Source organism: Duganella sp. Leaf61, from assembly GCF_001421905.1.
GTDB classification, from domain to species: Bacteria; Pseudomonadota; Gammaproteobacteria; order Burkholderiales; family Burkholderiaceae_D; genus Rugamonas; species Rugamonas zoogloeoides.
Genome location: NZ_LMLM01000030.1, coordinates 287676 through 345346 on the forward strand (window position 1 = coordinate 287676; position 57671 = coordinate 345346).

At 66.8% G+C, this 57671-nt stretch carries 45 protein-coding genes and 1 pseudogene (2 of these 46 cut by a window edge); 23 read left to right on the forward strand and 23 right to left on the reverse strand.

The window, feature by feature from the left end; all coding sequences use genetic code 11:
• Window positions 1–1790: the 3' portion of a TonB-dependent receptor gene (locus ASF04_RS21445; protein WP_056146497.1), read on the forward strand. It extends 301 nt beyond the left edge of the window; the window shows 1790 of its 2091 coding nt (coding positions 302–2091); its start codon lies beyond the left edge, outside the window; the stop codon is at window positions 1788–1790.
• A gap of 75 nt (window positions 1791–1865) precedes the next feature.
• Here ASF04_RS21445 and ASF04_RS21450 read toward each other — a convergent pair whose 3' ends face one another.
• Window positions 1866–4454 carry a bifunctional aconitate hydratase 2/2-methylisocitrate dehydratase gene (locus ASF04_RS21450; RefSeq protein WP_056146499.1) on the reverse strand — a complete coding sequence of 863 codons (2589 nt, stop codon included), beginning with the start codon at window positions 4452–4454 and terminating at the stop codon, window positions 1866–1868.
• 248 nt (window positions 4455–4702) lie between these two features.
• Between ASF04_RS21450 and ASF04_RS27040 the strand changes: the two genes are divergently transcribed.
• Window positions 4703–5032 carry a DUF1778 domain-containing protein gene (locus tag ASF04_RS27040; protein WP_082488926.1) on the forward strand — a complete coding sequence of 110 codons (330 nt, stop codon included), beginning with the start codon at window positions 4703–4705 and terminating at the stop codon, window positions 5030–5032.
• Window positions 4980–5474: a GNAT family N-acetyltransferase gene (locus ASF04_RS21455; protein ID WP_056146501.1), complete on the forward strand. Its 495-nt coding sequence runs from the start codon at window positions 4980–4982 to the stop codon at window positions 5472–5474. Before ASF04_RS27040 ends, ASF04_RS21455 begins: the two co-directional genes overlap by 53 nt.
• 24 nt (window positions 5475–5498) lie before the next feature.
• Here the strand turns inward: ASF04_RS21455 and ASF04_RS21460 are convergent, their stop codons facing one another.
• Together ASF04_RS21460 and ASF04_RS21465 are read right to left on the reverse strand one after the other, a co-directional pair.
• Entirely contained in the window at window positions 5499–6881 is a 1383-nt protein-coding gene (locus ASF04_RS21460) for a sensor histidine kinase (RefSeq protein ID WP_056146503.1), read from the reverse strand.
• Entirely contained in the window at window positions 6874–7551 is a 678-nt protein-coding gene (locus tag ASF04_RS21465; RefSeq protein ID WP_056146505.1) for a response regulator transcription factor, read from the reverse strand. Before ASF04_RS21465 ends, ASF04_RS21460 begins: the two co-directional genes overlap by 8 nt.
• A 128-nt stretch (window positions 7552–7679) precedes the next feature.
• Here ASF04_RS21465 and ASF04_RS21470 point away from each other — a divergent pair, with 128 nt between their 5' ends.
• The 3 genes from ASF04_RS21470 to ASF04_RS21480 are packed head-to-tail and all read left to right on the forward strand — an operon-like array spanning window position 7680 to window position 13524.
• Window positions 7680–8873 (forward strand): efflux RND transporter periplasmic adaptor subunit, encoded by a 1194-nt coding sequence (locus ASF04_RS21470; RefSeq protein WP_156368729.1) that lies wholly within the window; start codon window positions 7680–7682, stop codon window positions 8871–8873.
• A complete protein-coding gene (locus ASF04_RS21475) occupies window positions 8870–11992 on the forward strand; it encodes an efflux RND transporter permease subunit (protein WP_056146507.1) in 3123 nt (1040 codons plus the stop codon). Before ASF04_RS21470 ends, ASF04_RS21475 begins: the two co-directional genes overlap by 4 nt.
• Window positions 11989–13524 carry an efflux transporter outer membrane subunit gene (locus ASF04_RS21480; RefSeq protein ID WP_056146509.1) on the forward strand — a complete coding sequence of 512 codons (1536 nt, stop codon included), beginning with the start codon at window positions 11989–11991 and terminating at the stop codon, window positions 13522–13524. Before ASF04_RS21475 ends, ASF04_RS21480 begins: the two co-directional genes overlap by 4 nt.
• On the opposite strand, the gene ASF04_RS21485 is transcribed toward ASF04_RS21480, so the two are convergent.
• Window positions 13508–14491, reverse strand: coding sequence for an NAD(P)-dependent alcohol dehydrogenase (locus tag ASF04_RS21485; protein ID WP_229205153.1), 984 nt, complete (start codon window positions 14489–14491; stop codon window positions 13508–13510). The genes ASF04_RS21480 and ASF04_RS21485 overlap by 17 nt on opposite strands.
• 150 nt (window positions 14492–14641) lie before the next feature.
• Between ASF04_RS21485 and ASF04_RS21490 the strand changes: the two genes are divergently transcribed.
• Window positions 14642–15571, forward strand: a complete 930-nt coding sequence (locus tag ASF04_RS21490) for a LysR substrate-binding domain-containing protein (RefSeq protein WP_056146511.1) — start codon at window positions 14642–14644, stop codon at window positions 15569–15571.
• Window positions 15572–15573: 2 nt separating this feature from the next.
• Here the strand turns inward: ASF04_RS21490 and ASF04_RS21495 are convergent, their stop codons facing one another.
• Window positions 15574–17127 (reverse strand): TolC family protein, encoded by a 1554-nt coding sequence (locus tag ASF04_RS21495; protein WP_056146512.1) that lies wholly within the window; start codon window positions 17125–17127, stop codon window positions 15574–15576.
• A gap of 92 nt (window positions 17128–17219) precedes the next feature.
• Between ASF04_RS21495 and ASF04_RS21500 the strand changes: the two genes are divergently transcribed.
• The 3 genes from ASF04_RS21500 to ASF04_RS21510 all read left to right on the forward strand — a co-directional run bounded on the left by ASF04_RS21500 (window position 17220) and on the right by ASF04_RS21510 (window position 22318).
• Complete coding sequence (locus tag ASF04_RS21500) at window positions 17220–17837, forward strand: TetR/AcrR family transcriptional regulator (RefSeq protein WP_056146637.1); 618 nt, start codon at window positions 17220–17222, stop codon at window positions 17835–17837.
• An 84-nt stretch (window positions 17838–17921) separates the two neighbouring features.
• Window positions 17922–19217, forward strand: coding sequence for an efflux RND transporter periplasmic adaptor subunit (locus tag ASF04_RS21505; protein ID WP_056146514.1), 1296 nt, complete (start codon window positions 17922–17924; stop codon window positions 19215–19217).
• Window positions 19214–22318 (forward strand): efflux RND transporter permease subunit, encoded by a 3105-nt coding sequence (locus ASF04_RS21510; protein ID WP_056146516.1) that lies wholly within the window; start codon window positions 19214–19216, stop codon window positions 22316–22318. Before ASF04_RS21505 ends, ASF04_RS21510 begins: the two co-directional genes overlap by 4 nt.
• Here the strand turns inward: ASF04_RS21510 and ASF04_RS21515 are convergent.
• On the reverse strand, window positions 22315–24516 hold the full coding sequence (locus ASF04_RS21515; protein WP_056146518.1) for an OsmC domain/YcaO domain-containing protein: 2202 nt from the start codon (window positions 24514–24516) through the stop codon (window positions 22315–22317). The two genes, ASF04_RS21510 and ASF04_RS21515, sit on opposite strands and share 4 nt — an antisense overlap.
• Window positions 24517–24682: 166 nt before the next feature.
• Here ASF04_RS21515 and ASF04_RS21520 point away from each other — a divergent pair, with 166 nt between their 5' ends.
• The 5 genes and pseudogenes from ASF04_RS21520 to ASF04_RS21540 form a co-directional block, all read left to right on the forward strand.
• On the forward strand, window positions 24683–25168 hold the full coding sequence (locus ASF04_RS21520) for an antitoxin Xre/MbcA/ParS toxin-binding domain-containing protein (RefSeq protein ID WP_082488927.1): 486 nt from the start codon (window positions 24683–24685) through the stop codon (window positions 25166–25168).
• Complete coding sequence (locus ASF04_RS21525) at window positions 25165–25620, forward strand: RES family NAD+ phosphorylase (protein WP_082488928.1); 456 nt, start codon at window positions 25165–25167, stop codon at window positions 25618–25620. Before ASF04_RS21520 ends, ASF04_RS21525 begins: the two co-directional genes overlap by 4 nt.
• A gap of 65 nt (window positions 25621–25685) precedes the next feature.
• Entirely contained in the window at window positions 25686–25931 is a 246-nt protein-coding gene (locus ASF04_RS21530) for a hypothetical protein (protein WP_056146523.1), read from the forward strand.
• Window positions 25912–27186 (forward strand): hypothetical protein, encoded by a 1275-nt coding sequence (locus tag ASF04_RS21535; protein ID WP_056146525.1) that lies wholly within the window; start codon window positions 25912–25914, stop codon window positions 27184–27186. Before ASF04_RS21530 ends, ASF04_RS21535 begins: the two co-directional genes overlap by 20 nt.
• A 69-nt stretch (window positions 27187–27255) precedes the next feature.
• Window positions 27256–27681: pseudogene (locus ASF04_RS21540) on the forward strand (ATP-binding cassette domain-containing protein); the annotation flags it as partial.
• Window positions 27682–27898: 217 nt separating this feature from the next.
• On the opposite strand, the gene ASF04_RS21545 reads toward ASF04_RS21540, so the two are convergent.
• Complete coding sequence (locus tag ASF04_RS21545) at window positions 27899–28831, reverse strand: NADP-dependent oxidoreductase (protein ID WP_056146527.1); 933 nt, start codon at window positions 28829–28831, stop codon at window positions 27899–27901.
• Between the two features lie 99 nt (window positions 28832–28930).
• Here ASF04_RS21545 and ASF04_RS21550 point away from each other — a divergent pair, with 99 nt between their 5' ends.
• Entirely contained in the window at window positions 28931–29809 is an 879-nt protein-coding gene (locus ASF04_RS21550) for a LysR family transcriptional regulator (RefSeq protein WP_056146528.1), read from the forward strand.
• Here ASF04_RS21550 and ASF04_RS21555 read toward each other — a convergent pair.
• Window positions 29751–30659 (reverse strand): LysR family transcriptional regulator, encoded by a 909-nt coding sequence (locus ASF04_RS21555; RefSeq protein WP_304438344.1) that lies wholly within the window; start codon window positions 30657–30659, stop codon window positions 29751–29753. The two genes, ASF04_RS21550 and ASF04_RS21555, sit on opposite strands and share 59 nt — an antisense overlap.
• A 98-nt stretch (window positions 30660–30757) precedes the next feature.
• On the opposite strand from ASF04_RS21555, the gene ASF04_RS21560 reads away from it, so the two are divergent.
• The 4 genes from ASF04_RS21560 (at window position 30758) to ASF04_RS21575 (ending at window position 37183) form a co-directional block, all read left to right on the forward strand.
• Window positions 30758–31825, forward strand: coding sequence for an alkene reductase (locus ASF04_RS21560; protein WP_056146532.1), 1068 nt, complete (start codon window positions 30758–30760; stop codon window positions 31823–31825).
• A gap of 81 nt (window positions 31826–31906) precedes the next feature.
• Window positions 31907–33199 (forward strand): hypothetical protein, encoded by a 1293-nt coding sequence (locus tag ASF04_RS21565; RefSeq protein WP_156368730.1) that lies wholly within the window; start codon window positions 31907–31909, stop codon window positions 33197–33199.
• A gap of 133 nt (window positions 33200–33332) precedes the next feature.
• Window positions 33333–36059: a TonB-dependent receptor gene (locus tag ASF04_RS21570; protein ID WP_082488930.1), complete on the forward strand. Its 2727-nt coding sequence runs from the start codon at window positions 33333–33335 to the stop codon at window positions 36057–36059.
• Window positions 36059–37183, forward strand: a complete 1125-nt coding sequence (locus ASF04_RS21575) for a hypothetical protein (RefSeq protein WP_156368731.1) — start codon at window positions 36059–36061, stop codon at window positions 37181–37183. Before ASF04_RS21570 ends, ASF04_RS21575 begins: the two co-directional genes overlap by 1 nt.
• A gap of 4 nt (window positions 37184–37187) precedes the next feature.
• Here the strand turns inward: ASF04_RS21575 and ASF04_RS21580 are convergent, their stop codons facing one another.
• Window positions 37188–38360: an aldose epimerase family protein gene (locus ASF04_RS21580; protein ID WP_082488931.1), complete on the reverse strand. Its 1173-nt coding sequence runs from the start codon at window positions 38358–38360 to the stop codon at window positions 37188–37190.
• 160 nt (window positions 38361–38520) lie between these two features.
• Complete coding sequence (locus ASF04_RS21585) at window positions 38521–39150, reverse strand: phosphatase PAP2 family protein (RefSeq protein ID WP_056146538.1); 630 nt, start codon at window positions 39148–39150, stop codon at window positions 38521–38523.
• Between the two features lie 240 nt (window positions 39151–39390).
• Between ASF04_RS21585 and ASF04_RS21590 the strand changes: the two genes are divergently transcribed.
• A complete protein-coding gene (locus tag ASF04_RS21590; RefSeq protein ID WP_056146540.1) occupies window positions 39391–40740 on the forward strand; it encodes a chloride channel protein in 1350 nt (449 codons plus the stop codon).
• Between the two features lie 38 nt (window positions 40741–40778).
• On the opposite strand, the gene ASF04_RS21595 is transcribed toward ASF04_RS21590, so the two are convergent.
• The 6 genes from ASF04_RS21595 to ASF04_RS21620 form a co-directional block, all read right to left on the reverse strand.
• Entirely contained in the window at window positions 40779–43169 is a 2391-nt protein-coding gene (locus tag ASF04_RS21595) for a hybrid sensor histidine kinase/response regulator (RefSeq protein WP_056146542.1), read from the reverse strand.
• Window positions 43170–43180: 11 nt separating this feature from the next.
• A complete protein-coding gene (locus tag ASF04_RS21600) occupies window positions 43181–44221 on the reverse strand; it encodes an HD domain-containing phosphohydrolase (protein WP_056146644.1) in 1041 nt (346 codons plus the stop codon).
• Window positions 44222–44360: 139 nt separating this feature from the next.
• The gene (locus ASF04_RS21605; protein WP_056146544.1) at window positions 44361–46859 is read right to left on the reverse strand and encodes a cation-translocating P-type ATPase; all 2499 of its coding nucleotides are present in this window, start codon (window positions 46857–46859) and stop codon (window positions 44361–44363) included.
• 14 nt (window positions 46860–46873) lie between these two features.
• Window positions 46874–47746: a universal stress protein gene (locus tag ASF04_RS21610; RefSeq protein ID WP_082488932.1), complete on the reverse strand. Its 873-nt coding sequence runs from the start codon at window positions 47744–47746 to the stop codon at window positions 46874–46876.
• Between the two features lie 21 nt (window positions 47747–47767).
• Window positions 47768–48232: a universal stress protein gene (locus ASF04_RS21615; RefSeq protein ID WP_082488933.1), complete on the reverse strand. Its 465-nt coding sequence runs from the start codon at window positions 48230–48232 to the stop codon at window positions 47768–47770.
• Between the two features lie 7 nt (window positions 48233–48239).
• Window positions 48240–50024: an alpha/beta hydrolase gene (locus ASF04_RS21620; protein WP_056146550.1), complete on the reverse strand. Its 1785-nt coding sequence runs from the start codon at window positions 50022–50024 to the stop codon at window positions 48240–48242.
• Window positions 50025–50162: 138 nt separating this feature from the next.
• Here ASF04_RS21620 and ASF04_RS21625 point away from each other — a divergent pair, with 138 nt between their 5' ends.
• Window positions 50163–50711 carry a MaoC/PaaZ C-terminal domain-containing protein gene (locus ASF04_RS21625; protein WP_056146552.1) on the forward strand — a complete coding sequence of 183 codons (549 nt, stop codon included), beginning with the start codon at window positions 50163–50165 and terminating at the stop codon, window positions 50709–50711.
• A 21-nt stretch (window positions 50712–50732) separates the two neighbouring features.
• On the forward strand, window positions 50733–51572 hold the full coding sequence (locus ASF04_RS21630; protein ID WP_056146554.1) for a universal stress protein: 840 nt from the start codon (window positions 50733–50735) through the stop codon (window positions 51570–51572).
• Between the two features lie 18 nt (window positions 51573–51590).
• Here the strand turns inward: ASF04_RS21630 and ASF04_RS21635 are convergent, their stop codons facing one another.
• The 7 genes in view from ASF04_RS21635 to ASF04_RS21665 are tightly spaced (at most 22 nt apart) and all read right to left on the reverse strand, a layout consistent with a single transcriptional unit that may run on beyond the window.
• Window positions 51591–52982, reverse strand: a complete 1392-nt coding sequence (locus ASF04_RS21635) for a sensor histidine kinase (RefSeq protein ID WP_056146555.1) — start codon at window positions 52980–52982, stop codon at window positions 51591–51593.
• Entirely contained in the window at window positions 52979–53644 is a 666-nt protein-coding gene (locus ASF04_RS21640) for a response regulator transcription factor (protein WP_056146557.1), read from the reverse strand. The genes ASF04_RS21635 and ASF04_RS21640 overlap by 4 nt, the downstream gene beginning before the upstream one ends.
• A 22-nt stretch (window positions 53645–53666) precedes the next feature.
• Complete coding sequence (locus tag ASF04_RS21645; protein WP_229205154.1) at window positions 53667–54320, reverse strand: tetratricopeptide repeat protein; 654 nt, start codon at window positions 54318–54320, stop codon at window positions 53667–53669.
• Between the two features lie 22 nt (window positions 54321–54342).
• Window positions 54343–55137, reverse strand: coding sequence for an SDR family oxidoreductase (locus ASF04_RS21650; RefSeq protein WP_056146561.1), 795 nt, complete (start codon window positions 55135–55137; stop codon window positions 54343–54345).
• Complete coding sequence (locus tag ASF04_RS21655; RefSeq protein WP_056146564.1) at window positions 55137–55811, reverse strand: TenA family transcriptional regulator; 675 nt, start codon at window positions 55809–55811, stop codon at window positions 55137–55139. Before ASF04_RS21655 ends, ASF04_RS21650 begins: the two co-directional genes overlap by 1 nt.
• Window positions 55808–57280: an AMP-binding protein gene (locus tag ASF04_RS21660; protein WP_056146566.1), complete on the reverse strand. Its 1473-nt coding sequence runs from the start codon at window positions 57278–57280 to the stop codon at window positions 55808–55810. The genes ASF04_RS21655 and ASF04_RS21660 overlap by 4 nt, the downstream gene beginning before the upstream one ends.
• A protein-coding gene (locus ASF04_RS21665; RefSeq protein ID WP_056146568.1) for a thermostable hemolysin crosses the window boundary here: on the reverse strand, window positions 57264–57671 show its 3' portion. 216 nt of this gene lie beyond the right edge of the window; only the last 408 of its 624 coding nucleotides appear in the window; its start codon lies off the right edge, out of view; its stop codon occupies window positions 57264–57266. Before ASF04_RS21665 ends, ASF04_RS21660 begins: the two co-directional genes overlap by 17 nt.

Below are 57671 nucleotides of genomic sequence, written 5' to 3' on the forward strand. Positions count from 1 at the left end.
TCAATCTCGATCACGGCACCGACTTCCGCACCACCGTGATGGGCATGCCGGTCAATCTGCCCACCAACGCCCACGGCCAGGGCTACTCGGACCTGAACTTCGTGATCCCGGAACTGATCAGCACCATCCAGTACAAAAAGGGCACCTATTATGCCGAGGAAGGCGATTTTTCCGCCGCCGGCGCCGCCGCCTTCGACTACGTCAGGCAGCTGGAGCAAGGCTTGCTGAGCGTGGAAGCGGGCCAGCACCGCTTTCACCGCGCACTGTTGGCCAACGCCACGCCGCTCTCTGGCGGCACCCTGCTGTATGCGCTGGAGCGCGCCGGCCAGGACGGCCCGTGGGATACGCCCGAAGCTTACAAGCGCACCAACGGCGTGCTGTCGTACAGCTGGTCGCGCGCCGACGACGACGTGCGCGTGACCGCCATGGGCATGCACTCGTCGTGGAACTCCACCGACCAGGTGCCGCAGCGCGCGCTGGACGCCGGCCTGATTGGCCGTTACGGCGCGCTCGATCCCAGCGATGGCGGCGAGACTTCGCGCTACAGCCTCTCCGGCGACTGGACCCGCCAGTACGCCGATGGCCACAGCCATGTCAACGCCTACTTCATCAAGTCGCGCCTGGACCTGTACAGCAATTTTACGTATGTGCTGGACGACCCCGAACACGGCGACCAGTTCCACCAGGCCGAGAGCCGGCAAATCCTGGGCCTGAACGCGGAGCGCACCTGGCAGCACAAGCTGGGTTCCTTCGCGTCGGAGACCGCCATCGGCGTACAGCTGCGCCAGGATCGCCTGGCGCCGGTCGGCCTGTATCTGAGCGAAGAACGGCGCCGCCTGTCCACCGTGCGCGAGGATGAAGTGAAGGAGCGCAGCAGCGCGCTGTACGTCTCCAACAGCACCACCTGGACGCCGTGGCTGCGCACCGTGGCCGGCCTGCGCGCGGACCGCTACAGCTTCGACGTGGACAGCGACACCGCCGCCAACTCCGGCAAGGTCGATGCCGGCATCAACAGCCCAAAATTCACCGCTATTTTCACGCCCGGCAAGCACGCCGAGGTATACCTGAACTGGGGGCGCGGCTTCCACAGCAACGACGCGCGCGGCATCACCGGCACCGTCGATCCGAAGACCGGCCTGGCCGTGGACGCCGACGGCGCCGCCATCGAACGCGCCACACCGCTGGTCAAGGCCACCGGCAAGGAAGCGGGCCTGCGCCTGGTGGGCCTGGTGCCGGGCCTGCAAACCACCATCGCCGCCTGGCAGCTCGACCTCGAGTCGGAACTGATCTTCATCGGCGACGCCGGCACCACCGAAGCGGGCCGCCCCAGCCGCCGCCACGGCGTGGAGCTGACCAATTTCTACTTGCCTGCCAAGGACTGGATTATCGACGCCAACCTGGCCTGGTCGCAAGCGCGCTTCCGCGACCAGGACCCGGCCGGCGACTTCATCCCCGGTTCGATCAGCCGCACCGCGTCCGTCGGCGTATCGGGCGAATCGGGTCCGTGGTCGGGCGGCATGCGGTTGCGCTACTTCGGCCCGCGCGCGCTGGTGGAAGACGACTCGGTGCGTTCGCCATCATCCACGCTGGTCAACCTGAAGCTCGGCTACAAGCTGGCGGCCAATCTCAAGCTGACGGTGGAGGTGCTCAACCTGCTGAACCGCCGCGTGAGCGACATCGATTACTACTACGAGTCGCAACTGCCAGGCGAAGCGGCGCCGGTGGCGGACATTCATACCCATCCGGGGGAGATGCGGACATTGCGGGCGGGATTGGCCTGGCGGTTCTGACCGCGCAGCCGTAAAAAAACCCCAACCAGCCAGTGACGGCGGATTGGGGCTTTTATGCGGTAAGGATGCCGAGGCTTACGCCACCTTCACCGTATCGGCCACCGAGCTGAATTCCTCGATCTTGTCGAAGTTCATATAGCGGTAGATGTCGGCCGAGTTCGCATCGAGCACGCCGGTGTGCTGCATATACTCTTCGCGGGTCGGGATGCGGCCCAGCAGCGAGCACACCGACGCCAGTTCGGCCGAACCCAGGTACACATTGGTTTCGATGCCGAGGCGGTTCGGGAAGTTGCGCGTCGACGTCGACATCACGGTGGCGCCCTTGCGGATCTGCGCCTGGTTACCCATGCACAGCGAGCAGCCCGGCATTTCCATGCGCGCGCCGGTGCGGCCCAGGGTGCCGTAGTGGCCTTCGGTGGTCAGCACCTGCTGGTCCATCTTGGTCGGCGGCGCGATCCACAGGCGTACCGGGATGTCCGATTTGCCTTCCAGGACCTTCGAGGCGGCGCGGAAGTGGCCGATGTTGGTCATGCACGAACCGACGAACACGTCGTCGATCTTGGCGCCGGCCACGTCGGACAAGGTCTTCACGTCGTCAGGGTCGTTCGGGCAGGCGACGATCGGCTCGTGGATGTCGGCCAGGTCGATTTCGATGACGGCGGCGTATTCGGCGTCGGCATCGGGCGCCAGCAGTTCCGGCTTGTCCAGCCAGGCCTGCATGGCCTTGATGCGGCGCTCCAGCGTGCGCTGGTCGAGGTAGCCGTTGGCGATCATCCACTTCATCAGCGTGATGTTCGAGGTCATGTACTCGATGATCGGCTCTTTATCGAGGTGCACCGTGCAACCGGCAGCGGAGCGCTCGGCCGACGCGTCGGACAGTTCGAACGCCTGTTCCACTTTCAGCTGCGGCAGACCTTCGATTTCCAGGATACGGCCGGAGAAGATGTTTTTCTTGCCCTTCTTGTCCACCGTCAGCATGCCCTGGCGGATTGCATACAGCGGAATGGCGTTGACCAGGTCGCGCAGGGTGACGCCAGGCTGCATCGTGCCCTTGAAGCGCACCAGTACCGATTCCGGCATATCGAGCGGCATCACGCCGGTTGCTGCGGCAAACGCCACCAGGCCGGAACCGGCCGGGAACGAGATACCGATCGGGAAGCGGGTGTGCGAGTCGCCACCGGTGCCGACGGTGTCGGGCATCAAGAGGCGGTTGAGCCACGAGTGGATCACGCCATCGCCCGGACGCAGAGCCACGCCGCCACGGTTTTCGATAAAGGTTGGCAGTTCGCGGTGCATTTTGACGTCCACCACTTTCGGATAGGCGGCGGTGTGGCAGAACGACTGCATCACCAGGTCGGCCGAGAAGCCCAGGCAAGCGAGGTCTTTCAGCTCGTCGCGGGTCATCGGACCGGTGGTGTCTTGCGAGCCCACGGTGGTCATCTTCGGTTCGCAGTAGGTGCCAGGACGAATGCCCTCGCCTTCCGGCAGACCGCATGCACGGCCGACCATTTTTTGCGCCAGCGAGTAGCCACGGCCGCTATCGACCGGGTTTTGCGGCAGGCGGAACAGGGTCGAGGCCGGCAGGCCCAGCGCTTCGCGCGCCTTGGTGGTCAGGCCACGGCCGATGATCAGCGGAATACGGCCACCGGCGCGCACTTCGTCGAACAGCACGGGCGACTTGACGGTGAATTCGGAAATCACCACGCCGTCCTTGAGTGCCTTGCCGTCGTATGGACGCAGTTCGACCACGTCGCCCATTTCCATTTGCGTGACATCGAGTTCGATCGGCAGCGCGCCGGCGTCTTCCATGGTGTTGTAGAAGATCGGGGCGATCTTGGTGCCCAGGCACACGCCGCCGAAACGCTTGTTCGGGATGAACGGAATGTCTTCGCCGGTGAACCACAGCACCGAGTTGGTAGCCGACTTGCGCGACGAACCGGTACCGACCACGTCACCGACGTAGGCGACCAGGTGGCCCTTGGCCTTCAGTGCTTCGAGCTGCTTCAGCGGGCCGATCTTGCCCGGTTCTTCCGGGTTGATGCCGGGACGCGGGTTTTTCAGCATGGCCAGCGCGTGCAGCGGAATGTCGGGACGGGTGGTGGCGTCCGGTGCCGGCGACAGGTCGTCGGTATTGGTTTCGCCGGTGACCTTGAACACGGTGATGGTCAGGCTTTGCGGCACTTCCGGGCGCGAGGTGAACCACTCGGCGTCGGCCCACGATTGCAGCACTTCCTTGGCGCGTGCGCTGCCCTGGTCGGCCAGCTCTTTGACGTCGTGGAAGTAGTCGAACATCAGCAAGGTCTTTTTCAGACCTTCGGCAGCGATGGCGCCGACGACCGGATCGTCGAGCAGGTCGATCATCGGCTTGATGTTGAAGCCGCCCAGCATGGTGCCCAGCAGGCGGGTCGCCAGCTCGCGCGAGACCAGCGGCGACGTTTCCGCACCCTTGGCCACGCTGGCCAGAAACGCGCACTTGACCTTGGCGGCATCATCGACGCCGGCCGGTACGCGGTTGGTGATCAGATCGACCAGGAATTCTTCTTCGCCGGCTGGCGGATGCTTCAGGAGTTCGACCAGGTCCGACGTTTGAGCGGCGGACAAAGGCAACGCAGGGATCCCGAGGGATGCACGTTCAGCGACGTGCTGGCGGTAGGCAGCTAGCATGAAAAACTCTCATTCAGGGTGGATTGCAGGGACGCGGAGCACCGGAAACACCGGCATAAACGCGCGCTCGCCGCTATTGTACCTCAACAGGTCTTATATAAGACATATAATAGGAGACGCCGAAGGTTTACATCTTTGACGCAACATTTTCGGGATTGCGTCAATTTGACGCAGCGTTTGAAGTTCACTTCAGGCAGGTGTACACTGCCTGAACGACCCATGTGCCCCGCTGGCATGAAAGGTAAATCATGAATGCACCGGAAAGCAGCGACCGTATCACCAACCGAATCCCGCAAGCCATCACCTTAAAAATTCAGGAGGCAGCGGAACTAACCGGATCGACCATGAATCAATTCATGGTCCAGGCTTCGCTTGAAAAGGCCGAGAAAATTATCGACCGAGAAAAGTTCATCCAACTCTCGGAAAATGATGCCGCAATGATCATCAACCTGCTTGATAACCCTTCCAAACCCAATGCTGCCCTCATGCGAGCGTTTGAAAGATTCCAGCAAAGGGAAATTGAAAATGGCAACCAGAGTGGTCCCGCTGGAGACATCTCACCAGGTCAACAAGTTTGATTGTGAAAACGCGGACCTGAACTTCTTCTTGCAGGCCACAGCCGGACAGCATCAACGAAAATTCCTCTCCAAAACTTATGTTCTGATCGACGATGATGCGCCCACAGAAGTGTTGGGCTTTTATACGCTCGCTGTCAGAAGGATGATCTCGAAATTCGAGTTGCCACCGGCGATGGCGAAACGGCTGCCGCGCGACATACCCGGGCTCTCGCTTGCCAGGCTTGCCGTCGACCGCAATGTCAAAGGCCAAGGATTGGGAGAATACTTACTTTTTGATGGTATGCATCGGGCAAGACGCGTAGCAACAGAAATCGGCGGGTTCGCGATATTCGTCGATGCCAAGGATGACACGGCAGCAGCGTTTTATCGCCGATACGGTTTTACGTCATTCCCGGACAATCCGTTAATACTCTTGATGCCATTCGCGGATATGCCGCGATAGCTTGGCCTGCTGCCAGCGGCTACGTTAGCTGGCCATTTCCACCACCACTCGCGTCCCCTGCCCCAGCGACCCCGCCTCGATCCGCAGCCGCGCCCCATGCCGGGCGGCGATTTCGCGGGCGATCGGCAGGCCGAGGCCGCAGCCGCCGGCCACGTCGCTGTTGCTGCCACGGTAAAAGCGTTCAAGCACCAGCGCCCGTTCGTGCGCGGGGATGCCGGGCCCGTCGTCTTCCACCGTCAACCGCGACGGGTGTTGGTCGAGGGTTAACGTCACGGTGCCGCCAACCGGCGTATAGCGGATGGCGTTGTCGATCAGGTTGCCCAGCAGTTCGCCCAGCAGGTGCGGTTCTCCCGCCAGCATCGCGCCCTGGTCCGGGCCTTCGTAACCGAGGTCGATATCTTTGGCCAGCGCGCTGTCGGCCCAGCGCTCCACTGCGTGGCGCGCCAGCGCGGCCAGGTCCACCGGCACCTGGCGCAGGTGCTTTTCTCCCTCGCGCTCGGAGCGCATCAATGTCAGCAGCTGCTGCGTGACGTGGTGCAGCCGGCCCACCGCGCGATCGACATCGCCCAGCGCGTCGTTGTGTTTGACGGGGTCGTGCTCGCGCAGCACGCGCTGGGTTTGCACTTGTAGCGTGGCCAGCGGCGTGCGCAACTGGTGGGCAGCGTTCGAGATGAAACGCTTTTGCAGCGCCTGCTCTTCGCTGAGCTTGAGGATCAGGCGGTTGATGGCGGTGGTCAGCGGTTCGATTTCGACCGGCATGCGGTCGGTATCGGCAATCGGCACCAGGCTGTCGGCGTCGTACGTGCCCAGGCTGGCGGCAATGCTGTCCACCTTGCGCAGGTTGCGGGTGACCGCCAGCCAGATGAAGGCGCCGGCCAGCAGCAGCACCGCGATTTGCAGCGGTGCCCATTGTGCCAGCAGCTTGCCGGCCATGTGTTCGCGCTTTTGCATGGTCTCGGCCACCTGGATACGCACGGTGTCGTCGATGCCGCCGGGCGCGGCCTGTTCCAGTGCCACTACGCGCACGGCGTTGCCGCCCATGGTCGCATCGTAGTAAAGCGGCTGGTTCGGTACCAGCGCGCGCGGCGGCGCCGGCAACGGCGTATTGCGCAGCAGGGTTCCCTGCCGCGTGGACGAGGCCTGCCAGTAAATGCGGTCCAGCCGGTCCCATTCCAGCACTTCGATGGCCGCCTGCGGCAGCGCCAGCGCAACGTGGCCGTCCCGCGCCTTCACTTGCGCCGCCAGCGTCATGGCCGAATCGAGCAGCCAGCGGTCGTGCACCACGTTGCCGGCCTGGCGCGCAATCGCCATGCCGCCGACCGCGCCCAGCGCCAACACCAGCAGCAGCGGAATCGACAGGTGCAGCAGCAGCTGGCGCCGCAAACTCGGGCGATCAACGCTAGCCATGGGCGCCGGCCTCGAGGCGGTAGCCCAGTCCCCGCAGGGCGCGGATCATCGCGTCCGACTGCGCATCGGCCAGCTTGCGCCGCAGGCGGCTGACGAACACTTCGATCATGGCCGGGTTCTTTTCGTCGGCGTGGTCATACAGTTCATCGACGAACTGCGACTTGCTCACCACCCGCCCCGGCCGGCGCAACAGCATGCCCAGTACCGTGGCCTCGGCAGCGGTCAGCCCCAGTTCGCGGCCATGCACGCTGGCCTGCCGCGTGGCCGGTTCGAAATCGATATCGCCGAAGGTCACGCGCGACACCTGCGGCAGGCCGCGCCGCAGCAGCGCGCGCAGCCTTGCTTCCAGCTCGGGCAGCTCGAACGGTTTGGCCAGGTAGTCGTCGCCGCCGGCATCGAGCCCCGACACGCGGTCGTCGAGATCGAAGCGCGCGGTAAGGATCAGCACCGGCGCGGCCAGGCCGCCCGCGCGCAGGCGGCGCAGCACTTCCAGGCCGTCCATGTCGGGCAGACCGAGGTCGAGGATCACCAGGTCGTAGGTGCTGGCAGCGCAGGCGGCAATCGCCGCGCGGCCATCGGCAGCGACATCGGCGGCGTAGCCCGACTGGGCCAGTGAGCTGCACAGGCCATGCGCGAGTTCGCGGTCGTCTTCAACTATCAGGAGCGGCATCGGAAATAGGAGGGCAAGGTTCAGGCAAGGTAGCGCCGGTAAGATGCGGCGCAACGCCGGCACTGCGCCGCGCCATTGTAACCGAGGTCGCCACGCTGTACGGACCGGCCGGAACCAACGGAAAACCGATGAAGAGCAAGTACTGGATGGGAGCCGGCGCCTTGGTGCTGGCGGCAGCGGCGGTCACCGGGTCATACCTGTGGAAGGCGGCCACGCATGCCACAGCCGCCGCGCCAATAACAGCTCCAACAACAGCGCCAACAACAGCGCCGCCGGTGGCCAGCGGCACGCAGGAACTGCGCTTTGCCGCTGGCGCGCCGCAACTGGAGCTGCTGCGCGCGCAACCGATGCCATCGCTGCCGGTGCCGTTGGGCGCAGCGCTGAGCGCCCGCCTGGTGATGGACGAAGACGCGACCGCGCGCCTGGGCTCCGGCCTGGCGGGCCGCGTCCTGTCCGTTAAAGCCGCGCTGGGCGACCGCGTGCGCGCCGGCCAGTTGCTGGCCGAGATCGATGCGCCGGAACTGGGCACCGCGCAGGCCGACATCGACAAGGCCCGCTCCGACGAGACGCACAAGCGGCTGGTGCTCGAGCGCGCGCGGGTGCTGGGCGCCGGCGAAGGCATCGCCGGCCGCGAGCTGGAAGCGGCCGAAGCCGACCTGGCCGAAGCGCAAGCCGAATCGGCGCGCGCGCGCCAGCGCATGGCCAACCTGAACACGGCCGGCATGCGCGTGCGCGGCCAGCGCCTGGAGCTGGTCAGCCCGATTAACGGCGTGGTGGTCGAACGCGCGATCACGCCCGCGCTGGACGTGGGCCCGGAGTTATCCACGCAGCTGTTCGTGATCAGCGATCTGCGCAGCCTGTGGCTGCTGATCGACGTGCCCGAAGCGCTGGCGGCGCAGGTGCACCCCGGCGTGCGCGTGAACGTGGAGAGCGACACGTATCCCGGCGAGCATTTCACCGCCACCGTCATGCAGCGCGGCCAGGCGGTCGATCCCGACACGCGCCGCGTGGTGGTGCGCGCGCGGCTCGACAACGCCGGCGGCAAGCTGCTGCCCGAGATGTTCGTGCGCGCCGCGCTGTTGCAGCAGAACGGACACGCGGTACGGGTGCCCAACGGCGCCCTGGTCAACCGCGGCCTGTACACGTTTGTATTCGTGGAGACGGCGCCGGGCCGCTACCAGCGCCGCCAGGTGACATTGCTCACGCGCGGCGCCGACAACAGCTATGTCGGCAAGGGCCTGGCTGAAAACGAGCGCGTGGTCACCACCGGCGCCCTGCTGCTCGATGCCGAACTGAGCGCACGCGCAGGCAACGCGCCATGATCGACCGCCTGATCGTGTTCGCGCTGCGTCAGCGCGTGTTCGTGCTGGTGCTGGTGGCGGCGTTGACGGGCTTCGGCTTTTACGCGCTGTCGAACCTGCCCATCGAAGCCTTCCCCGACGTGCAGGACGTGCAGGTACGGGTAATCTCGCAACAGACCGGCCAGGCGCCCGAGGACATGGAGCGCACCGTCACGCTGCCCATCGAACGCGAAGTGGCCGGCATTCCGCGCCTGACCAACGTGCGCTCGGTGACCATGACCGGGCTGTCCATCGTCACCCTCACCTTTGCCGACGACACCGACAATTATTTCGCCCGCCAGCAGGTGATCGAAAAGCTGGCCGGCGCCGACCTGCCCGATGGCGTCAAGCCCGAACTGGCGCCGCTGTCCACGGCCGTGGGTGAAGTCTATCGTTACACCATCGACGCGCCGGGCCTGTCGGAAACCGAGATCCGCACCCTGCAGGACTGGACCATCCGCCCTGCGCTGCGCATGACGCCGGGCGTGGCCGACATCACCAGCTTCGGCGGCGCCATCCGCGAATACCAGGTGGAGGCCGACCCGTTTTTGCTGCGCAAATACCAGGTCACGCTCGACCAGCTCAAACAATCCATCGAGCAGGGTACCGGCAACGCCGGCGGCGGCCTGGCCAGCCTGGGCGACGCCACGCTGATCGTGCGCTCGGCCGGTTTGTACGCCAGCCTGGCCGATATCGAAAAAGTGGTGATCGCCGCGCGCCAGGGCCGCGCCATCACGGTAGCGGACGTGGCGAAGGTGCAGACTGGCGAGCGCCCGCGCTTTGGCATCGTCGGCGCCGACCAGCGCGACAGCATCGTGGAAGGCATCGTCACAATGACCAAGGGTGGCAATCCGTCCAAGATCAATGCCGACCTCAAGGAGCGCATCGCGCAACTGGAAAAGCGCCTGCCCGCGGGAGTAAAAATCGTGCCGATCTACGACCGTACGGATCTCGTCAAACACACGGTGTTCACGGTGGCTGAAAACCTGGTGATCGGTGCGCTGCTGGTGATTGTGGTGCTGGCGATCTTCCTGTCCAACTGGCGCGCCGCGCTGATCGTGGCTACCGTGATTCCGCTGTCGCTGCTGTTTGCGTTCATCCTGATGAATGCCTACGGCGTGTCGGCCAACCTGATCTCGCTGGGTGCCGTCGATTTCGGCATCATCATCGACAGCGCGGTGGTGATAGTGGAAGCGCTGATGGTGCGCATGGCGCTGATGGGTACCGGCGAGATCAACTCGGTGCAGTCGCGCATGCAGGTGCTGCACCGGACCATGCGCGACATGGCGCACCCGGTGCTGTTCTCCAAGGCCATCATCATCGTCGCGTTTGTGCCCATTTTCACCTTCCAGCGCGTGGAAGGGAAAATCTTCACGCCGGTCGCGCTCACGCTCACCTTCGCGCTGATCGGTTCCGTGCTGCTGACCTTTACCCTGCTGCCCACGCTGCTGGCGCGCACCATCGAAAAGCGTCCGCTCAGCGAAAAGCACAAGCCGTGGCTCGAGCGCCTGCAACAGCGCTACGGCGGTCTGCTGGAACGCACCATGCGCCGTGCAAAACCGATCCTGTGGCTGTCGGCCATCCCGGTGGTGATCGCGTTTGCGCTGGCGCCACGCCTCGGCAGCGAATTCATGCCCAAGCTCGACGAGGGCAATATCTGGCTCACCATCACGCTACCCACGTCGGCCTCGCTGGAGACCACCAAGGATGTCGAACGCCTGGTGCGCGCCAAGCTGCTGGCATATCCGGAAGTGTCTCACGTGATCAGTCAGGCCGGCCGTCCTGACGACGGCTCCGACCCGAAAGGTCCGAACAACCTGGAAACGCTGGTGGACCTCACGCCGCGCAAGCAGTGGCGCTTCGCCGACAAGGAGGCGCTGGTGGCCAGCATGTCGGCCAGCCTGGCGCAGATACCGGGGCTCACCACCAACTTCTCGCAGATCATCCAGGACAACGTGGAGGAATCGCTGTCGGGCTTTCGCGGTGAGATCGTCGCCAAGATCAGCGGCAGCGATCTGAATATCCTGGAGAACCACGCCCAGCACCTGGTGGAAATCATCGAGAAAATTCCCGGTGCGGTGGACGTCGATGCCACGCGCATCGGCGGCCAGAGCGAAGTGGTGGTCACACCCGACCGCACCCGCCTGGCGCGTTACGGCATCACCGTTGGCGACGTCAATGCGCTGGTGGAGCAGGCGCTGTCCGGCAATGCCGTCACCAGCTATTTCGAGGAAGACCGCCGCTTCGACGTGGTGCTGCGCATCCGCGCAGCCGACCGTGCCAGTGTGGATGCCATCGGCGCGCTGCAACTGTCAGTGCCGGGCACCAGGGTGGGCGATGGCCCGGGCACGCTGGCGCTGGCCGACGTGGCCACCATCGAGATCCGCCAGGGCGTTTCGCGCATCCTGCGCGAAGCCGGTTCGCGCACGGTGATCGTCAAGATGAATTTGTCGGGCCGCGACCAGGGCAGCTTCATCGACGAAGCGCAGCGCAAGGTAAGCGAACAGCTGCATCTGCCGGCCGGCTACGAAATCACCTGGGGCGGCCAGTTCGAAAACTCGCAGCGCGCCACCAAGCGCCTGGCAGTGACCATCCCGCTCACCATCTTGCTGATGTTCTCGCTGCTGTTCTGGGCATTCCGCTCGGTGCGACTGGCGGCGCTGGTGCTGGGTATGGTGCCGTTTACCATGATCGGTGGATTCGCGGCGCTGGCGCTCGGCGGGCTGCACCTGTCGGTGTCCGCAGCCGTGGGTTTCATCGCGGTGGCCGGCATCTCGGTGCAAAACGGCGTGATCATGGTGGAAGAAGTGATGCAGCGCGTGCGCGAAGGCGCTGCCGTGCGCCTGGCAATCGCCGAAGGTGCGGTGGTGCGCCTGCGGCCGATCCTGATGACGGCGCTGATGGCGGGCATGGGCCTGCTGCCGGCCGCGCTCTCGCAAGGCATCGGCAGCGAAACCCAGCGCCCGTTCGCCTGCGTGATCGTTGGCGGCATCGTCAGCGGCACCATCTTCACCCTGCTGGTGCTGCCGCTGGCGCTCAAGCTGTTCGGGAATTTCTCCGAACCGGAACAACCTGCCCTTCCCGATCCGGCCACGCCATGAACAAACATTTACTGACCGTCGGCGCCCTGGCGCTGCTGGCTGCCGGCTGCAGCGTCGGTCCCGAATATAAACGCCCTGCCGTCGCCCTGCCGGCGGCCTATACCGACACGCCCGCCACTACGGAAGCGGCGCCGCGCTACGCGCTGCAACAGGATATCCAGCGCGACTGGTGGACGCTGTTCCGCTCCCCCGCGCTCGACGCCCTGGTGGAGCAGGCATTCCGCGCCAATCCGTCGGTGCGCGAGGCGCAGGAGGCGTTGCGGGCTGCGCAGGAAAATGTGCTGGCCCAGCGCGGCTATTTCTATCCCACCGTGCAGGCGGGCTACTCGCCGGCACGCAACAAGGTGGCCGGCAACCTCGGTGGCAATTCGCCCGGCATCCAGGGCAACGGCACCGTGATCAGCACGAAAGAAGGCACGCCCGCCAGCGAAGGCGGCAAGGCGCCGTATACCGCACCGGTGCTCTACAACTTCCACACCGCGCAGCTGACGGTGGGCTACACGCCCGACGTGTTTGGCGCCAACCGGCTGGAAACGGCCTCGCTGGCGGCGCAGCAGCGGGCCGAACGCCTGCAACTGGAGGCGACCTACATTACGCTGGCGTCGAACATCGCGGCGGCGGCATTCCAGGACGCGCTGCTGCGGCGCCAGATCGACGTGGTGGAACAGATGATTGATGCCAGCGGCCAGGCGGTCGCACTGGCGCGCCGCCAGCGCGATGCCGGCTATACGGCCCGCCAGGAACTGGCGGCGCAGCAGAATGCCGCCGCCCAGGCCAAACAGCAGTTGCCGCCGTTGCGGCTGCAGTTCGAGCAGAACCGCGAACTGCTACGGGTGCTGGCCGGCGTGGCGCCCGGCGGCGCGGTGCCGGCGTTTACGCTGGCGTCGTTCCAGCTGCCGCCAACGTTGCCGCTATCGCTGCCATCGCAACTGATCGAGCAGCGCCCCGACATCCGCATGGCCGAAGAGGGTTTGCGCGCCGCCACCGCGCAGGCGGGCGTGGCGCGCGCGGCGCGGCTGCCGCAGTTTTCCATCAGCGCCACGGCTGGCGGCGCGGCCAGCCAGTTCGGCCAGATGTTCTGGAACAGCGGTAAATTCTTCGACGTGACCGCCAGCCTGCTGCAACCGCTGTTCGACGGCGGCACCCTGAAACACCGCGAGCGCGCCGCCAATGCAGCAATGCGCGGCGCCGTGGCCGCGTACCAGTCGGCCGTGGCGCAGGCGTACCAGAACGTGGCCGACGTGCTGCACGCGATCGACGCCGGCAACGACGCGCTGGCGGCGTCGCAGGAAGCCCGCGACGCCGCCGACACCATGCGCGACCTGGCCGTGCGCCAGCATGCCAACGGCTACCTGGACCAGCTGGCCCTGATCGCCGCCGAGCAGGAATCGTGGCAGGCGCAGTTGGCGCTGGCCCAGGCCGAAGCGAGCCGGCTCGGTGACGCGGCGGCGCTGTTCCAGGCGCTGGGTGGCGGCTGGTGGCATCGCACGGATAACGGCGCCGACGTCGCAGCTGTCAGTCCGCCACCTTGATCACCACCTTGCCGAACGGTCCCCGGGCCAGGTGCTCGAACGCCTGCACCGCCTCGTCGAACGCGTACACCCGGTCGATCACCGGCTTGATGCCATGCCGGTCGAGGAAAGGATTCATGCGGTCGAACGAGGTGCGGGGCGCCACCGCGATGCCACGGATCGTGGTCTGGCGGAAGATCACCGGCATCAGTTGCAGCTGCGTGGTCTGCCCGGTCAGGAAACCTACCTGGGCGATCACGCCGGCAGCCTTGGTCGCCTGCACCGACTGGTTCAGGCCTGCGCCGCCAGCCACGTCGATGGTGATGTCCACGCCCTTGCCACCGGTGAGCGCCAGCACCTCGCGCTCCCAGTCCGGGTGGGTGCGGTAGTTGATGCCGTCGCTCACGCCGAACGCTTTCGCTTTGGCCAGGTTGGCGTCGCTGCTGGACGTGGCGATCACGCGGGCGCCGTGGGCGGCGCCGATCTGCGCGGCAAAGATCGAGACGCCGCCGGTGCCCTGCACCAGCACGGTCTGGCCCGGTTGCAGGCGACCGACGTCCATCAGCGCATACCAGGCCGTAAGCGCTGCAATCGGCAGGGTCGATGCTTCCTCGTCGGTCATGTTCTGCGGTGCGCGCACGGCGCTGTCTTCGTGGATGACCATGTACTCGGCCAGTCCGCCCGGCAGCGGCATGCCGAAACAGTAGGCCGGTTCGTCGGGTCCCGGTTCACCGTCGATCCAGCGCGAATACAGGTGCGAGTTGACGCGGTCGCCGACGGCGAAGCGGGTAACGCCGACGCCGGCGGCCACCACCACGCCCACCGCGTCCGAGACCGGGATCAGCGACTTGGGCACCAGGTGCGGCTCGTAGATGCCATCGACAATCGCCTTGTCGCGGAAGTTAAGTGATACCGCCCCCACCTTTACCAGCAGTTCGCCGGCCTGCGGCACCGGGGTCGGCACCTCGCCCTGTTGCAGGTTATTCAAACCAAAATCTTTCAGCAGTCATGCCTTCATCGTGTTCTCCTGTAGCGTGAGGACCGGTTGGTGCTCAACGAGAAAGCAGTCTAATTACTTCCCTCGAGTTCAGTAAGTAGCTATGATTCCAGTCTTTCCATCCCCGAAGTCCACAATCTCATGGAAGACCGTTTTGCAGGCATCCGCGAGTTCGTCCTCGCAATCGACAAGGGCAGCATGAGCGCCGCAGCGGCGCTGTTGGGTGTGACCGGTTCCGCCGTCGGCAAAAGCATCTCGCGGCTAGAGGCCCGGCTGGGGGTGCAGCTGCTGCACCGGACCACGCGCCGCATCGATCTCACTACAGAGGGCGAGGCTTACCTGCTCAGTTGCCGGCGCGTGCTGGAAGAACTCGACCAGGCCGAATCGTTCCTGGCCACCGGCCACCGCGAACCGGTGGGCCGGCTGCGCATCGACCTGCCCACCACGTTCGGCCGGCGCCATATCGTGCCGCCGCTGCTGGCACTGGCGGCGCGCCACGCCAAACTCGATCTGTCGTTCACGCTGCGCGACCAGGCGGTGGACATGGTTGCCGACGGCATCGACCTGGCCGTGCGCATCGGCGCGCTGGGCGACTATCCCGATTTGATCGCGCGCCGGCTGGGCGACCAACACATGGTGATCTGCGCAGCGCCCGCCTACCTGGCGCGCAAGGGCACGCCGCGCAGCCACGCCGACCTGGCGGCGCACGACTGCCTGGCAGGCTGGCGCCGCACTGCCAGGTCCACCTGGCTGTTGAAGGATGCAATGGGCGCCATCGCCCCGCACGAAGTACCGGTGCGCCACGAACTGCCCGACGGTGACGCCCTGCTCCAAGCCACGCTGGCCGGCTGCGGCCTGGCGCAATTTCCTGTCTGGCTGGCGGGCGAGGCACTACGCACCGGCGCCCTGGTGCAAGTGCTAGCCGACATCAGCGGCGGCACGATGCCGATCCACGTGCTGTGGCAAAAGACCTGGCATTTGCAGCCGAAAGTCAGGATGGCCGTCGATACCCTGGTGGCGCTGGCCGAGAACCGGCCGGACATCTTCGATGCACGCTCGCCGGCTCCCTGAGCTTAACGCTGCGCCACGGCATCGGCTTCCGACGCAGTCTGCCCACCGCCGCCGAGCGCCTTGAATGCCGCCACTGCGGCACGCGCCGCTTCGGTTTGCGCCTGCGCGCGCAGGTCCGATGCCTGCAGCAGCTTGTCGTCCGCCTGCAGCACCTCGATCAGGCTCACCACGCCCTTCTGGTAAGCGGCAAACGACGCCTGGCGTGCCTGCTGCCACGCTTGCACGCCCTGCTCCAGCGTGGCAGCCTGGCGGTTGCGCTGATTCATGTCGGTCAACGCATTTTCCACGTCGGCCGTGGCGCGCAGCGCGGACTGGCGGTAGGCCGCCAGTGCTTCGGCCTCCTGCCCGCGCGCTTGGACGATCTGGGCGTTGATGCGGCCGAAGTCGAACAGGCGCCAGCGCAGTCCCAGCACGGCCGAGGCTTCGCTGGCGCCGCTGGTAAACAGGTTGCCGCCCGAGATGGCGGTGGCGCTGCCGATCATCCCGCTCAGCGAAAACTTCGGATAGAACTCGGCAATTGCCATGCCGATGCGTGCATTGGACGCGGCCAGCCGGCGCTCGGCAACGATCAGGTCGGGGCGGCGGCGCAGCAGGTCGCCCGGGGCCCCGGTGGCCGTGATGAGCGCCGCCACCGGGATTGCGTTCGCGATCGTGAGCGGAATTGCAGCTGTATTTTCCGCCGGATTTGCAGCTGGATTGGCAGCTGAATTTGAGGCCGCATGGCCTGCTGCCTTCGCGCCTTGCATCGCCAGTTGCGCACGATGCGTACCCGGTGCGCTGCCCAGCATGACGTCGAGCGCGTTCATGGCGGTATCCTGCGCAGCTTCCAGCACCGGGACCGAGGAACGCACCTGCGCCAGCGCGCCTTCCACCTGGTGCACTTGCAGCTCGGGGACCAGGCCCTTGTCCAGCAGGAGCTTGAGCGTGGCCAGCAGGTCTTCCTGGGTGCGCACCTGGTGGCGCGCAATGTCAAGCCGCGCTTGCAGACCGCGCAAGCTGATGTAGGTGTCGGCAGTCTGGGCGGCCACTGCCAGCCGGGTGGCGGCAGCGCCAGCGGCGGACGCCTCGTACTCGGCCAGTGCCGCCTCGTGTCCGCGCCGCAGTCCGCCGAACAGGTCGATTTCCCAACCGGCGCCGACGCCTGCTTCGTAGGCGCTGCCATAGCGGTCAAAGCCGGGCTGCGAATCGAGCACCCGGCCCAGCGGCGTTTCCACCGACTGGTAGGCGCGCGCGGCCTGGGCGTTCACGTTCGCCGATGGGAGCAGCGCCGCCTGGGCGGCGCCAAGGCCGGCCCGCGCCTGCGCTACCCGGGCCGCCGCCTGCGCCAGGTCGAGATTCTGCGCCAGCGCCAGCGTAATGAGCTGGTCGAGTTGCGGGTCGTCGAAGCGCTGCCACCACCGGGACAGGTCGGCCGACGTTTCCGTAGAAGGGGTCAGGTAATGCTGCGGCAGTTGCAGATCGGGGCGCGCATAGTAGGGCCCCACGGCCGGAGCGGTGGCGCAGCCTGTCACAAAACAGGCTGCCGCCAGCGCAATCAATGGTCGGATCGGGTTCATGGCAGTTCACTAAAGAAGAAAAGATGAAAGTGACTATATCACACTTTGGTCACTTATTGTGCAAATCGGGGATGGGGGTTAAGCTGTCGGCCATGACTACTGCAAACATCAACCATGGCCCGACCCGGGGCCCGGCCGACCATGACGTGCGCGACCAGATCGTCAGCGCCGCCACCGCCCATTTCCGCCTGTACGGCTACGAGAAGACCACCGTCTCCGACCTGGCCAAGGCGATCGGTTTTTCCAAGGCCTATATCTACAAGTTCTTCGAATCGAAGCAGGCCATCGGCGAACAGATTTGCGCCACCTGCCTGCGCGAGATCGAGACCGACGTCCGCGCTGCCGTCGATGGCGCCGACGGCGCGCCCGAGAAGCTGCGCCGCCTGTTCAAGACCATCGTGGCATCGGGCATGCGGCTGTTCTTCGAGGACCGCAAGCTGTTCGACATCGCCTCCTCGGCCGCCTCGGAGCGGTGGGATTCCGCGCAGCGCTACGAGCTGCGCATCCAGGGCATCCTGACCGACATCCTGCGCCTGGGCCGCGAGAACGAAGACTTCGAACGCAAGACGCCGCTGGACGAAACGGTGAGCGCCATCTACCTGGTGCTGCGGCCGTATCTCAATCCGCTGCTGCTGCAATACAGCTTCGACTCCGTTGACCACGCACCGGCCCAGCTATCGAGCCTGGTGCTGCGAAGCTTGTCGAGATGACACTCTTAAATCGATTGTGACCGTTGACATATTTGGTCACTAGTCTCAAAATGAAATCCTGTTTTGTTCACTCACGGGATTTCTATGCCTCGCCGTCTTGTCGCCACCGCTGCCTTGTCCGCCGTTTGCCTGCCCGCCTTGCTGCTGGCGGGCTGCGACAAGCCGGCCCCCTCCGATCCACGCACGCAAGCGCCACTGGTGCGCACCGCCATGCTCAGCGAAGCCGCACGCGGCGCGCGGACGTTCACCGGCACCGTCGCCGCCCGCGTCCAGAGTGAACCGGGGTTCCGGGTCGCGGGCAAAGTCCTCGAACGGCTGGTCGATACGGGCCAGCACGTAAAACGTGGCCAGGTGCTGATGCGCATCGATCCGGTCGACCTGAAACTGGCTGCCGGCGCCCAACTGGAAGCAGTCACCGCAGCAAGGGCGCGCGCCCGGCAAACCGCGCAAGACGAGGCGCGCTACCGCGACCTGCGCGGCACCGGCGCCATTTCCGCCTCCGCCTATGACCAGGTGGCGGCAGCCGCAGACGCCGCGAATGCGCAGTTGAAGGCAGCTGAAGCCCAGGCCGAAGTGGCGCGCAACGCCAGCCACTACGCCGAGCTGGTGGCCGATGCCGACGGCATCGTCATGGACACCCTGGCCGAACCGGGCCAGGTGGTGGCCGCCGGACAGCCGGTGCTGCGCCTGGCGCGCGCCGGCAGCCGCGAAGCCGTGATCGCGCTGCCCGAGACGCTGCGTCCCCGGTTGGGATCGACCGGGCTGGCCACGCTGTTCGGACAGACCGGACAGGCAGTGCCGGCACGCCTGCGCCAGTTGTCCGACACTGCCGACCGCGCCACCCGCACCTACGAAGCGAGATACGTACTGGAAGGGGCGCTGGCCGCCGCACCCCTGGGTGCGACCGTTACGATTGAGCTGCCCGATGCGACACCGACAGCGGCCAATGAAGCAGGTAATTCAGCTGTCGGGTCAGATGCCACCGCCAAGGGGGGCGACACCAAATCGGCGACGAAGGCCGGTTCCAGCACTGACACGCAGGCAAGAAGCAGCGCGTGGTCAGTACCGATGGGCGCCCTGCACGACGCTGGCAAGGGTCCGGGCGTGTGGTTGGTCCAGGGCCAGCCAGCGCAGGTCACGTGGCGGCCGGTGGCCGTGCAGCGCCTGGGTGACGACGCCGCTATCGTTACCGGTCCGCTCAAATCCGGCGAGCGCATCGTGGCGCTGGGCGCCCACTTGCTGCGCGAAGGCCAAGCTGTACGGCTGGTCGCAGAACCGGTAGTGGCAGCGGCTCCGCCAGCCGCAGCGGCGGCTACATCTGCAGTGACGGCGGCGTCGGCTGCGCCTGCACCAATTACCAGCGCCGGAGCCAAACAATGAGCGCGGGCCGCTTCAACCTCTCCGCGCTGGCCGTGCGCGAGCGCGCGATCACCCTGTTCCTGATCTTCCTGATCTCGGTCGCGGGCGTGGTCTCGTTCTTCAAGCTCGGTCGCGCGGAAGACCCGGCCTTCACCATCAAGGTCATGACCGTGATCACCGCCTGGCCCGGCGCCACCGCGCAGGAAATGCAGGACCAGGTGGCCGAAAAGCTCGAGAAGCGCTTGCAGGAACTGCGCTGGTACGAACGCAGCGAAACCTATACCCGCCCCGGCCTTGCCTTCACCACCCTGACGCTGCAGGACAGCACGCCGCCGGCCGAGGTGCAAGAGCAGTTCTACCAGGCCCGCAAAAAGGTGGGCGACGAGGCGGGCAACCTGCCGCAGGGCGTGATCGGCCCCATGGTCAATGACGAATACGCGGACGTGACCTTTGCACTGTTCGCGCTGAAGGCCAAGGGCGAGCCGCAGCGCCTGCTGGTGCGCGACGCCGAAACGCTGCGTCAGCGCCTGTTGCACGTGCCGGGGGTCAAAAAGGTCAACATCATCGGCGAGCAGCCGGAGCGCATCTACGTGGAATTCTCGCACGAGCGCCTGGCCACGCTGGGCGTGGCGCCGCACCAGGTGTTCGCGGCGCTCAACAACCAGAACGTGTTGACGCCTGCCGGTTCGGTCGATACCAGCGGCCCGCAGGTGTTCATCCGCCTGGATGGCGCCTTCGACCAGCTGCAAAAAATCCGCGACACGCCGATCGTCGTGCAGGGGCGCACCCTCAAGCTGTCCGACATCGCCACCGTCAAGCGCGGCTACGAAGACCCGTCGAGCTTCATCCTTCGTAACGGCGGCGAACCGGTCCTGTTGCTGGGCATCGTGATGCGCGACGGCTGGAATGGCCTGGACCTGGGCAAGGCGCTGGACACGGAGGTGGGCGCCATCAACGCCGAACTGCCGCTGGGCATGGGCCTGTCCAAGGTCACCGACCAGGCGGTCAATATCGGATCGGCGGTCGATGAGTTCATGGTCAAGTTCTTCGTCGCGCTGCTGGTGGTGATGGTGGTTTGTTTCGTCAGCATGGGCTGGCGCGTGGGCATCGTGGTCGCTGCCGCTGTGCCGCTGACATTGGCGGTGGTGTTCATCGTGATGGCCGCCACCGGCAAGAACTTCGATCGCATCACGCTCGGCTCCCTGATCCTCGGACTGGGCCTGCTGGTGGACGACGCCATCATCGCCATCGAAATGATGGTGGTCAAAATGGAGGAAGGCTACGACCGCATTGCCGCTTCGGCCTATGCCTGGAGCCACACGGCCGCACCGATGCTGGCCGGTACGCTGGTCACAGCAGTGGGCTTCATGCCCAATGGATTTGCACGCTCATCGGCTGGCGAATACACCAGCAATATGTTCTGGATCGTCGGAATTGCGCTGATCGCGTCGTGGGTGGTGGCGGTGGTATTTACCCCGTACCTGGGGGTGAAGATGCTGCCGCAGTTGAAGAAGGTCGAAGGCGGCCACGCAGCGCTGTACGACACGCCGCGCTACCGGCGCTTCCGCGACCTGCTGGGCCGCGTGATCGCCCGCAAGTGGGTGGTCGCCGGCGCCGTGGTGGGCCTGTTCGCGTTGGCCATCGGCGGCATGGCCGTGGTCAAGAAACAGTTCTTTCCGGTCTCCGATCGGCCCGAAGTGCTGGTCGAAGTGCAGATGCCGTTCGGTACGGCAATCGGCCAGACCAGCGCCGCCGCCGCCAAGGTGGAGGCATGGCTGGCCAGGCAGCCGGAAGCAAAAATCGTCACCGCCTACATCGGCCAGGGCGCGCCGCGCTTTTATCTCGCCATGGGACCGGAACTGCCCGATCCGTCGTTCGCCAAGATCGTGATCCGCACCGACAGCCAGGACGAGCGCGACGCCTTGAAAGTGCGCCTGCGCGAGGTGGTCGCCGCCGGGCTGGCGCCGGAAGCGCGGGTGCGCGTGACGCAACTGGTGTTCGGCCCGTACTCACCGTACCCGGTCGCCTACCGCGTGAGCGGGCCCGATCCGGCCAAGATGCGCGACATCGCGGCAGACGTGCAGCATGTGCTTGAGGAGAGCCCGATGATGCGCACCGTGAACAGCGACTGGGGCGTGCGTACACCTTCGCTGCATTTCACCTTGCAGCAGGATCGCCTGCAGGCGGTGGGCCTGACCTCCACTGCAGTGGCGCAGCAGCTGCAATTCCTGCTCAATGGCGTGCCATTGACGGCCGTGCGGGAAGATATCCGCACAGTCCAGGTCATTGCACGCTCGGCCGGCGACAACCGGCTCGACCCGGCCCGCATCGCCGACTTCACGCTATCGGGCGCCGACGGCCAGCGCATTCCGCTCTCGCAGGTGGGCACGGTGGACGTGAAGTTCGAAGAACCGCTGGTGCGCCGCCGCGACCGCGTGCCGACGATGACCGTGCGTGGCGATATCGCCGACGGCTTGCAGCCGCCGGACGTCTCCGGCGCCATCACCGCCCAGCTGCAGCCGATCGTCGCCAGGCTGCCCAGTGGCTACCACATCGTTGAAGCGGGTTCGATCGAGGAATCGGGCAAGGCTACCACGGCCATGCTGCCGCTGTTCCCGATCATGCTGGCGATCACGCTGTTGATCATCATCTTCCAGGTGCGCTCGATCGCGGCGATGGTGATGGTGTTCCTGACCAGTCCACTGGGCCTGATCGGCGTGGTGCCGACCTTGATCCTGTTTGGCCAGCCGTTCGGCATCAATGCGCTGGTGGGCCTGATCGCGCTGTCGGGCATCCTGATGCGCAACACGCTGATCCTGATCGGCCAGATCGACGACAACCAGAAGGCGGGGCTCGATCCGTTCCGCGCGGTGGTGGAGGCAACGGTGCAGCGCTCGCGGCCCGTGATCCTCACCGCGCTGGCCGCCGTGCTGGCGTTCATCCCGCTCACCCACTCGGTATTCTGGGGCACGCTGGCCTACACGCTGATCGGCGGCACCATCGCCGGCACCGTGCTGACGCTGGTGTTCCTGCCGGCCATGTATGCGATCTGGTTCAAGATCGCGCCGCCGGCGCCGGATGCGGCGCCGACCGGTGGGACAGCGCCGGTGTTACACCACTAGGAGCGCGCAGCCGCCCTGGCGCGCGCCGCATGCAGCTTCTTGTAGCTGTCGATCAGGCGCGCGTGGCGCTCCAGCCCTTCGAGCTGCATGCTCGTTGGCGCGAGGCCATGGAAGCGCACCGTGCCCGCCACTGAGCCGAGCACCGCGTCCATGCGCGCGGCGCCGAACATGCGGCGGAAATTGACCTCGTAGTCTGCCAGGTCCATGTCGTCGTCGAGCTCCACTTCCAGGACCACGTTGAGCGCCTGGTAGAACAGGCGGCGCTCGACCGTGTTGTCGTTGTACTGGAGGAAGGACTCGACCAGTTCCTTGGCTTCGTCGAAGTTTTTCAACGCCAGGTTGATCAGGAGCTTGAGTTCCAGCGTGGTGAGCTGGCCCCATTCGGTGTTCTCGTCGAACTCGATGCCGATCAGGGTGGCGATGTCGCCGTATTCATCGAGCTCGTTGTCGTCCAGGCGGTCGAGCAGCGCTTCGAGCGCGTCGTCGTCCAGGCGGTGCAGATTCAGCACGTCTTCGCGGAACAGCAGCGCCTTGTTGGTGTTATCCCAGACCAGGTCTTCCACGGGATAGACTTCCGAGTAGCCGGGCACCAGGATACGGCAGGCAACCGCGCCAAGGTCGTCGTACACGGCCGTGTAAACTTCCTTGCCCATGTCCTTGAGGATGCCGAACAGCGTGGCCGCTTCCTCGGCGTTGGAATTTTCGCTTTTGCCCGAGAAGTCCCAATCGACGAAATCGTAGTCGGCTTTGGCGCTGAAGAAGCGCCACGAGACGATGCCGCTCGAATCGATGAAGTGTTCGACGAAGTTGTTCGGCTCCGTCACCGCTTCGCTGGCAAACGTCGGCTGCGGCAGGTCGTTCAGGCCTTCGAAGCTGCGGCCTTGCAGCAGTTCGGTAAGGCTGCGTTCGAGCGCCACTTCCAGGCTCGGATGGGCGCCGAACGAGGCGAACACGCCGCCGGTGCGCGGGTTCATCAGCGTGACGCACATGACCGGGTACACGCCGCCGAGCGACGCATCTTTTACAAGCACCGGGAAGCCCTGCTCCTCCAGCCCCTTGATGCCGGCGACGATGCCCGGGTACCTGGCCAGCACTTCCTGCGGCACGTCCGGCAACGCCATTTCACCTTCGAGGATTTGGCGCTTGACGGCGCGCTCGAAGATCTCGGACAGGCACTGCACCTGCGCTTCGACCAGCGTGTTACCGGCGCTCATGCCGTTGCTGACATACAGATTCTCGACCAGGTTGGACGGGAAGTACACGGTGGCGCCATCGGACAGGCGCGTGTACGGCAGCGCGCAGATGCCGCGCTCGATATTGCCGGAGTTGGTGTCGATCAGGTGCGAGCCGCGCAGTTCGCCGTCAGCGTCGTAGATGTCGCGCGTGTAGTCGTCGAGGATTTCGGCGGGCAGCTTGTCGCGGCGGGCCGGCTTGAACCAGCGCTCGTTCGGGTAGTGGACGAAATCGGCGTTGGCGATGTCTTCGCCCCAGTAGCTGCCGGCGTAGAAGTGGTTGTTGTTCAGGCGCTCGATATACTCGCCCAGCGCCGAGGCCAGCGCGCTTTCCTTGGTGGCGCCTTTGCCGTTGGTGAAGCACATCGGCGAATGGGCGTCGCGGATGTGCAGCGACCACACGTTCGGCACGATGTTGCGCCACGAGGCAATTTCGATCTTGATGCCCAGGTCGGCCAGCACGCCCGACATATTGGCGATGGTCTGCTCGAGCGGCAGGTCCTTGCCGGGGATGAAGGTGCGGGCGGCGGCATCCGGGTTAAGCGTGAGCAGCGCTTGCGCGTCGGCGTCGAGGTTGGCCACTTCTTCGATCACGAAGTCGGGCCCTTCCTGCACCACTTTTTTCACCGTGCAGCGGTCGATCGAGCGCAGGATGCCCTGGCGGTCCTTGTCGGAGATATCAGCCGGCAGCTCGACCTGGATCTTGAAGATCTGTTTATAACGATTTTCCGGATCGACGATGTTGTTCTGCGAAAGACGGATATTCTCGGTCGGGATATTGCGAGTATTGCAATATAACTTCACGAAATACGCTGCGCACAGGGCCGACGACGCCAAAAAATAGTCGAACGGGCCGGGGGCCGAGCCGTCGCCCTTGTAGCGGATGGGCTGGTCGGCGATGACCGTAAAATCATCGAACTTGGCTTCGAGCCGCAGCTTGTCGAGAAAGTTGACCTTGATTTCCATGGGAGGCTTCCAATTCTGGTGCTAAAAAATGAGATAGCCAGCATTATCGGTCAAATCGGCGCGGCTGCGGGGTTTGCGTAGGGACAAGCGTCAGCTGGCGGCAGCGCGGTGGCACTTGCAACAGACCTCCAAAAGGTATAACCTGAACTTCCATACGGAGGTTATCATGACAGAGAAGGCCCATACCGGTAGTAGCGCTCCCCGCGCCCCACGCACCGTGCCCCTTGATCCCGCCGACCAGCCCAAGCCCGCCAGTTTCGCCGAACTGATGCAGCTGTCGGGCGGCAGCGATGCGGTCGATGCGATACGCATCGGTTTCCCCGCTGGCATGATCAAGGATGCCGGCATCTATTTCGACGTTCCGGCCCAGCGTATTCGCAGCATTGCACGCTTGCCGGAAACCACAGCCCACACCTTGGTCAAGCGTGGCGCGTTGATGGATGCAGCTGCCTCGGAGCGGATGTGGCGGCTGGCGGACCTGATGAGCCTGGCACAAGAAGTATTCGACGACGAAGAGGCCGCCAAAGCCTGGCTGCGCACGCCCAACCTGACGTTCCACGATACGGCGCCCATGGACTATCTCGATACCGAGCCCGGCGCCATCGCGGTCCGCCAGGTGCTCAACGCCATCGCCACTGGCGGTGCGCTATGAGACTCTGGCGCATTGCTCACCGCAAATACGCGCTCGACAGGCACTGTTCAGGCGCGGCCATGTATGGCGGGCGCTGGAATCCGATCGGCCTGCCGGCGCTGTATTGCGGCGGCACCATCGCCGTCACCTCGCTCGAAAAGCTGGTGCACCTGGGAACAACGCCCTGCCCACCGCTGGTGCTGGTGGCGGTGGACCTGCCCGATGCCAGCGCGGTGTACGCGCCCGACACCGAGGTGTTGCCAGACGGGTGGGATGCACTGCCGCTGTCGACCACCGCGCAATCGTTCGGCGGCGACTGGCTACGTCGCGGCGACACCCTGACCATGAAAATTCCATCGGTGATCGTGCCCGAAGAAGCCAACTTCGTCATCAATCCCCTGCACCCGGACTACCCGCAGGTGCAACTGACGGCATTGCGGCCATTTTCATTCGACCGGCGCCTGGCAAAGTAGCGCCTGGCCGGCCGCCTGGCGCAGCGGTGCAGGGCCGGAACATCCACCTGACATCGCTCTTGACAATGGGCGAGTGCTGGCACAACAATCACCACGCCTATCCGGGGTCGGCCCGCCTTGGCCTTGCCGAAGGCGAATGGGATCCGGGATGGTGGGCACTGCGCGGCATGCAGTGTGCCGGCCTGGCGTGGGATTTCAGGCTGCCGGCCGATTTGCCGGCGCGGCCCGAGTTGCGCGAAATTGGCGCGCCGACCACGGCTGCCGATGCGGCAGCAACCCTGTCCCCGGCGCTTGCGCCGAAAGGAACCTAAACTGACGGCGCGACGGTGCCACGACCTGGAGCGCACCATCTTCGCCCTGCCCCTGCTCACCCACCGCCTGCGCTGGTACGCAACCACCACTGCACGTCTGCTGCTGCGGCGCTGGCAGGCGGCCGTGCTGTTCTTTGGCTTGAGCGCGGCCTTGGGCAGTTCGCTGCTCAGCAATATCGCCACTCTGGCCTATCCCCTGCTCTCCTTGCTCTCGCCGCACCATGACGTGCTCCAGCGCAGCCTGCACCTGGCGGCACTGCTGGCGTTCGCGGGCCTGTGGGCAGGCATGCAGCGCGCGCAGATCGAGGGCGGGCCGTTCATGGCGTTCCTGAAATCGCTGCCGTTCACGGCGCGCCAGTTGCGCCATGTCGATGTGCTGGTGCTGGTACTGGCCAACGGACCGTTGCTGCTGCTGGCGCTCGGCGCGATGGCGGTCACCATCGACCACCATCGCCCGCTCGCGCACACCCTGCTGCTGGGCGATGTGCTGGTGCTGGCCCTGGTCGTGCAGGTGGCCGTGCTGGAGCAGCGGCTGGCCAGCCTGCAAGCGCTGGTGCTGGTGGCGGCGTGCATGCTGCTCGCCGCCAGTTTAGGCACGCGCGCCGCACTCGCCATTGAGCTACTGGTCGGCGCCTGCGCGTTGGTGGTGCTGTGGCGTGGTCCCCCGCCGGCAGTCCCAACCGCGCGCAAGAGGATACAGGTGCCGCGCATCGGTCGCACCAGCAGCGGCGCCGGTGCAGTCGCGCACTTCGCTCCTTTGCACCTGTCACTGGCGCTGCTCTGGCGCGAACGCCGCAACGAGTTGACCGGCAAGACGTTGACGGCGATGGCCATCGCGGCAGGCGCCTGGAGCCTGGCCCGCATATTCGATGGCGACGCGCGCAGCTTCCCCACCATCGTGATTGCGCAAGGCGTGGTGGTACTGATCATGAGCGGCATGCTGCGCTTCCTGCACCTCACGCATGTCGATAGCGCCAGCTATTTCGGCGCGCTGCCGCTGGCGCCGCGCTGGTGGCGGCCGTTCGACCTGGCGGTGGTGGCCGCGTGCTGCCTGCCGTTGCTGGCGGTGCTGTCCATCGCTGCCTGGGACATGGGCGCGACCACGCCGTGGCATGCGGCAGCATCGGTCGCCTCTTATCTCCTGCTGCTGGCGGCGTTGTCGGTGCCGCACCTGGTGACCGACCGCCACGCCGTGGTGATCGGCACCGTCGTGACCGGCCTGTGGATCGCGGCCACTTTCGTTTGCCTGACTTGAGGAATTGCCATGCTGCGTGTTGAACAAGTGTGTAAATCGTATGGCGCGCGACAGGTGCTGCGCGCGATCAGCCTGACCTGCGAGCCCGGCGCCTACATGCTGCGCGGTCCCAATGGCGTGGGCAAATCGACGCTGCTGCGGGTGCTGGCCGGCGTCACGCCACCGGACAGCGGCGCGGTGTGGATAGACGGCGATGCACTGCACCAGGAACCGATCGAGGCCAAGCTGCGGCTCGCGTACGCGCCCGACGAATGCCCGATCTACCCGTTCATCACCGGTAGCGAATTGCTGGCGTTCGTCGCCCAGGCCAAGCGCTGCACGCTCACGCCGAAGGTGCATGCGGTGGTCGAACGCTTCGGCCTGGATCGCCACGTGGGCACGCGCTGCGGCGACATGTCGCTCGGTACGCAAAAGAAACTGATGCTGGCGGCGGCGTGGATCGGCGAGCCGTCCGTGCCGGGCATGTTAATGTCGAGGAAAATGACGCGTGAGTAGGTGTCCCATATTGCGGTCCTGCTGTAAGCGGCTGTGTAACTGATAGTCCAGGAAGCGGTAACGCAGGGCTGACGCTGGCGGAGTAGATCCGTGAAGATTTCCATAAAGGCATCATAGCACCCAGGCACGATCGGGCGCCCGCTTACTTCTTACAGAACACGCCACGTATCGCTCACATGCCTGATCGTGCGCCATCCGCGTGGTCCCACCGCCTGCTTCAGCCGACCAGCGTCACCACGGTTTTGCCCAGCGTGGCCCCGGTGCGCTGGCGCTCGATCGCCGCCGGCAGATCGTCGAAGCGCACTACCGCAGCTACTTTCGATTGCAAGCGCCCGTGCACAACGTCGTCGGCAATCGCCTGCAGGCGCGCGGTGGCGGGCGTGTTCTGGAACCACAGGCCGCGCCGCCCGGCAGGCGTGCTGGCCACGATGTCGGGCGTGGCGGCGCTGACGATGGCGCCATGCCCGGCCAGCACCGCCCACGAGCGCGCCACCACGTCGCCGCCCGCGTAGTCGAGCACCAGGTCGATGTCGCGTGCTTCGTCTTCGAAGCGCTGCCGGTCGTACGCTATCACGTGGTCGGCGCCCAGGCTGCGCACGTAGTCCACGTGGCTGCTGCGCGCGGTGGCATAGATCACGGCGCCAGCCTGGCGCGCGTACTGCACCGCGAAGCCTCCGAGGCCGCCGGCCGCGCCGTGGATCAATATTCGCTGGCCGGCATGGACCGGGCCGGCCAGGTGCAGGCTGCTCCATGCCGCCACCGCTGCCAGCGGCAGGGCAGCGGCGTCGGTCATGGACATCGAGGGCGGCACCAGCGCCAGGTTGGCCTCTTTGACCGCTACCAGTTCGGCGTAGGCGCCCAGGCCGCCCAGTGGCCCCATCACGCGGTCGCACACGCGCAGCCGGGTCACGTCCGCGCCCACCGCTTCGACCACGCCGGCCAGTTCGACGCCGAGCACCGCCGGCAACTGCAGCTGGAACGCCTGCCGCACGTAGCCCTCGCGCAGCTTCCAGTCCAGCGCATTGAGGCCGGCCGCGTGCACCCGCACCACCACCTGTCCCGGGCCGGGCACCGGCGCGGCTACCGCTGCAAGCTTGAGGGCATGGGCGCCGCCGTATTCAGTCAATACCAATGCTCGATTGCTGTTCATGTGAGACCTCCTTGATTGGGTAAGGCCGAACGATAATGTGTTTCATTTGTCCTGCCAAGCCGCTAAAATCGAGACTCTGCGTATCATTATTGGAACAGCATGGATTACAACGCACTCGGTGATTTTCAGCTGGTGGCCGCGCATGGCGGCTTCGGCAAGGCCAGCCGCGCCAGCGGACGGTCGAAGGCCACGCTGTCGCGGCGGGTGGCGGAGCTGGAAGAGTCGTTGGGCATCCGCCTGATCGAACGTGGCGCCCGCTCGCTGGAACTGACCGAGGCCGGGCAACTGCTGCGCGGCCGCACCGAGGGGCCGATGCACGAGGTGGCCGAAGCCGTGGCGGCGGCGCGCGACAGCGTGGCCACGCCGCGCGGCAGCTTGCGGGTGGCCGCGCCGCTGCTGTTTTCGCAGGTGGCGCTGGGCGGTATTGCCGCGCGCTTCCTGGCCCGCTACCCCGAGGTGCAGATCGACGCCGTGGCCGAGGACCGGCTGGTGAATATCGTCGACGAACACTTCGACGTCTCGATCCGCATCAACCCGCCCAAGGAGAGCGCGCTGGTGGGCCGCTGCTTTGCCAGGGACAGGATGGTGCTGGCCGCCGCACCTTCAGTGGCCAGGCCAGCGACCGGTGCTCCGGTGCCGGCCGTGGTCACGCCAGGCTACCGCGACGGCGATACCTGGACGGTCGCCGACGGTTACGCCGTCGCGCCGCGGCCGGTGTTGCGGGTGTCGTCGCTGCTGATGGTGCGCGATGCGATCGCCGCCGGCGCCGGCGCGGCACTGGTGCCGCGCTCGATCGTGGGTGAGCTGCTGGACTCGGGCGCGCTGGTGTCGTGGGGCATGGCCGACGAGGAAGTGGAACTGTGGGTGCTGCACACGTCGCGCCGGTTGCAAAGCCCCAAGGTGCGCGCCTTCGTGGACTTCATGTGCGCGCAATATCCTGGGGGCGAGTTCCATGCTCCGCTTCCAGCCGCTGCTTGATGAATTCGATGAAGCGCTGGGTCTTGGCCGGCAGCAGCCGCGTCTCGGTAACGGCGTACACCGGAACCGGCTTGCCGTGCCAGGCCGGCAGCACCTGGCGCAGCCGGCCCGCCACCACGTCGTCGGCCACGATGGCCGGCGGCATCAGGATGATGCCCTGGTCGAGCGTGGCCAGGCGCCGTAACATCCCCACGCTGTTGAGCGCATAGCGGCAGCCTACCGCAACTTGTGTCACCTCGTCCCCGCCGTGCAGGTTCCATAGCCCGTCTTTATTCATGTTGAAGCACTGGTGGCCCGCCAGGTCAGCCGGCGTGGCCGGCTCTCCCTCGCGTTCGAGGTACGCGGGCGACGCATAAAAAAATGGCGTCAACGACGCCAAATGGCGCGCCACCAGGTGCGAATCTTCCTGCTCGCCGATGCGGATGGCGACGTCGAACGGCTCCGTCACCAGGTTGATCTGGCGCGGCGTGAGGTCGAAGTCGAACGTGAGGCCCGGGTACAACTGCGCAAATTCGGCGATCAGCGGCGCCATGTAGATCACCGCGAAATCGACCGGCAGCGACGCCCGCAAGGTGCCGGTGGGCTGCGCCAGCATGTCGCCCAGTTGTTCATGCGCCAGCCGCGCCTCGTCCACAATGCGCTTGCAGCGCTCGTAGTACACCTGCCCTGCCTCGGTCAGTTCGACCTTGCGCGTGGTGCGGTGAAGCAGGCGCAGGCCGATGGTCTTTTCCAGCAGGCCGATGCGGCGCGAGATGGTGGAATTGGGCATGTGCAGCGCCTCGGCCGCGCCACGAAAGCCCCTGGCCTTCACCACCTCCACGAAGATCGCCATATCGTTCAAGAACGCCATCATTGCTCCATTTTTGGATCAGTGTATTGCAATAAACCGTATTTATCCCACTGGATAAGCAGTGCATGATAGCGCATCGACTCCCCGAAAGGACCATCATGACCACACTGTTTCAACCTGTCCGCACCGGACGCTATGATCTGACCAACCGCGTGGCCATGGCCCCGATGACGCGCTCGCGCGCCCGGTACGACGGCACGCCCGGCGAACTGGCAGCGCGTTACTACGGCCAGCGCGCCAGCGTGGGCCTGGTGATCACCGAAGGCACGCAGCCGTCCGACGACGGCCAGGGCTATCTGTCCACCCCCGGCATCTACACCGACGCCCATGTCGCCGGCTGGAAGCCGGTGGCAGATGCCGTGCACGCCCAGGGCAGCCGTTTATTCATCCAGCTGATGCATGCTGGCCGCATGTCCCACCCGGACAACACGCCGCACCACCGCACCCCGGTCGCGCCGTCGGCCGTCGCCCCCGGCGCGCCGATGTTTACCGCCACCGGCATGCAGGACATCCCGGTGCCACGCGCCCTGTCCACCGCCGAGGTACAGGCGACCGTGGCCGACTTCCGCCTGGCCGCGCGCCGCGCCATCGACGCTGGCGCCGACGGCGTGGAAATCCACGGCGCCAACGGCTACCTGGTGCACCAGTTCTTCGCACCCAACGCCAACACGCGCAGCGACCAGTACGGCGGCGACATTGCCAACCGCGTACGCTTTGCGCTGGAAGTGGCGGCGGCCGTCGCTGACGAAATCGGCGCCAACCGCACCGCCATCCGCCTCTCGCCCGGCAGCACGGCCGGCGGCATCGCCGAAGGCGCAGAAGGTCCAGCCCTGTACCGCCACCTGGTGACGGCGCTGGACAAACTGGGCCTGGCGTACCTGCACCTGATGGACCAGGGCGACGAAACGCTGCTGCGCGACCTGCGCACTGCCTGGAAAGGCACGCTGGTACTGAACCGCCCCGGCCGGCCGCGCGAGGCGATCGGCACCGACGTTGCCAGCGGCCTGGCCGACGTGGAAGCGTACGGCCAGATGGTGCTCGCCAACCCCGACTTCATCGCCCGCCTGCAGCGGGATGCGCCGATGAACGCGCCGAATCACGCCAATTACTACGGCGGCACCGAGGTCGGTTACACCGACTATCCGACACTGGCCGAACAGGACTGAATCGTCGCCTGAACGCAGGCTCAATGACGGCGCGCCTGTCATGCGCCTGTCACACCGGCTTGCTATCCTGCGCCGATGGACATGGAACCGGAAGCGCCGTCGGCCGAACGCGTGGCATTGGAAAAGGTATTGGCAAGCGCCGAATTCTCCCGCAGCGAGCGGCTGTCCGCGTTTTTGGCCTATGTGTGCGAGGCGGCGCTCACGCAAAAAAATCTGCGCCTGACCGAGCAACACATCGGCATCCACGTCTTCGGCCGGCCCGACAACTACATTCCGGCCGAAGACACCATCGTGCGCACCACGGCGGCGATGCTGAGGAAGCGCCTGGCCAGGTATTACGAAAGCGAAGGCCTGGGCGACCCGGTGCGCATCGCCATTCCACGCGGTTCGTACAGCCCGGTGTTTGTCGCCAATGACGCTGTTGCGCCAGTTGCCGCCTCGCCGGCGCCGTTCGTGCTCGATCCCACCGATATCTCACCCGAGCCGCAGCCGGATATTCAATCATCGCCGACACCGCGCCATTGGCGCAACCTGCTGACCGTCCACAAGTACCGCACCATCTTCGGCGCTTTTACCGCACTGCTGCTGGTGGCGATCGTCGGTGCGTTTGCCGCGCCCGAAAAATCAACCGATCCGGTGGACGCGTTCTGGAAGTCGCTGCTGTTCGCCGGCCACGAAACGCTGTTCATTCCCGCCGACTCGGAACTGGTGATGCACCAGCGGGCCACCGGGCGCCAGATTTCGCTCGACGACTACATCGCCAAGCGCTTCGATGCGTCGGCCAACAACGCCCACGGTCCCGCGCCGCCGACCTTCCACTGGCGCCGCTACACGGGCGTGATCTCGGTCACGCTGGCGGTGGAACTGGGCAAGCTGGCGGCCAACGCGCCGCACGGCCTGCGGGTGCGCTACGCGCGCGACCTGCAACTCAATGATCTCAAGCAGTCCAACGCGGTACTGGTGGGCACGGCCGACGCCAACCCGTGGGTATCGCTGTTTCGCGACCGCCTCAATTACCACATCGATCTCGACGTCCCCAACGACAGAATCCTGGTGCGCAACGACGCCCCGGCCGCCGGAGAGCGCGCGCTGATCGAATTTGCCGGCACCGAGCGCGAAAAGCACGGCTTCGCGGTGCTGGCCTACATCCCCAACCTGAGCGGCAACGGCCACGTGCTGATGATCGGCGGTACCTCGTCGGTCGGCACCGAGGCCGGCATGGATTTCCTGCTCGACCGCGAGCGTTTGCGCGCTGTCTTGACCAGGGCAATGCGGCCCGATGGCAGCGTGCGGCCGTTCGAAATCCTGCTGCAATGCGCACTGCGCGCATCGGGCACCACCGACGTCCAGGTGATCGGCGTGCGCATCAAATAACCGTATTTTTCACCGTTAAAACTGACTGTTAAAGGCCTCCGGGGCCGGTTCAGCGTTGCTACCATTTTCTCCGATCTTCATCGACCGGAAAGCAACCGGATCTACTCGAACCAGCCCCCATGGAGCAGTCATAATGCGTATCAAACACCGTCTCGCCCCCCTTCCCCTGCTGCCGCTCGCGGCGGCGGTAATGCTCACCCTGCCCGCTTACGCCCAGGAGGCGGAAGGCGATGTGCAGCAGGTCGTTGTCAGCGGTCTGCGCGCGGCAGAACACGCCACTGTGCAAACCAAGAAGGCGACGCGCCAGATCGTCGATGCCGTCAGCCAGGACGATATCGGCCAGCTGCCCGACTTCAATATCGTGGAAGCGTCGCGCCGGATCCCCGGCCTGTCGGTGGTGGGCGGCGGCGACGCCACCAAGAACCGCGATATCTACCAGCGCGCCACCATCCGGGGCCTGGACAGCCGTTACAACCTGGTAACCGTCGACGGCGTGCCGATCGCCTCGGCCGACCAGACCTACCGCGGCGCGCGGCTGGAGATGCTGCCGGCGGGGCTGGTGTCGCAAATCCAGGCCATCAAGACCGTCACGGCCGAATACGACCCGCACGCGCTGGGCGGCCAGGTCAACCTGGTGAGCCGCAGCGCCTTTGCCCGCGACCAGGACCGCTTTTTTGTCGCCAACGCTTTCGCGGGACGCAATTCCAGCGCCGGCAAATTCCTGTCCGACCAAAAGAATTCGGGCCGCGCCGACGCCACCGGCGCCGCCATCTTCGGCGACCGCCGCCAGTTCGGCATCGTCGTCTCGGCCGAACTGCAACGGCTGCCGTCGAGCGCCTTCTCGGAACTGCCCGGCGACACCAGCGGCGGCGGCTGGACATACTTTACTGCCAACGGTGCGCGCACCCCGTTCAGCAACCTGTCGGCCACGGGACAGCCGGCGCCGGTGCGCAACCAGGACTTCGCGTTCGACAACCTGCGCGAGCGCGCCAGCCTCAATACCAAACTCGAATACCGCTTCGGCGCGCGCAGCCGCCTGTCCGCCTTTGCCGGCCACTATGCCGACAAGGACACGGAGACGCGCTACGAAACCCTCACCAGCCCCGGCTCGGCGGTGGTGCCCACCGCCACCGGCGGGCGCTACGCGCTGGGCGACGTCCAGCAGGGGTTTACCTATCAGCCGGTCAAGCGCCGCACCAACCTGTTCACGGTGGACGGCCTGTTCGAAGCGGGCGCCAATGCCGACGTGGGCGTGACGGCATCGTCGTCCAGGGCAACGTACCGCGAGTACCGCCAGATGATCAAGTACACCACCAATCCCAGGGCCGGCACCACTATCGCCCAGACCCTGCCCGCGCTGGCATATTCGTACACGATGGCGGGCGGCGCGCCGCGACTCGCCTTCGACAACCCGCAAGCCGCCACCGATCCGGCCAACTACAAGGGCCTGTACTGGCGCGACATCAACCGCGACCTCGATAACGACGTCGATTTCGTGCGCGTCGACTACAAGCACAATTTCAAACCCGGCGATCGCGGCTTCGGCTTCAACCTCGGCGTCAACCTGACGCGGACCACGCAGGCCTGGGACGTGCGCTACCAGGAACTGGTGCCGCGCGACGTGGCCGCCCAGCAGACCATCGGTACACTGGCCAGTGTGCTGATACCAGCGAGTTTCCCCACTTATGAAACCCCGCAGGCGGGCTACCTGCTGCCCGACCGCCAGCGCTCGGCACAGCTGACCAGTACCTACGCTTCATCGTTCATCGCCACCAACCAGCTGGCCAACAACTTCGCCGACGATTACCGCGATACCGAAAAAGTGAAAGCCTTCTATGCCCAGGGTATTTACCAGAGCGAGCGCTGGATGCTGCTGGCCGGCGTGCGCGAGGACCGCACCGACGTCAAGGTGGACGGCTACCAGGCCCCGACTGCGGCCGGCAGCACCGCCTACACGCCATCGAGCCGCAGCGGCGACTACCGCTTCCTGCTGCCATCCATGCTGGCCACGTACCAGCTGGACGCCAACATGCGCGTCAAGGGTGGCGTGAGTAAAACCATCGGCCGTCCCGACTTCGCACAGTACGCGGCACGCAAGACTTTTTCGGTCGGCACCGACGGCAGCCTGACCGTCAACCAGGGCAACCCGGCACTGGCGCCGCGCGAAGCCTGGAACTATGACGTGGCCTACGAATGGTATCTGCCGCGTGGCGGCATCGTTTCGGCAGCGGCGTTTTACAAGGACATCCGCAACGAGATTTTCACCACCAGCGCTGTCGGTCCCGCCACCGATCACCAGGGCCGAACCTACTCGCAGGTGACCATCGCCCAGCCGCTCAATTCCGCCAGGGCGGGCTTGCGCGGCATCGAGCTGCAATACATCGCCGACCGCTTCATGTTCCTGCCGCGCCCACTGCGCGGGCTGGGTTTCTCCACCAATGTCACCTGGCTCAAGGGCTTCTTCAACCAGCCGATGAGCGCAGCGAGCGTGGCCAACGGCGGCCCGGCCACGCGCCGTTCGTCCGGATTGATCCACCAGCCGGACTTTATCGCCAACGCCACGCTGTCGTATGCGGCCGGTCCGCTCGATGTGCGCCTGTCGTACAACCGCATCGGCAAGGCGCTGGAATCGGTGGACCAGGACACGCGCGAGCGCGACCTGGTGGCGATGGCGCGCAACCAGGTCGATGTACAGGCCAGCTACCAGCTCAGCCGCTCGCTGCGCGCCGTGGTGCAAGGCCAGAACCTGACGCGCGCGCCGTTCGTGGTGCGCCAGGGCGCCCACCGCGAACTGCTCAACAATTATTTTCCGGTGGGCCGTACGGTCTTTGTCGGTTTGACGTACGAGGCGGACCTGTGATGGCGCGCATGCATATCGTCTTGCTGGCAGCGCTGACCGGCGCGCTGGTCAGCGCCGCACCGGCGGCAATGGCCGATGACGGCCAGGTTACCGTGGTCCTCAAGTTCGTCAAGCAACCGGGCCACGCCGGCATGGCGCCAGTCACGCTGCTTGCGGACAGTTGCGCCGCCTGCACGGTGCTGGGCGACCCCGCCCTGGCCCGCGACAACCGCCGCGAAACCCTGGTGGCCCTGGCGCTGCCCGCGCGGCGTACGCTGGAGCTGCGCTTTCGCGCCGCGCCCGGCAGCGTCAAGCGCGTGGTGCTCGAAAGCGGCGACCTGCCCTTCATGGTCGATGGCGAAAGGGTCACCGTATCGGTGCCGCCGGTTGCCGGCGACGCCTTCACGGCCGGCGAATTCGCCACCCATATCGTGGAGCCGGGCATGGTGCTGCGCTTCGAGCACGCCGACATCGCCCGCCGCGCCGGCGCCTATGCCAGCGGCGCCTTCCCCGCGTTGCAACGGCACGCGGCCGACAACCTGCAATTCGCCCAGCGCGAAGTAATACGGCGCACCGGCCTGGGCGACTTCGTGGCGCAGGAAAAGCTGGGGACGATCCAGGTGATGGGCTTTGACACCAACTACCCGCACGGCCATACCGACGCGCCGCCGCACATGCATATGCACCTGCGCTGGCCGCTCAATGCCGGCACCCAGATCGGCCACTACTACATCGACGAGCGCGGTCTGCTCACGCACAACGTGGTGGGCGTGAAAAGCATGGATGGCCAGGGCCGCACCTACGGCCGTGGCGAACTGTTTACAACGAGGGATGTACGGGGACGCCCGATCTACCAGCACCGCATCACGCCCGAAGGGTGGCTGGAACTGGGCCGCGCGGGGGCGGCGCCTTGCGTACTCAAACCGGCGCAGGAAAACCGGGGATTCGAGACCGGCGCCACGGTCGCATGCGCGGACCGGGCGCCGGTGACCGTCAGCGTGACCGACGACCTGGCCGCCGGCATCGTGCGGGTGGCGACCGGGCCGGTGGTGGAGACCTTCCGCTACGATACCGATACCGGCAAGCTGCTCTCCAGTGCGGCGGCGCCGCCGCCCAGCGAATCGAACTGGGTGGCGCCGCAGTAGCGGGTTACTTCAGCTGGTAGAAGTGGAACACCGTGGTCTGCGAGTAGTTCTGGCCCGGGTCCAGGCGCGTCGATGGGAACGCCGGCTGGTTCGGCGCGTCGGGATAGCCCTGCGCCTCGAAGCTGATCGACTGGTACTTGGTCAGGCGCTGGCCACCCTTGCCCACGATTTCGCCCTTGAGGAAGTTGCCGGTGTAAACCTGCATGCCCGGTTCGGTCGTGGAGATTTTCAGGCCGCGACCGGACTGGCGGTCTTCCAGCGTGACGGCCGGTTTCGGCGTGGCGGTTTTGCCGCCGCGCAGAACGTAGTTGTGGTCGATGCCGCCGTTGGCCAGCGCCAGCTGCGGGTGCTCGGCGCGGGCGCGCGCGGTAACGTTGGCGGGCGTGCGGAAGTCGAACGGCGTGCCGGCCACCGGCAGCGGCGTACCGGTCGGGATCAGGGTTTTATCGACCGGCAGGATGGCGTCCGACTCGATGGTCAGATCGGCGTCGGTGGCCAGGCGCGAGGCCGGAATGCCCGACAGGTTGATCATGCTGTGGTACGTCAGGTTGACCACGGTCGGCTTGTCGGTGGTGGCGCCGTAGCGGATGGTCAGGTCGTTGTTGTTATTGAGCTCGTAGGTGACGTCGGCGACGACGGTGCCCGGGAAGCCCTGGTCGCCGTCCGGCGACGTGAGGGTGAAGGTAACCGAGGCCTTGTCGGCCGTCTGGTCCACCGATTTCACGACCCAGTTGCGCTTGTCCCAGCCGATGGCGCCGCCGTGCAGGGTGTTCGGCGGCTCGCTCAGCGACAGCGGATAGGATTTGCCATCAAGGGCGAACGTGCCCTTGGCGATGCGGTTGGCGTAGCGGCCGACCGTGACGTTGGTGAAGCCCGGGGTGGTTTCGTAGCCGGCCAGGTTGTCGTAGCCGACCACCAGGTCGGCGGCATTGCCCTGCTTGTCCGGGAAGCGCAGGCTTTGCACGGTGGCGCCGTACGAGATCAGCGTGGCCGACATGCCGGCGGCGTTTTTCAGCGTGACCGCTTCGACCTTGGCGCCGTTCGACAGCGTGCCGAACGTGGCGCGCGAAGCCGAGATGGCGGAGGCCTTGTCGCCCGCTGGCAGCTGGCTGCAGGCCGAGAGGCCGACCAGGGTGGAGAGCAGGATCGTCGTTGCGGGTCTGATGGAAATATTCATGTCGTTGGCAGTCTCTTTAGATATGCAGGCCGTCGGACCAGGTCCGCGACCGCAATTGTTAGATGAACATCCGGCGCTACGCTGGACAGGTGCCATTTGCATCGCGTAAAACGGCGCTGGCGCAAATGGCAACATTTGTATTATCCACCAAAACTCCGAACTACGGTCTCAACCATCCGCGATCAATCAACGGCGCGAGCAAACGGCGGTGCACCACCACGCCCCAGCCGGTGACGGCCGCGCTCAGCGCGGTCAGCAGGTGCAGCCGGAACACGGCCACCAGCACCACGGCCAGCGCCAGGGCGCCCAGCATGTCCAGCGGCCAGTGCACGCCGACAAACACCCGCGACCACGCCACCAGCACGGCCAATGGCAGCAGCACCAGCCCCCAGCGCCGGGCCAACGGCGCCGCGCTGGTGGCCAGCATCAACGCCGTTACCAGCATGATGGTGCCGTGGTTGCTGGGGAAGGAGCTGGTGGGCGCGTGTTCGAGGAAGCACTGGCCGATGCCGGCCGCGAACGGCCGGTCGTGGAACCACAACGCACCGATCGCGCCGCTGACGGTCAGGCCGCACAGCACGGCCAGCGCCGCCTCCACCGCAGCCTGGCGCGCGCCGCGCCGGCCGGTGAGCCACAGCACCACCAGCGCAAGGGGCGCGAGCAGGATTACCCGCTCGGCCGCAAACAGGGCGCCGGCCAGTTGCCAGCCATCGAGGCCGGCATTGGCGTTGATGGCGGCAAACCAGGAGAGGTTCAGTTCGCGCAGGGTGTCGAACAGGCCGGCCGTCATGGCGCGGACACGATCAGGGCGTGGACGAACGGCAGCAGGCTGCCGGCAGTGGCCGCTGCGGCGCACCGGTTGCAAGAATGAGGGAGGATCGCTGGTATCAAGTTTATCGTCACAAAAAGTACATGAATCGATTTCATGTTAGCAGAACAATACCGCGCATGGCGTACGGTTCGCCGCCAGCCGAGCACGCCTTCGCCCGCATAGGAATATAATGACGCTCCCCTTGCCCAAAACTCCCCCATGCAGCCGCCAGACAAAACCCCGCACGACATGCGCACCGCCTTTCGCCGCGAGTTCGCCTCGCCGGAGGTATGGATCACCCGCACCGTGGTGGTGGGCGCGGCGGCGGTCGCCGGCCTGGTGGTGGTCGGTTTTACCTGGCTGGCCGAGCAGGCGCTGGGACTATTTCTCGATATCGCCAGCGTGGGCTGGTGGTTGCCGCTGCTGTGGACACCGCTGCTGTGCGGCGCCATCGTCTGGGTCACGCGGCGCTACGCGCGCGGCGCGGGCGGCTCCGGCATTCCGCAGGTGATGGCTGCGCTCGACCCGGCGCTGTCGGGCGGCAGGCGCCCCTTGCTGGTGTCGCTGAAACTGAGCCTGGCCAAGATCGGCCTCACCTCGGCCGGCCTGCTGGGCGGCCTGTCGCTGGGCCGCGAAGGACCGTCGGTGCAGATCGCCGCCGGCATCATGCTGACGGCGCGCCGCTGGCTGCCGCGCGGCAGCGGCGTCAGCGCCCATTCGCTGCTGGTCGCCGGTGGCGCGGCCGGCATCGCAGCGGCGTTCAACACGCCGCTGGCCGGCGTGATGTTCGCCATCGAAGAGCTGTCGCGCACACCCGAGCAGCGCAACAGCGGCCTGATTGTCTCCGGCATCGTGCTGGCCGGCCTGATTGCGGTCTCGGTCTATGGCAACGGCACCCACTTCGGCGTGATTCACCCCGGCCCGATCGGCCTGGCGCTGGTGGGACCGGGTCTGCTCGTCACTTTGGTGACAGGACTGGCCGGCGGCCTGTTCGCCCGGCTGCTGCTGGCCTCCCTGCGCGGCACGTCGCCCGACGCGCCGAGCCGCTGGCGCCAGCGCTACCCGGTGCGCTTCGCCATCGGCTGCGGCATGGCCGTGGCGGTGATCGGCGCGGTAACCGGCGGCGCCACCTATGGCAGCGGCAACGAGGCCACCCGTGCCCTGTTGGACAGCAACGGCCATGTGCCGGGCGGCTTCGCGCTGTTCAAATTCATCGCCACCTGGGTCACCGCATGGTCGGGCGTGCCGGCCGGGATCTTTGCGCCGTCGCTGTCGATCGGCGCGGCGCTGGGCCATGACGTGGCGTGGCTGACCAACTACCCGTATGCACCCGCCGTGATCGCATTGGGCATGGTGGGCTTTCTGGCAGCGGCCACGCAGGCGCCGCTCACCGCCTTCATCATCGTGATGGAAATGGTCGATGGTCACGGCATGGTACTGAGCCTGATGGCGTGCGCGGTGATCGCCAGCACCGTCTCGCGCGTGCTGACGCCGCCGCTGTACTCGGCGCTGGCGACGATCCAGCTGCCGCCCCGGCGCCGGCACGGCGCTGGTCCTGCGTCGAACTGAACCGGCCCCTGCGGCCTGGGCGGGAGCAGGAACAGGCTTCAGGCGCAGGCGGCCTCGCGCGCGCTGGCCTGCTCCAGTGCTGCCAGCGCCGTGGCCACGCCGGCCCGGTCGCCGCTGCGGCAGGCCGCTTCCAGCACTTGCGCGCAATGCCCGGTTTCGGGACAGCCGAACGTGGCTGCCGAGCCCTTGATCGAATGCGCCTCGTGAATCGCGGCCGGCAGGTCGCCGCCGGCCAGCGCGGCAGCAATCCCGGCCACCCGCTGCGCTATGCCGTCACGGAAAGTCCTGGTCAGCGCTGCAAACCCTGGCAAGTCGGAAAAATGTGCCGCCAGCGCCGGCTTGGGCAGGTGCTGCGCCACCACGCGCTCGAAGGCGGCGCGGTCGATCGGCTTGGCCAGGCAGTCGTCGAAGCCGGCGGCCAGGTAGCGTGCGCGGTCTGCCACCATGACGTCGGCGGTCAGCGCCACCACCGGCCGCTGGAAGCCGGCCTGGCGCAGGCGCCCGGTGGCGGTCACCCCATCTTCCACCGGCATGTGAATATCCATCAGCACCAGGTCGGGTAGTGTCGCCAGTGCGCGTTCGACGCCCTGCGCGCCATTGTCGGCGCCCAGCACCTCCACGCCCATGCCCTCGAGCAGCGCGCGGATCAGCATGCGATTGTCGGCGCCGTCCTCGACGACCAGCACCCGTCCGGCCAGTTGTGGCGGCGCGCGTTCTGGGCACGCCGCGGCGGCCGGCGCCGGCGCCGGCGCTGCAACCGCTGGCGCCTGCACCGATACCGTCATGGTGGTGCCGGCGCCCGCACTGCTGCTGACAGTCACGTCGCCGCCCATGGCGTTGGCCAGTTGCCTTACCAGATACAAGCCCAGGCCCGTGCCGCCGAAACGCCGCGCCACGGTGCTGTCGGCCTGGTTGAACGGCACGAACAGCGCGGCGACCTGCTGCGCATTCATGCCGATACCGGTGTCGCGCACGCTGCAGATCAGGACTTCACGCTCCTGGTCGTACCACAGCGTTACCTCGACCGCGCCCTGCTCGGTAAACTTGATGGCGTTCGAGACCAGGTTGAGCAGGATCTGGCGCCAGCGCGTAGGATCGCCCATCACCTGCGCCGGCATTGGCTCGCGCAGCGCGGCGTTGTAGGCGATGGCGCGCTGGCGCGCCGCGCCGCGCATCAGCGCCGAAACAGTCTCGAGCACCTCGGCTGGCGCAAACGGCACTTGCTCGAGTACCAGCTTGCCGGACTCCACTTTCGACATGTCCAGGACATCGTTCATCAACCGCAACAGGTGCTGGCCATTGCGGACAATGATGGCGCCCAGCTCGCCCGCTTCGGTGCGCCCTTGCTGCGCCAGCTGCTCGGCGAAGCCGATGATTGCCGTCAGCGGCGTGCGGATTTCATGGCTCATCATGGCCAGGAAAATCGACTTGGCTTCGCTGGCGTGGTCGGCTGCCGCCTTGAGCGTGCGCTGTTCGCGCAGCGCGAGATCGCGCTTGCGCATGGCGCGCCAGACCGTCACGCACGCGACCAGCACCGCCAGGGCGCACACCATGCCTACCAGTCCCAGCTGGCGGGCAAAGAATCGCCATTGTTCAAGGAACACCCGCTCCGGGATGACCACCTTGATCATCAGCGGGTAATGCGGTATCACGCGCTCGGCGGCCATCGTCGTGACCTCAGTGCCGGCACTGCGCAGCTGGCGCTCGATGTCCTCGTAGCTGCGCACATCGTGGGCGACGGTGCCAAGCAGGGCATCGTTCGCGGGCCAGCGCGCCAGCACGGTGCGGTCGCGCCGGAACAGCGTGACCGTACCCTCCCCATCGAGCTTGATCTTGCTGTAGAAGCTGCTGAGCTGCCGGCTCGAAATCCCCACCAGCACCACGCCGATAAAGCTGCCGTCCGGCGCGGCGATACGGCGCGACAGGTAGAACGTCCAGGCGCCATTGCCCTTGTTGCGCACCGGCGCGCTGACGTACAGGCCCAGGTCGGCGCGGGCGCGGTGCGCCTGGAAGTAATCGCGCTCGGCCAGGTTGATCGGGGGCGCGGGAAAGCTGCGGGTGAAATTGACGACCTGGCCGTCCGCCGCCACAATGCTGGCAACATCGATTTGCGGCAGGACGCGGTTGCGCTCCTGCAGGCGTTCGAACTCCTCCCTGCCGCCGAGGCGCCGGCGCAAGCCGTCGCCATCGCGCACGTCCAGCAGGCGGATGCGCTCGAGCATGCCGTCGAGCACCAGTTCGGCCGCGCTCATCTCGTGCGCGGTCTGCTCGGCCAGCAGCAAGGCGGTGCCGTCGAGCTGTTCGCGCCATTCCTCGACCTCGCTGTGCCTGGCGCCGTACAACGCGCCCCCCAGCGTCGCCGCGATGGTCAATAACAGCGCGGCGCCGGTGGCGATGATGAGGGTACGGGAGCGCCGGGAGTCGGGCATGTTCGAAGACTTCAGACGCCAGCGTGCTGGAAGCGCTGCTGGATCGCCAGCACGGCATCCATGTCGCGCAGCAGTGCATCCACGCAGGCAGGATCGAAGTGACTGCCCTTTTGCTCATGAAAATAGCCGATCGCCCGTTCGAGCGACCAGGCAGGCTTGTAGGGCCGGGCATTGGTCAGGGCATCGAACACGTCGGCCACGGCAATGATGCGTCCGTACAGCGGAATATTTTCACCGGCCAGGCCGTGGGGGTAACCGCTGCCGTCGTAGCGCTCGTGGTGGCTGATGGCGATCACGGCGCCGGCCTGCAGCAGCGGCGATTCGCTGCCGGCCAGGATGTCGGCGCCGATCTGCGGATGGCGCTGCATGATGGCACGCTCTTCGTCGTTGAGCGGTCCAGGCTTGAGCAGCACCGCGTCCGCAATGCCCACCTTGCCGATATCGTGCATCGGCGCCGCATCGCGCACCAGGTCGCACTCCGCTTCCGGCAGGCCCAACTGGACGGCGATCAGGCGCGAATATTCCGCCATGCGCGACAGGTGAAAACCGGTATCGGCATCACGAAATTCCGCGGCGCGGGACAGGCGGTGGATGGCTTCGTGTTCGCGCGCAACGATGTCGGCAGTGGCCTTGCGCACGGCAATGTCGAGCGTCTCCGCGCGCTGCGCCAGTTGCTGGCGGGCGTGTTGCAGCGTCAGCAGGTTGCCTATACGCACATTGAATTCGATACCATTGACCGGCTTGGTCAGAAAATCGTTGGCGCTCAAACGCAGCGCCTCGTGGCGGATCGCCACTTCGGTGGCGCCGGTCACCATCACCACCGGCACCTCGCGCATGCCCGGCAAGCCGCGGAAGCGGCGCAGAAACGCCAGGCCGTCGATGTCGGGCATCAGGTAGTCGACCACCACCAGGTCGGGCGTATGGTCAGCGCACCAGTCCAGCGCGGCCTGGGCGTGCCGAACCGGTACCGGGGTAGCCACGTCGAGCATGCTCAGCATCAGGCAAAACAGATCGAGGTTGATCTGGTCGTCGTCGATTACCAGGACTTTCATCGCATCACCCACTTGTTTGCGGCCGTGATCAACATGCAGTTGAACGGTCATCTTTTATGAGGGTAATTATGCCTCAAATCAACAACTGCTTGCTTGAAATTTACCTAATAATAATTTCCTGTTGCAAATTACGTGCACGTCAAAGACCAGGTCCGCCCAGCCCCCTGCCTGCCACCAGTTTGACCAACTCGAACCAGGCAACACCGAGCACGGCGGTCAGCATGCATACCGCGACTGTTGGCAGGTCGAGCGGTACGAATGCGAACAGGCTGCGCAGCGACGCCACACCCAGCACCAGCGCCAGTACCGCCGCTGCCAGCAGGCTGCCGACCGCAAGGTAGCGGTTGCGCCTGGCAGTCGGGCGCACCTCGGCGGCGCGCCAGCGGCGATTGCTGAAGATCAGCCCCAGGTTGGCCAGCACCAGGGTCACGAAAACCGCCGTGCGGGCCATGTCGGCCGCGTCTTGCAGCCACAGGTACATGCCGGTCAGCAGGCCCAGCAGGCCGCCTCCCTGCAACAGCCCGCATCGCAGGACCGCGTGATCGAACAGCTGCATGGATGGACTGCGCGGCGGCTGGCGCATGGCGCCGGGCTCGAGCGGCTCGGCGGCAAAGATCACCGAACAGGCGGGGTCGATGATCAGTTGCAGGAACAGGATGTGCGCCGGCATCAGCAACATCGGCCCGTGCCACAGCACGGGCAGCACCGACAGCCCCACGATCGGCACGTGGATGGCAACGATGAACACCAGCGCCTTGCGCAGGTTGGCAAACAGGCGCCGACCTTCGCCCACGGCGGCCAGCAGCGCGCCGAAGTCTTCACCCAGCAGTACCAGCGCGGCAGCCTCGCGGGCGACGTCGGTGCCGCGCGCGCCCATGGCGACGCCGATATCGGCCGCCTTCAGGGCGGGCGCGTCGTTGACGCCATCCCCAGTCATGGCAACGGTTGCGCCGCCCGCCTGGAACGCGCGCACCAGCCGCAGTTTCTGCTGCGGCGCGATGCGGCAAAACACCGAGGTAGCCGCCAGCCGCGCGGCCAGTTGCGCCGCGTCGAGCCGGTCGAGTTCCGGCCCGTTCAGGCAGGCCCCAGCGGCCGCCCCAGTGGCAATGCCGGCCTGGCGCGCGATGGCGATGGCAGTAGCCGGATGGTCGCCGGTGATCATCACCACCCGCACGCCTGCCGCATGGCATTGCGCCACCACGGCGGGCACCTCGGGCCGCAGCGGATCGGCCAGCGCGACCAGGCCGAGAAACGTGAAATCGAAGCCGGTTTGCACCGCCGGCAGCGCGGCCGCATCGGCCGTAGCGCACGCTACGCCGAGCACGCGCAAGCCCTGCTGCGCCAGCGCGGCCACCTGCGCCGTCACGGCAGCCGCCCGTGCCGGCGCCAGCCCGCACAAGGCCACAACCGCCTCGGGCGCGCCCTTGGCGGCCACCGCAGCAAGCCGGCCCGGCGCCCGCCACGCGCGCGACATGACCAGCAGCGTCGGCGCCACCGGGTAGTCGCGCAGCGGTTGCCATGATGCTGGCGCAGCCGCGCCCCACTGGTCGCCAGCCGCACCCAGGGCTGCTTCCATCGGATCGAACGCGGTACGGTGGCTGGCCAGCACCGCGTGTTCGAGCAACGCCCGCAGGTCCGCCGGCATGCTCGCGCCGGGCACCATCGCGCCGCTGCGCTCGGACCAGAGCTGTGCCAGCGCCATGCGGTTGACGGTCAGCGTACCGGTCTTGTCCACGCACAGCACGGTGGTGGCGCCAAGCTGCTCGATGGCCGGCATGCTGCGCGCCAGCACTTGCCGGCGCACCAGTCGCCAGGCGGCAATGCTGAGAAATAACGTCAATACTACCGGCAGTTCTTCGGGCAGCACCGCCATTGCCAGGGTCAGGCCGGCCAGCAGGCCGCGCAGCCAGTCTCCTTGCAGCCACCCGTAAAGCAGGCACAGCAGCGTTGCCAGCAACAGCCCGCCAGTGGCCACCTGCCGGACCACCTGGCGCGTCTGGCGCTGGATCGGTGTTGCCTGCGGCGCGATAGCCGCCATCGAAGCACCGATGCGGCCGATGGCGCTGCGCGCCCCGGTGGCAGCCACGCGGCCACGCCCGGTGCCGCCGGTGACCAGGGTACCCGCGTGCACCGTCGCACCTGCCGACCGCGACACCGGCACCGACTCGCCAGTGAGCATCGATTCATCGAACGCCAGGTTGGACGCGGCCAGCAACACCAGGTCGGCGGGCACCCGGTCGCCTTCGGCCAGCAGCACCAGGTCGCCTTCGACCAGCCCCTGCGCCGCGATGCGTTGCGGCCGGCCGTCGCGCAGTACCAGCGCGCGCGGCGACGCCATGCTGCGCAATGCGGCGAGTGAGCGTTCGGTGCGGCGCTTCTGGGCGTACGTCATGCCGACCACGATGACCACGAAGCCGAGCAGCATCAGCGCCTCGCCACGGTCACCGAGCAGCAGGTAGATGGCGCCGCAAGCCGCCAGCAGCAGGAACATCGGCTCGGTGACCACGTCCACCAGCAAGCGCCAGCGCCTCTCTTCGCCCGCGGCCGGCAATGCGTTGGCGCCCTGCGCGGCCAGCCGGGCAGCAGCCTCGGCGCTGGTCAGCCCCTCGGCCGGTTCGGCGGTGGTCGGCACGGCCATGATGGTGGCCCCACTCAATGTGCCATCAGCACGGGCAATGTCATGTGGTGCAGGATCGCCCGCGAGACGCCGCCGAGCAGCAGCTCGCGCAGCCGCGCGTGGCCGTAGCACCCCATCACCAGCAAGTCGGCGTCAGTCTCGCCGCACAGGCCCAGCAGGGCATCGCTGACCGCGTCGCCGGTCTCGCGCACGACGATCTCGATGGACACAGCATGGCGCGCCAGGTAGGTGGCCAGATCGGCGCCGGGCAGCGCCCCGTGGGCGTTGTAATGTGCGCCAGGATTGAACACGGCCAGCGTGACCAGCGTCGCCTGGCGCAGCAGCGGCAATGCCGCTTCCACTGCTCGGCTGGCCGCCATGCCGCCGTCCCAGGCCAGCACGATGCGCTCGCCGACGCGCTCGCCGATTTGCGTGCCGGTGTGGTCACGGGGTTGGCTGTCCGCCGCCGGCACCACGACCACCGGGCGCGGACTGTGCAGTATCAGGTGCTCGGGCGCAAAGGCGCCGGCCGGGGCCCGCAGCGCGCAGGGATCGGTCTCCTGTCCGACGACGACCAGGTCGGCGTAGCGCGACTGCTGGGCCAGCGCGGCAAGCAGGTTGTCGTCGGTGAGGCGCTGCTCGGGCGATGCCACACCCATGCGCGCCGCCAGCGCCGAGAATGACTGCAGGGCCTGCCTGGCACTGCCCTGAAATACGCCCAGGTCGTCCGGCAGCAAGGCCACGCCAGGTGCGGCCGCGTTGCATTGGTACACCAGTTCGTTAAGGCCGGTGCTCGCCAGGCCTACCAGATGGGCGTTATTGGCATGCGCCAAACGGCATGCGCAGGCGGCAATTTGCTCGCTGTGCGGCCCCGGCTGGACGTTAACCAGTATGGTTCGATAGGACATGGTGCCCTCCTGTAGAAATTGTCACCGTGCTGCGCTGCCTGCGGGCGGACGCAATACCAGCACCGGCACGGCGCTGTGCGCCAGCACCTTGTGGGTTTCACTGCCGATCAGCAGCGCGCGCCAGCCGCCGAGGCCATGCGAGGCCATCGCCACCAGGTCGCAGCCATGGCTGCGGGCGGCTTCGACAATCGCCTGGTACGGCAACTCGTGCTCCACCACCAGCGTGTCGCACGTCACGCCATGGGACCTGGCGGCAGCGGCCACCTGTTCGGCGCAGGCATGGGCTACGCTGCGGCGGTGCACCGCGTACAGCGGCGCCATGTCGGTCAGCAGGGCGGGACGCATGGCGACGAAATGCAGCGGCGCGCACACGTGCAGCACCGTGATGCGCGCGCCGACCGACCTGGCCAGTTGCGCGCACGGCACGATCGCCTCGAGCGACGGTGCACCGCCATCGGTGGGAAATAAAATATGGGTAAACATCATTGCCCCGTCATGGTTGGACGACGTACAGCCCGGGCGCGGCGCCCAGCACGAGTGCAGGCGGCGCGGGCGGCGCGACCTTGTGCGGCGACGAATGACGCGCCAGCCAGTGCTGCCAGTGCGGCCACCAGGACCCTTCGGTGCGGTGCGCGTGTTCAACCCATTGCGCAGCCACGGTGCGGCGCGGCCGTGCCGGTCCGGTGGCAAGGCTCAGATAGCTGCGCCCCGGGTGGCCCGGTTCGGACACGACGCCGGCGTTGTGGCCGCCCGAGGCCAGCACGAACTCGACCGGCACATCGCATAGCTGGTGGATTTTATAGACGGACCGCCACGGCGAAACATGGTCGCGCTCGGTAGCCAGCACGAACATCGGCGCCGTGATCGACGAGAGCAACACCGGCTTGCCGTCGATCAGGTAGCGGCCCTCGGCCAGGTCATTGCGCAGAAACAGCTGGTGCAGGTATTCGCTGTGCATGCGGAACGGCAGCCGCGTGCTGTCGGCGTTCCAGGCCATCAAGTCGTTCGGCGCGCTGCGCCGGCCCAGCAGGTATTCGCGCATCATGCGCGACCACACCAGGTCGCGCGCGTGCAGCAACTGGAACGACGCCGCCATCTGGTCGCCGGTCAGGTAGCCTTGCTCCCACATCAGGGCGTCGAGAAAGGCCAGTTCGCTGTCGTCGATAAACAGGCCCAGCTCGCCCGGTTCGCTGAAATCGGTCTGCGCCGCGATCAAACTGATGGACGCGAGCGGGGCCGGCAGCGGCTTGCGCCCGGCCACCTGGTCGTCGCCGTGCAGCGCCGCCGCCATTGCCAGCAGGGTGCCGCCCAGGCAGTAGCCGACCGCGTGCACCGGCGCGCCGCCGCCCACGGCGCCGGCCTGTTCCAGCCCGGCCAGCAAGCCCTGGCGCAGATAATCGGCCAGGCCCAGGTCGCGGTCACGGGCGTCCGGGTTGCGCCATGAAATCATCAGCACCGTGTGGCCCTTGCGCACCAGATAGCCTACCAGCGAGTTGTGCGGCGACAGGTCGAGAATGTAATACTTCATGATCCAGGACGGCACGATCAGCACCGGCTCGCGGTAGACGGCGTCGGTTTGCGGGTTGTACTGGATCAGCTCGATCAGGGCGTTGCGGAACACCACCTTCCCGGGCGTGAGCGCGACGTCAACACCGGGGACGTAAGGCGCGCCGAGCGGCTCGGAGACGGCGGCGCCGGGCGGTACCAGGTGGCGGCACGCATCCTGGCGCCAGTTGAGCCAGCCCGCCGCCAGGCTGGCGCCGCCGCTCGCCCAGGCGGCGCGCAATATCTCGGGATTGGTCCAGGGGAAATTTGACGGCGACCACATGTCGAGCAGCTGGCGTGCCGCAAAGCGCACCACCTCGGCATGGTGCGGCCCCACCCCGGCCACGCCGCTGGTGGCGCGCTGCCAAAAATGTTCGACCTGCCTGAAACCCCAGGCATACTGGCGGAACGGCCAGGCGCCCCAGGCCGGATCGGCAAACCGGCGGTCGTCATCGGGCGCGGCGCTGGCGGATGCCCCGGCCAGTGCGCCGGTCCAGCAGCCCGCCAGCTCGGCACATTTGCCCGGCGCCACCAGCAGGTGCAGGTACCAGTCCTGGAACGCCAGTCCCATGGCCAGCGGCGAGATGCCGCCGGTGGCCCGCGCCACCAGGCTTTTGACGGACATGTCCAGCGGGTCCTGGCGGTCCGGCCGCAGCGATGCGGCCCCGGCCGAAGAAGGCGGCACCGGCGCGGACGACTGGCGCGCGACGACGCGTAACGGCGATGACTTCATATGCGCTCCCGTTCAAGGATGTGCAGTGATTATGCTGATCGATGTCGTGGGAGGTATTTGATCGAGATCAAATACTTCGCCAATCACCCCGTCCTACACTGTTTGCGCCACCATCGCACCCACACAGCAGAGACGGCCATGGACCACGACACCATCGACAACATCACCTACGACGAGCTGCATATCGGCCAGTCGGCGCGCCTGGCGCGCACAGTGGGCAAGGAAGACATCGTGGCGTTCGCGGTGGTTTCGGGCGATATCAACCCCGCCCATCTCGATCCTGACTACGCCAGCCAGACCGCATTCCACGGCGTGGTCGCCCATGGCATGTGGAGCGCGGCGCTGGTCTCGCGGCTGCTGGGCACCGCGCTGCCCGGACCGGGCACCATCTACCTGGCGCAAACGCTGCAGTTCCTCCGGCCCGTGCACCTCGGCGACGAGCTACGCGTCACGGCCACCGTCACGGCCAAGGACGATAGCAGTGGCCACGTCACGCTCGACTGCGAGATCAGGAACCAGGGCGGCGCGCTGGTGCTGACCGGCGTGGCCACCGTGCTGGCCCCCGCCGTCAAGGTGCGCTGGCCGCGCGCGCGCGCGGCGCAGCTCACGCGCACGGCGCCGGCCGCGCTGGCGATGCTGCTGGCCAGGTACGACACCGGCCTCCCGCCCCGTTCCACCCCACCCTGACCGTTCCCGAAGGAGAATGCCATGTCCTACAAAACCATCCTGGTCCATGTCGACCAGTCGCCGCATGCACCAGCGCGCATCGCGCTGGCCGTCAACCTGGCGGCAGCCGAAGAGGCGCACCTGGTCGGCTGCGCGCTGACCGGCATCACGGCAGAGTATTACCGCAACATGAACATGACGTACGGCGGCCCGCTCAACCAGGACCACCTCAACGAACTCAAACGCGATGCCGAGCTCGCCCTCGACCGTTTCGAACAGCAGGCGCGTACAGCCGGCATCAGTTACGAGCGGCGCTGCAGCAACGACGAGGCCGACGTCGGACTGGTGCAGCAGGCGCGCTTTGCCGACCTGGTGGTGCTGAGCCAGGCCGACCCGGCCCTGACCGGCCCGTCGATGCTGGGCCAGTTGCCCGAGCATCTCGCACTGCACGGCGGACGGCCGGTGCTGCTGGTGCCGTACGCGGGCGCCTTTCACCACCTCGACCGCCATGCGCTGGTGGCCTGGGACGGCAGCCGCGCGGCCACGCGCGCCGTCACCGATGCCCTGCCGCTGCTGCGCAACAGCGCCAAGGTCACGCTGGCAATGTTCGAACGGGCCAGGGATGGCCAGCTGGCCGAGCTGCCCGGCACCGACATCGCACCGTACCTGGCGCGGCACGGCGTGCGGCTCGAGGTCGTGCAGCAGTTCACCCATGCCGGCTACGACGTGGGCGCCGCCCTGCTCTCGCTGGCGGCCGACCAGAGCGCCGACCTGCTGGTGATGGGCGCCTACGGCCACCAGCGCTGGCGCGAAATCCTGCTTGGCGGCGTCACGCGGCGCGTGCTGCAGTCGATGACCGTGCCGGTGCTGATGGCGCACTGACGCCGGGTTGGCGCATGGTCAGGCCACGACATCCAGGCTGACCTGGACCAGTGTGCCGCGCCCGTTGGCGCGCGGCTGTACCACGATGCGGCCGTGGTGCTGTTCGACGATTTCCTTGACGATCGCCAGTCCCAGGCCGTGGCCGCCGGACTGCGCGCCGGGCACGCGATAATACGGCGTGAAGATGTGCGCCAGTTCTGACTCGGCGATCGGCGGACCGTCATTGGCCACACCAAGCAGTACCGTGCCGTCCACCACGTCGAGCGTGACCGCGATGTCGCCGTGCGGGTCGCCGTGCGACGAGGCGTTGTCGATCAGGTTTTGCAGCAGCCGCTGCAACTGGGTGGGTTCGCCCAGTACATGGCACGGCTGCTGCACGTCGAGGCCCACGGTCTGGCCGCGCCGCGCCACCAGCGGCTCGACCGCGCCGATCACCTCGCAGCACAGCTCCGGCATCGACAGCCGGCGCATTGGTTCGGCATCGTTGCCGGCGGTCAGGCGCCCCAGCGCCAGCAGCTGCTCGGCCAGCTTGCTGGTGCGGCGGGCACCGTCCATCGCGCATTGCAGCGACGTTTGCAGCTGCTGCGGCCCCTCGGCGCGCAGCGCGTTTTCCATGTGCAGCTGGACCGCGGCGATCGGCGTGCGGATCTCGTGCGCGGCGGCGTTGAGGAAGCGCTGCTCGCGCTCGAACGCGGCGCGGATGCGGTCGAGCAGGTGATTGAGCTCGGTGATGATGGGCGCCAGCTCCACCGGCGTGGCCGGCAGCGCCAGCGGCTCGAGCGACTCCGGCTTGCGCGCGGCGATGCGGGCGGCCAGCTGCGACAGCGGCCGCATGCTGCGCAGCAGCAGCAGGTTCACGGCAATGAGCATGAACACGCCGCCCACGGCCAGCGGCGTAAGGATCGACATGCCGATGTCGTGCGACATCTCCTGGCGCACCTCGTCCTTTTCTGCCGTCAGCACCCACACGTTGGCCGAGCGCAGCGCAAACACCTGCCACGGCACGCCGTCGATCATCTGTTCGGAAAAACCGGCCTTCAGCGGCGCCAGCGCCTCGACCGGGGACGACGCCGACTTGGCCAGCAGGGCGCCGTCGTCGCGCCATACCTGGAACGCGATCTTGGTTTCGTAGCGGTGGCCGTACACGCGCGGCAGGTTGCTGGGATCGGTTTCAAGTTCGTGCGGCAAGGCGATCACCAGCGGCCGGCTGATGGTGGCCGACGACAGCTGGTGCGCCACCAGCGCCTCGAGCACGCGCGCGGACGTGGCCAGCCTGGCGCTGAAGAGCTCGTCCGATTCGCGGCGCGCCACGTGGTGCGCGCCAAGACCGATGCCGGCAAAGATCAGCAGCATGCACAGCAGGGTGGCGCCCACCAGGCGCCAGCGGCCGGAATAGAGCCGGGTCGTCATGCGACCAGGTCGCCGAGGCGGTAACCGACGCCGCGGATGGTCTTGATGACTCCCGGGCTGATCTTGCGCCGCACGTGGTGCACATGGACGTCGATGCTGTTGCTCTCGATACCCTCGCCCCAGCCGTACAGCAGTTCCTCGAGCTGGGTGCGGTTGAACACGCGCTGCGGGTGCTCGGCCAGTTGCAGCAGCAGCATGAACTCGAGCCGCTGCAGCTCCACGCCCTGCCCCTGCCACTGCACCCCGAGGTTTTCCGGTTCCAGTTTGAGCGCGCCTACCTGCACCTGGTTGACCAGGCGGCCGGTACGGCGCCGGCCCAGCACCCGCAGCCGCGCCAGCAGCTCGTCGAGCTCGAACGGCTTGACCAGGTAGTCGTCGGCGCCCAGGTCCAGCCCTTCCACGCGGTCGCGCATGGCGTCGCGCGCGGAGAGGATCAGCACGGGAATCGGGTTGCCGGCGCGGCGCGCCGCTTTCAGCACCTCGGTGCCGTCGAGCCCGGGCAAGCCCAGGTCGAGCACCATCAGGTCGAAGGGATTGTCGGCCACGGCAGCGACCGCAGCGACGCCGTCGCTGACATGCTCAACCAGATAATGCGCCTGCCGTAACGCCACCAGCAGACCCTGCGCGATGAGCGGGTCATCCTCGACCAGTAGTATTCTCAATGCATCTCCCCCTTGCTGTGCATTATTTGGCTTTCGCCGCGATTTTGTCCAGCAGTTGATCGATTTCCTTGCGGCGGCCTTCGTCGGCGATGGCGCGCCCGGGCCGCGCCGGCGCCTGCAACGCCTTGTTCAGTACGCGGGTTGCTTCCGCATAGTCGCCCTTGCGAAACAGGTAATCGCCGTAAAAATAATTGGCGTCGATGCCGTCCGGATTGACGGCCAGGCCCTTCTTCAGCAACTCCAGCGCCTTCTTGTCGTCGCCGAAGCCGATCGGCCAGCCCGGCACCTGGTAATACAGCGAGCCGAGGCTGGTGTAGCCGGAACCGGCCAGCGCGTCCGGGTTGATGGCCAGCGCCTGCTCCAGCGCGGTCCTGGCGGCCTTGGCGTTGGACAGTGCGCCCAGCCCGCCCTTTTCGCCAGCATAGGTCGATTCGATGATGGCCTGCCAGATCAGCAGGTCGGCGCTGCCGGGGTTGGCAGCGGTGGTCTTGCGGGCCTCGCCCAGCAGGCGCTCGAGCTGCGCTTCGCGCGCCGGCGCCGGTGTGCGGTACCGGATCTGCTCCCACTGCTGTTGCAGGCGCGCGACATCGTCGCCCGTTGCGGCCCACGCGATATGGGCGGACAACACGCACAGGGCCAGCAGCGCAACGATACGAAGGCGGAAAGTCGGTGTCATGGTGTGGTCTTTCATAAAATGTTTACACGGGCAGGTACTTGCGGATGATGCGCAGCTGCTTGCGGATGGCCGCGTCCGGCACGGCCGGCAGCAGGCCGTTGAGGCGCACGAAAAAGCGCTCCTTCGCCCCCAGCGTCAGGTGGCCGCGCTGCCCGCCCAGGAACGCGGCAAAGGCGGCAGCCACCTGCTGCGGCGTGTCCTGCGCTGTGCCGAGCTCGCGGTTCATGGCGGTGACGGCATCGGTATTGATGGCCGTATCGGTGGCGCGCGGCGCAAACGAGCGCACTTCCACTGCCGTATCGGACAACTCGCGCCGCAGTGCCTGGGTAAAGCCTTTCAGGCCCGCCTTGCTGGCGCCGTAGGCGGCAAAGCCGGGGAAGCCGAGCAACCCCAGCGCGGAGCCGACGTTGACGATCTGCGCGGCCGGGGCAGCCTTCAGTTGCGGCAGCAGCTGGCGCGTGAGCAGCATCGGCGCCAGCAGGTTGGTGTCGAGCAGCGCGCGGATCGCGTCCACCGGCTGCGACTCGAAGCTGTGGAAGTCGCTCAGGCCGGCGTTGTTGACCAGCAGGTTGAGGCCGCCCATGCTGCGCGCCGCCGCGTCAATCGCGGCCAGGGTGGACGGGTCGGTCAGGTCGCCGCACACCACTTGCACCGGCACCTTCAGCTCGGCGCGCAGGGCGTGCAGCGGTCCTTCGCGCCGTCCCACCAAAATCAACGCGTCCGTCAGCGGCGCCAGTTCGCGCACGATGGCCGCACCGATGCCGCCGCCGGCGCCCGTGATCACGGCCCGGTAACGCGGGCGCTGCATGGCAGCCATCACGCGTCTCCTTCGAACACGGCTGCGCCGCGCGGCAGGCTGCGGAACACGTCGCCGTACAGGCCATACATCCTGCGCGCGACATGCAGCACCGCGTCGCGGTCGTCCTGGCGCTCGAGCCGGTTGACCAGCGCCTCGAAAAAGGCCACGTGTTCGAGGTCGAGGCTGCCGTGCGAATTGAGGTAGCTGAACGCCTCCGGCGGCAGCGCCAGCGCGCTGCGCATGGTGTCGGCGGCGTGGGTGGCCAGCGCCGTGCTGGTGCCTTCCAGCACGTGCACCATGCCGAGGAAACCGACCGGGTTGCGGCGGTCGACCTGGTGGTAGGCGTAAGCCACCATCAGCTCGGTGCTGGCGTGCGGCTCGCTGTGGCGCACGGCGTCGGCATCGCCGCCGCAGGCGGCGATATCGGACAGGATCCATTCCTGGTGCCCCACTTCCTCCTCGATGTATTCGGCCATTGCCTCGCGCAGCCACTCGTGGCTGGCGTCGAGGCGGCTGCCGCACGCCATCAGCAGCGGCACCGTGTGGCGCACGTGGTGGTAGGCCTGGGTGAGGAAGGCAAGGTACTGGCCCTTGGTGACCTGCCCGCGCAGCGCATCCTGGATGATCGGGATGGAAAACAGCTGCTGGCGTTCGAGGTCGGACTGGGCTTTCAGGGTGTCGAAGAAGTTCATGCAATGTGCTCCAGGTTGTCGTACAGCGCGGCGATGTCGGTTGCGTAATGGCGGGCGATGGCGGCGCGGCGCGGCCGGCCGTTGGCGGTGGACAGGCCCGTCGCCGGGCCCCACGGCGGCACCACGCGCCAGCGCCGCACCTGCGCATAGTCGGGCAGGTCGCGGTTGGCCAGCGCCACCGCTGCTGCCAGCTGCTCCGGCGTCAGCGCGGCGCTGACGGGCACCAGCAACGCCCCCAGGTAAGGCATGGCGTCGCCCACCACCACGACCGCAGCGAACGCGCCGCTGCCCAGCAGGGCCGATTCCGGCCACTCGGGCGAGACGTTGCGCCCGTACCCGGTGATCAGCACATCCTTCTTGCGGCCGTCGATATGCAGGAAGCCGTCGGCGTCGAGGTGGCCCAGGTCGCCGGTGGCGAGCCAGGAGCCGACGGCGGCGGCCGGCGCCTGGCCGAGGTAATGACCGGCACGCCCGCCCACCTCGATCTCGCCGTCGGCGGCAATGCGCACCGGGCGGTGCGGCAGCGGCCGGCCCACACTGCCGACCCGCTCGCTGCCGGGCAGGTTCAGTGCCACCACCGAGCAGCACTCGGACAGGCCGTAGCCTTCGAAGACCGGGATGCCGCGCGCACGGGCCGCCTGCAACAATCGCGGCGGCGTGCGGGCGCCGCCGACGGCGACAAAGCGCAGGCTGGCCAGGCGCGGATCGTGGTCGGCAGTGACCGCCACCAGCGCCTGCAGCATTTGCGGCAGCACGATGATGCTCTGCGCCTGGTAGCGCGCAATGGCCGCCAGGCAGCGCTGCGGATCGAACTGGCTGGCGCCGGACAGCCCAGTCTCGGCCAGCGGCGGGCAGATCACGGTGGCGCCGCTGAGCAGCGCCGTGTACGGCCCGGCGATGTTTTCCAGCAGCACGCTGAACGGCAGCAGGCACAGGTGGCGCTGCAGCTGCAGGCCGGCCAGCCCGCGCTGCAGCGCGCCGGCCAGTTGCCACTGCTGGTCGGCATCGAGGCACACGCCCTTGGGGCTGGACGTGGTGCCGGACGTAAACGTGATTTTTTGCGTGGCGTCCAACGCCGCGCCGCCGGCCCTGGTGGCCGCCTCGTACAGGCCCAGCGGCCCCGTCAGCAGCGACTGCGCGCCGAAGCCGAGCGCGGCGGCCTGCTCCGGCAGCGCGCAAAGCAGCGCCGTGCAGCCGCTCTCCATCAGCACGTGGTGCCACTGCGCCGGCGTGAAGAACAGCGGTAGCGGCACCAGCGTTACGCCCAGTTGCTGGGTGGCGAGGTCGGCCACCAGCCATCCGGGGCCGTTGTCGGCCAGGATGGCCACCGGGGCCTCGGGCCAGCGGCGGGCCGCCAGCGCGGCGCACACCTGGGCGACGCGGGCGCGCACCTGGTCGGCGTCGAGCGCGGTGACGCCGTCGGTCAGCACCGGCACGCCGGGGGCGTAGGCATCAAGCAAGTTGTCCATAGCCGTATCGAATATCGCCATACATCACCTTGGGTTGGGTTTCGTAGTAATTGCCCCAGCGCCGGCCGGTATCGGCCAGGCGCGCGGGGTCCGCCACTGCCAGCACCTGGGGCTGGAGTCGCAGTCGGGTAAAGGAATTGAGCAGGCTGACCGTGGCCGTAAAGGCCACCCAGCGCAGGCCAAGCTGGTGCAACAGCCGCGTGGTGCTGACGATCAGCGCACGCGCCGCACCGGGATGGAAGGCAGCCAGATTGCCGACTTCGACGATCTCGGCGCGCGCCACCGGGTCGGCCATGCGCGCGCCCAGCGCCGCTTCGAGCGGCTGATCGAGGTACTGTTCCAGGAACATCGGGCCGCTTGCGGCCAGCGTGTAGCCGAGCGCGGCCACCCA

Excerpts from the sequence above, each read along its gene's own strand:
- ASF04_RS21450 (WP_056146499.1), bottom strand. The coding sequence starts at position 4,454 with ATGCTAGCTGCCTACCGCCAGCACGTCGCTGAACGTGCATCCCTCGGG.
- ASF04_RS27040 (WP_082488926.1), top strand. The coding sequence starts at position 4,703 with ATGAATGCACCGGAAAGCAGCGACCGTATCACCAACCGAATCCCGCAA.
- ASF04_RS21455 (WP_056146501.1), top strand. The coding sequence starts at position 4,980 with ATGGCAACCAGAGTGGTCCCGCTGGAGACATCTCACCAGGTCAACAAG.
- ASF04_RS21460 (WP_056146503.1), bottom strand. The coding sequence starts at position 6,881 with ATGGCTAGCGTTGATCGCCCGAGTTTGCGGCGCCAGCTGCTGCTGCAC.
- ASF04_RS21465 (WP_056146505.1), bottom strand. The coding sequence starts at position 7,551 with ATGCCGCTCCTGATAGTTGAAGACGACCGCGAACTCGCGCATGGCCTG.
- ASF04_RS21470 (WP_156368729.1), top strand. The coding sequence starts at position 7,680 with ATGAAGAGCAAGTACTGGATGGGAGCCGGCGCCTTGGTGCTGGCGGCA.
- ASF04_RS21475 (WP_056146507.1), top strand. The coding sequence starts at position 8,870 with ATGATCGACCGCCTGATCGTGTTCGCGCTGCGTCAGCGCGTGTTCGTG.
- ASF04_RS21480 (WP_056146509.1), top strand. The coding sequence starts at position 11,989 with ATGAACAAACATTTACTGACCGTCGGCGCCCTGGCGCTGCTGGCTGCC.
- ASF04_RS21490 (WP_056146511.1), top strand. The coding sequence starts at position 14,642 with ATGGAAGACCGTTTTGCAGGCATCCGCGAGTTCGTCCTCGCAATCGAC.
- ASF04_RS21495 (WP_056146512.1), bottom strand. The coding sequence starts at position 17,127 with ATGAACCCGATCCGACCATTGATTGCGCTGGCGGCAGCCTGTTTTGTG.
- ASF04_RS21500 (WP_056146637.1), top strand. The coding sequence starts at position 17,220 with ATGACTACTGCAAACATCAACCATGGCCCGACCCGGGGCCCGGCCGAC.
- ASF04_RS21505 (WP_056146514.1), top strand. The coding sequence starts at position 17,922 with ATGCCTCGCCGTCTTGTCGCCACCGCTGCCTTGTCCGCCGTTTGCCTG.
- ASF04_RS21510 (WP_056146516.1), top strand. The coding sequence starts at position 19,214 with ATGAGCGCGGGCCGCTTCAACCTCTCCGCGCTGGCCGTGCGCGAGCGC.
- ASF04_RS21515 (WP_056146518.1), bottom strand. The coding sequence starts at position 24,516 with ATGGAAATCAAGGTCAACTTTCTCGACAAGCTGCGGCTCGAAGCCAAG.
- ASF04_RS21520 (WP_082488927.1), top strand. The coding sequence starts at position 24,683 with ATGACAGAGAAGGCCCATACCGGTAGTAGCGCTCCCCGCGCCCCACGC.
- ASF04_RS21525 (WP_082488928.1), top strand. The coding sequence starts at position 25,165 with ATGAGACTCTGGCGCATTGCTCACCGCAAATACGCGCTCGACAGGCAC.
- ASF04_RS21530 (WP_056146523.1), top strand. The coding sequence starts at position 25,686 with ATGGGCGAGTGCTGGCACAACAATCACCACGCCTATCCGGGGTCGGCC.
- ASF04_RS21545 (WP_056146527.1), bottom strand. The coding sequence starts at position 28,831 with ATGAACAGCAATCGAGCATTGGTATTGACTGAATACGGCGGCGCCCAT.
- ASF04_RS21550 (WP_056146528.1), top strand. The coding sequence starts at position 28,931 with ATGGATTACAACGCACTCGGTGATTTTCAGCTGGTGGCCGCGCATGGC.
- ASF04_RS21555 (WP_304438344.1), bottom strand. The coding sequence starts at position 30,659 with ATGGCGTTCTTGAACGATATGGCGATCTTCGTGGAGGTGGTGAAGGCC.
- ASF04_RS21560 (WP_056146532.1), top strand. The coding sequence starts at position 30,758 with ATGACCACACTGTTTCAACCTGTCCGCACCGGACGCTATGATCTGACC.
- ASF04_RS21565 (WP_156368730.1), top strand. The coding sequence starts at position 31,907 with ATGGAACCGGAAGCGCCGTCGGCCGAACGCGTGGCATTGGAAAAGGTA.
- ASF04_RS21570 (WP_082488930.1), top strand. The coding sequence starts at position 33,333 with ATGCGTATCAAACACCGTCTCGCCCCCCTTCCCCTGCTGCCGCTCGCG.
- ASF04_RS21575 (WP_156368731.1), top strand. The coding sequence starts at position 36,059 with ATGGCGCGCATGCATATCGTCTTGCTGGCAGCGCTGACCGGCGCGCTG.
- ASF04_RS21580 (WP_082488931.1), bottom strand. The coding sequence starts at position 38,360 with ATGAATATTTCCATCAGACCCGCAACGACGATCCTGCTCTCCACCCTG.
- ASF04_RS21585 (WP_056146538.1), bottom strand. The coding sequence starts at position 39,150 with ATGACGGCCGGCCTGTTCGACACCCTGCGCGAACTGAACCTCTCCTGG.
- ASF04_RS21590 (WP_056146540.1), top strand. The coding sequence starts at position 39,391 with ATGCAGCCGCCAGACAAAACCCCGCACGACATGCGCACCGCCTTTCGC.
- ASF04_RS21595 (WP_056146542.1), bottom strand. The coding sequence starts at position 43,169 with ATGCCCGACTCCCGGCGCTCCCGTACCCTCATCATCGCCACCGGCGCC.
- ASF04_RS21600 (WP_056146644.1), bottom strand. The coding sequence starts at position 44,221 with ATGAAAGTCCTGGTAATCGACGACGACCAGATCAACCTCGATCTGTTT.
- ASF04_RS21605 (WP_056146544.1), bottom strand. The coding sequence starts at position 46,859 with ATGGCCGTGCCGACCACCGCCGAACCGGCCGAGGGGCTGACCAGCGCC.
- ASF04_RS21610 (WP_082488932.1), bottom strand. The coding sequence starts at position 47,746 with ATGTCCTATCGAACCATACTGGTTAACGTCCAGCCGGGGCCGCACAGC.
- ASF04_RS21615 (WP_082488933.1), bottom strand. The coding sequence starts at position 48,232 with ATGATGTTTACCCATATTTTATTTCCCACCGATGGCGGTGCACCGTCG.
- ASF04_RS21620 (WP_056146550.1), bottom strand. The coding sequence starts at position 50,024 with ATGAAGTCATCGCCGTTACGCGTCGTCGCGCGCCAGTCGTCCGCGCCG.
- ASF04_RS21625 (WP_056146552.1), top strand. The coding sequence starts at position 50,163 with ATGGACCACGACACCATCGACAACATCACCTACGACGAGCTGCATATC.
- ASF04_RS21630 (WP_056146554.1), top strand. The coding sequence starts at position 50,733 with ATGTCCTACAAAACCATCCTGGTCCATGTCGACCAGTCGCCGCATGCA.
- ASF04_RS21635 (WP_056146555.1), bottom strand. The coding sequence starts at position 52,982 with ATGACGACCCGGCTCTATTCCGGCCGCTGGCGCCTGGTGGGCGCCACC.
- ASF04_RS21645 (WP_229205154.1), bottom strand. The coding sequence starts at position 54,320 with ATGACACCGACTTTCCGCCTTCGTATCGTTGCGCTGCTGGCCCTGTGC.
- ASF04_RS21650 (WP_056146561.1), bottom strand. The coding sequence starts at position 55,137 with ATGGCTGCCATGCAGCGCCCGCGTTACCGGGCCGTGATCACGGGCGCC.
- ASF04_RS21655 (WP_056146564.1), bottom strand. The coding sequence starts at position 55,811 with ATGAACTTCTTCGACACCCTGAAAGCCCAGTCCGACCTCGAACGCCAG.
- ASF04_RS21660 (WP_056146566.1), bottom strand. The coding sequence starts at position 57,280 with ATGGACAACTTGCTTGATGCCTACGCCCCCGGCGTGCCGGTGCTGACC.